Below are 57009 nucleotides of genomic sequence, written 5' to 3'. Positions count from 1 at the left end.
AAAAACCCCCTACAGGGGATAGCTGCAATTTATTCCCCGCAGGGGATTAAATCAAGTTAACCCTTGCAGGGGATCAACACAGCCCGGCCATGAAAAAGCCCGCACGCGGCGGGCTTCCTCGCAAACAGCGATGCCGCTCAGGCGCTGGCGCGCTGCACGCGGCGGTTGCGCACCGCTTCGGCGAGCAGGTTGAGCACCCGCACGCTGTCTTCCCACCCGATGCAGGCGTCGGTGATGCTCTTGCCGTATTCCAGCTCGACGCCGGGCTTGAGGTCTTGCCGGCCGTCCTTGAGGTGGGATTCGACCATCACGCCGATGATGCGATCGTCGCCGGCGGCCATCTGGCCGGCCACGTCTTCGGCCACCTCGATCTGCAGCTGGTGCTGCTTGCGGCTGTTGGCATGAGAGAAGTCGATCATCACCCGCGCCGGCACCGAGCTGGCGGCCAGCTCCTTGCAGGCGGCGTCGACGCTGGCCGCGTCGTAGTTGGTGTTCTTGCCGCCACGCAGGATCACGTGGCAGTCCTCGTTGCCGCGGGTGGACACGATGGCCGAGTGCCCGGCCTTGGTCACCGACAGGAAATGGTGCGGCGACTGCGCGGCCTTGATGGCGTCCACGGCGATGCGGATGTTGCCGTCGGTGCCGTTCTTGAAGCCCACCGGGCAGGACAGCCCCGAGGCCAGCTCGCGGTGCACCTGGCTTTCGGTGGTGCGCGCGCCGATGGCGCCCCAGCTGATGAGATCGCCGATGTATTGCGGGGTGATCATGTCGAGGAATTCGGTGCCGCAGGGCAGGCCGATCTCGTTGATGTCCCACAGCAGCTTGCGCGCCAGGCGCACGCCTTCGTTGATCTTGAAGCTGTTGTCGAGGTAGGGGTCGTTGATCAGCCCTTTCCAGCCCACCGTGGTGCGCGGCTTTTCGAAGTACACGCGCATGACGATGAGCAGATCGTCCTTGAGCCGGTCGGCCTCTTCCTTGAGCAGGCGGGCGTATTCCATCGCCGCTTCGTAGTCGTGGATCGAACAGGGGCCGATGATCACCAGCAGGCGGTCGTCGGCGCCGTAGAGGATGCGGTGCAGGGCCTGACGCGCTTCATAGGACGTGGCCGCAGCCCGCTCGGTGGCCGGAAATTCGCGCAGGACATGGGAGGGCGGCACCAGTTCCTTGATTTCCTTGATGCGGACATCGTCGATATGAAGCAGGATTGACGCAGGCATAATGGCTTTCCGTGTGGCTTTTCGAATGAAATCAAGCTTTAAAGTGTAGCCCAATCCTCATGCAAATGCTGCAACGCGGCGCGCTGCACGCCACCCGGTATCGATCGGCATGTCGCCCGGCCGTCAGACGGGTCGACACCCCCGGCCGGGGTCGAACCTTCGCGCACCAAACGCATCAACGTGTAAGCATCGCCGCCCTTCGCAGGTCTGATCCCATGACCTGCCCACCGACGAGATTCCCATGCTGATCAAACGCGCCGCCGACATCCGCTCTTCCGAGATCACCGCACCCGCGCTGTACGCCGACCGCCGCCGCTTTCTGCGCCTGGCCGGCGCGGGCGCCGCAACCCTGGCCCTGGGGGGGCCGGGCCAGTTGCTCGCCGCGCAGGCCCGCGATCTCGGCCCGCTGGCGAAGAGCCCCTTCAGCACCCCGGAGGAGCTCACCCCGCTCAAGGACGTGACCCGCTACAACAACTTCTACGAATTCGGCACCGACAAGGCCGACCCGGCGCAATACGCCCACCGCATGAAGACCGAGCCGTGGACCGTGAAGGTCGAGGGCCTGGTGGCCAAGCCGCGCAGCTTCGACCTCGACCAGCTCTACAAGATCGCCCCGCTCGAAGAGCGCATCTACCGCCTGCGCTGCGTCGAGGCGTGGTCGATGGTGGTGCCGTGGGTGGGCTTTCCGCTGGCCGCCCTGCTCAAGGCGGTCGAACCGCTGGGCAGTGCCAAATACGTAGAGTTTGTCTCGCTGTATGACCCGAAGGTGATGAATACCCGGCCGGTGCTCGACTGGCCCTATCGCGAGGGCCTGCGCCTGGACGAAGCCATGCATCCGCTCACGCTGATGGCCGTCGGCCTCTACGGCGAGGTGCTGCCCAACCAGAACGGCGCGCCGCTGCGGCTGGTGGTGCCGTGGAAGTACGGTTTCAAGAGCGCCAAGTCGATCGTCACCATCCGCCTCACCGACAAGCAGCCGAATACCTCCTGGAACGATGCCGGGCCTTCGGAGTATGGTTTCTATTCGAACGTGAATCCGGATGTCGACCACCCGCGCTGGAGCCAGGCCAAGGAGCGGCGCATCGGCGAATTCCTCAAGCGCAAGACCCTACCCTTCAACGGCTATGCCGAGCAGGTCGCGTCCCTTTATGCAGGCATGGACCTGCGCAAGAATTTCTGACCCATGACCACCACGCCAAGCTCACACACCGCCTCGCTGCGCATGCTGTCGAACACGCAGATCGCCACCCTCAAGGGGCTGATCTTCTGCCTCTGTCTGGTGCCGCTCGCCCTGCTGGCGAGCGCGTTCTTCCGGGATGCGCTCGGCGCCAATCCGATCGAGACCATCACCCACGCCACCGGCGACTGGACGCTGCGCTTCTTGCTGATCACCCTCGCCGTGACGCCGCTGCGCAAGCTCACCCACTGGCACTGGCTGGTGCGCCTGCGACGGATGCTGGGGCTGTACGCTTTCTTCTACGGCACGCTGCACCTGGCCACCTACCTCGTGCTCGACCAGTTCTTCGACTGGAACGCGGTGGTGCTCGACGTGCTCAAGCGGCCCTACATCACCGTCGGGTTTTCGGCCTTCGTGCTGATGGTGCCGCTGGCGGTGACCAGCACCAACGCCATGATCCGCCGCCTCGGCGGCCGGCGGTGGCAGGCGCTGCATCGCTCGGTGTACGCCATCGCCATCCTCGGCGTGCTGCACTTCTGGTGGCTGGTCAAGGCCGATGTGTTCGAGCCGCTGATCTACGCGCTGATCCTGGCCGTGCTGCTGAGCCTGCGCGCCTGGTGGCGCGAGCAGGAACGCCGGCGCCAGCAGTCGGCACCGCCGCCCCTGGCCACTGGGCGCAGCCGGATCATCCCGATTCTGCCGCGCTGACGGCGCGCCCAGGCGGTTCGCCTATGTCGTCGCTGCGGGCGCGATATAGAAGCGGTTCTTGCCGGACATCTTGGCCCGATACATCGCCTCGTCGGCCAGCTGGATCAGCGCGTCGGGATCGACCGGTGTGCTTTGCGGGAAATACACCACCCCCACGCTGGCCGACACCTGAAGCTGCAGCCCCTTCCATTCCAGCGGCGCGGCGGCCGCATCGAGCAGGCGCTGCAGGATGGTCTGCATCGCCGCCGGTTCGCCGGGGTCCACCAGCAAGGCGACGAACTCATCGCCGCCCAGCCGCGCGATGGTGTCGCCCTCGCGCAGCGCCAGGCGGAAGCGCGCCGACAGGAGCGTCAGCACCTCGTCGCCGGCCGCATGGCCGTGCGTGTCGTTGACCGCCTTGAAACCGTCCAGGTCGAGATAGGCCACGGCCAGACGGTGCCCACGGCGCAGCGCCAGCGCCATCGCCTGGCGCAGGCGGTCGGACAGCAACAGGCGGTTGGGCAGACCGGTCAGCATGTCGTAGTGCGCATACTGTTCCAGTTCGCGCTGATGCTGCTTCTGGTCGGTGATGTCGGAGAACAGCGCCACAAAGTACGGCGCATTGCCGTGATTGTCGCGCACCGCGCTGATGGTCAGCATTTCGGCATACAGCTCACCGTCCTTGCGCCGGTTCCAGACCTCGCCCTCCCAGTGGCCCTTTTCGTTCAGCGCCTGCCACATGAGAGCGTAGAAATCCTCGTCATGCCGGCCGGAGCTGAGCACCTTGGGCGTCCGCCCCAGCACATCGTCCCGATCGAAACCGGTGATGCGGCAGAACGCGTCATTGACTTCGACGATGGTGCCGTCGACGGCGGTGATCATGATCGCCTCGCGCGCATGGGTGAACACGCTGGCCGCCAGACGCAGCTTGTCTTCATACTGCTTTTTGCCGGTGATCTCCAGCCAGGTGCCGGCCATGCGAAGTGGGTACCCGTGCGTGTCGCGCGCCACCACCCGGCCGCGATCCATCACCCAGATCCAGTCGCCGCTGCCGGCGCGCACCCGCAGATCGCATTCGTAGGCCGGACTCTCACCATCCAGATGCCGCCGCCGTGCCGCCAGGTAGCGCGCCAGATCGTCGGGGTGGATGAAATCGCGAAACTGCGACTCGGTCAGCCCCGCCAGCGTCTCCGGCGCTCGGCCGACCAGGCTCGCCCACTGGCTGTTGACCCGCATGTGGCCGGTATCGAGGATCCACTCCCAGGTGCCGGCCCCGGTGCCCCACAGGATGTCGACCAACCGCTGGCGCTCTTCGCTCACGGCCCGGGTCAGCGCGTCGTGCGCCCGTTCGAGGCGCTTGCGCCGACGGATATTGAAGATTAGGAGCACGATCACGCCGGCCTGCAGCAGCAGACCGACGATCAGCAGCGTCTGCTCGCGCTGCCGCGCGGCATTGGCCGCCTGCACCCGGTCTGCCACCTGCGCTTCGAGCAGGCTCTGGTAGTGCCACAACCCCTGGTCGCTCAGCCGCCCCGGGGTGATGTCGTTGATGATCGACAGGAGCAGCGGTCGGCCGGCGAAGGAAAATGGCTGCGAGTGGACTTCCACGGTCCTGAGCGACGCATCGGCCATGCGATGGCGGAAGACGAAGTAATTGCGGCCGCGACTGGCCGCCAGGCGGCGCTCCTCGGCAATCTGCTCAGGGGTGAAGGTGTTGATCTGGTCGATACGCATCGCGCGCAGGGTCTCGCGCGAGTAGCCATAGAAACGCGCCGCCGCCGGATTGGCATCGACGATCTGCCCGCTGTCCGGTGCGATCAGCAGCATCACCGCGCCATGCGCCTCGAAGACGCTCCGAAAGGCCGGCGCGTCGGCCGCGCTGCGCACGCCCACCGCCACCAGCGTCAGCCCGATGCAGACACCGATGCGCAACCATCTCGACAAGCAGCGGCAGGAGCTCATGCCCGACAAACCTCGACCCTCGCGTAATACCGCTATCGGAATATTTACCCGATTCTATATACAAGGTCGTAGTAATTTTCAGCAAGCATGGATGCTGCGTGATGTTTTCAGCGAGACGGCGGACGAATGGCCGACTTGGGGCGGAACGCCTTCACCACCGCACTATGCGTTTCGACATACGGCCCGCCGATCAGATCGATGCAATACGGCACGGCAGCGAAGATGCCGTCCATCACCGATTCGCCCTCGGCGTTCTTCAGCCCTTCGAGGGTTTCCTTGATCGACTTGGGCTGGCCGGGCAGGTTGATGATCAGGCTCTTGCCGCGGATCACCGCCACCTGGCGCGAGAGAATCGCGGTGGGCACGAACTGCAGGCTGATCTGACGCATCTGCTCGCCGAAACCGGGCATCACCTTGTGCGCCACGGCCAGCGTGGCCTCGGGCGTCACGTCGCGCGGCGCCGGGCCGGTGCCGCCGGTGGTCAGCACCAGGTCGCACGCGGCCTCGTCGCACAGCTCGATGAGCGTGCGCTCGATCGCCGGCTGATCGTCGGGAATCAGCCGCGCCTCCATCTCCCAGGGCGAACTGAGCGCCTGCGAAAACCAGTCGCGCAGCGCGGGCACGCCTTTGTCTTCGTAGTCGCCGCTGGAGGCGCGGTCGCTGATGGAAACCAGGCCAATACGCAGGGTGTCGGTGCTCATGTCAGGCGGCTCTCACTCGTCGTTCGTGGATTCGTCGATCTCGCGCAGGATGCGGAAGATCTCGCGATAGGCGCGCGGCGGTTTCTGAGTCTCGCGCTCTTTCAGGGCATTGCGGCGCAAGACGCGCAAGCGTTGCAGGTCGGCGCCGGGGTGCTGCTCGGCCAGTTCGAACAGCATGGCTTCGTCTTCCAGCAGGCGGTCGCGCTGGCGCTCGATGCGGTGCTGGCGGGCGATCTCCTCGGCCGACACGCCGTTGAACACGTCGAGCATGGCCTGGATCGGTTCGGGGTCGATGTGGCGCATCAGCTTGCCGATGTATTGCAGCTGGCGGCGGCGCGCTTCCATCTTGAAGCGCTGGCAGTCGCGCACCGCGTCGCGCAGATTGTCGGGCAGCGGCACCTTCTTGAGGCGGTCGGCAGACAACGCCACCAGCTCGGCACCAAGGCGCTGCAGGGCGTCCGAATCCTTCTTGCGGCGGGTCTTGCTGGGCCCTTCGGGCACGTCGTCCTGCAGGTCGATCGGATCGTGATCGGTCATATAAGTAGGCGGTTGGCGGAAACGGTTAAGATTATAGCTTTCCCGCACCGGCCCTCACCGCCCATGTCCGCAAACGGCTTCAGCTACTCCCAGGACGCGCTGCGCGAAATCGCCAGCGACATTCTCAAATACGCCCGCGACAAGGGCGCCACCGCCTGCGAAACCGATGTGTCCGAAGGGGTCGGCGCGTCGGTGGCCGTGCGCCGCAGCGAGGTGGACACCATCGAGTACAACCGCGACAAAGGCATCGGCGTGACGGTCTATGTCGGCCAGCAGCGCGGCTACGCCAGCAGCTCCGACTTCTCGCCCACCGCCCTGCGCGCCACCGTGGACGCAGCGCTGTCCATCGCCCGCTTCACTGCCGCCGACGAATACGCCGGCCTGGCCGACCCCGAGCTGCTGGCCACCGAATTCCCCGATCTCGACCTGCACCACCCGTGGGACCTGTCGGTCGAGCAAGCCATCGACCTGGCGCGCGAGTGCGAAACCGCCGCCTTCGAACGCGACCGCCGGGTGAGCAACTCCGAGGGCGCCAACGTGTCGCGCCAGGAATCGCAATTCGTCTCGGCCAACAGCCTGGGTTTCATGGGCGGCTACGCCACCACCCGCCACTCCGTGTCCTGCTCGGTGATCGCCGGCGAAGGCGACGGCATGCAGCGCGACTACTGGTACGACAGCCAGCGCGACGCGGCCGACCTGGAAGCCGCCCGCCATATCGGCCAGACCGCCGCCGACCGTGCCGTGGCGCGGCTCAACGCCCGGCGCGTGCCCACCGGCGAGGTGCCGGTCATCTTCGAAGCGCCGCTGGCCGCCGGCCTGATCGGCAGCTTCGTACACGCGGCCAGCGGCGGCGCGCTGTACCGCAAATCCACCTTCCTGCTCGACAGCCTCGGCAAGCCGGTGTTCTCGCCCTGCGTGAACATCTCCGAGCGGGCCTACATCAAGAAAGGCCTGGGCTCCGGCCCCTTCGACGACGACGGCGTGCAGACCCGCGACCGCGAGGTGATCGTCGACGGCGTGCTGCAAGGCTATTTTCTGAGCGTGTATTCGGCCCGCAAGCTCGGCATGCAGACCACCGGCAACGGCGGCGGCGCCCACAACCTGCTGGTCGCACCGGGCACGGACGACTTCGACGCACTCGTTCGCCGCATGGGTCGCGGCCTGATCGTCACCGAATTGCTCGGTCATGGCATCAACTACCTCACTGGCGATTACTCCCGCGGTGCCGCGGGTTTCTGGGTCGAAAACGGCCAGATCGCCCATCCGGTAGAGGAAATCACCATCGCCGGCAACCTGCGCGATATGCTGCTCGGCATCGAAGCGGTGGGCAGCGATGTGCATCGCCGCGGCGCCAAACAGAGCGGCTCCCTGCTCGTCAACCGCATGACGATTGCCGGCACCTGAGCGCAAAAAACCCGCCGCGGGAGGCGACGGGAAAACCCCTATTCCTTACGCCGCGCAGCGATTCCTATAATTTGTCGCGGTCTAACGAACCACGAATCACATCCGCCCACGTCATAGCGAGGAGACATATGGAACGCCGTTCCTTTCTGAAAAAAACGGGTGCCGGCCTTGCCGCCGGTGCAGTCGCAGCCCCCGCCATCGCCCAAGGTCTGCCCGAGATCCAGTGGCGTCTGGCCTCCAGCTTCCCGAAAAGCCTTGACACCATCTACGGCGCCGCCGAGGTGTTCCAGTCCCGCGTGGCCGCTGCCACCGGTGGCAAGTTCCAGATCCGCGTGTTCGCGGGCGGTGAAATCGTCCCGGCCTTCTCGGTCATGGACGCCGTCAAGGACGGCACCGTCGAGTGCGGCCACACCGCCTCGTACTACTTCTTCGGCAAAGACCCGGCCTTCGCGCTGGACACCGCAGTGCCCTTCGGCCTGAACGCCCGCGAGTACAACGCCTGGTTCATGCACGGCGGCGGCAAGGAACTGCTGCGCGAATTCTTCGGCACCTACAACATCATGAACTTCCCGATGGGCAACACCGGCGCCCAGATGGGCGGCTGGTTCCGCAAGGAAATCAAGTCGGTCAAGGATCTTGACGGCCTGAAGTTCCGCGTCGGGGGTTTTGCCGGCAAGGTCATGTCCAAGCTGGGCACCGTGCCGCAGCAGATTCCGGGCGGCGACATCTACCCGTCGCTGGAAAAAGGCACCATCGATGCGGCCGAGTGGGTCGGCCCCTACGATGACGAGAAGCTCGGCTTCCAGAAAGTGGCCCAGTACTACTACTACCCGGGTTGGTGGGAAGGTGGTCCGAACCTGTCGCTGTATGTGAACCAGGACAAGTGGAAGGCCCTGCCGGAAGAGTACAAGAACATCGTCGAAGCCGCGGCCGCCGAAGCCAACGTGGACATGATGGCCAAGTACGACGCCAAGAACCCGGACGCCCTCAAGCGCCTGGTGGCCAGCGGTGCCAAGCTGCGCCCCTTCCCGCGCGACGTCATGGAAGCCTGCTACAAGGCAGCCCAGGAAGTGTACGCCGAGACCAACGCGGCACACCCGGCGTTCAAGAAGATCTACGAAGCCATGGTCAAGTTCCGCGACGACCAGAACCTGTGGCACAGCGTGTCCGAAGCCAACTTCGACCGCTTCATGCAGACCCGCAAGCGCTGATCCATCGGATCCCGCAAGCAGAAAAATCCCCGCTCCGGCGGGGATTTTTCATTTCCGCGCCGCCCCCTTCCGCCGGGCGTCGCACGCGCTATTCGAGCACCTCGACCGTCATGCCGACTTCAAGGCGGCCGCGGCCATCATGCGCCAGGTTCTGCCCGAACATCACCTCACGGCCCCGTCGGCGAAAGCTCGCCAGCGTGCGCAAGGGTTCCTTGCCGCGTTTGCCGGTGTCGGGATCGACAGTTGGAATGGCACAGCGGGCACAGGGCTTGACGACGCGGAAACGGATGTCGCCGATGCGGATGACGCGCCACGTGTCCTCCGCGTACGGCGGGCAGCCCGCGACCACCAGGTTCGGCCGGAAGCGGCGCATCGACAGCGTCTCGTCGAGGCGGCTGTTGAGGTCGTCGAGCGAGGCTTGCGAGATCAGCAGGAACGGAAAGCCATCGGCGAAACCGACCTGGTCCTGCGGCCCGGCGAAATCGGGGTCGACCGGGCGTACGCCGTCGTCGGCCATATGCACCAGCCGGCATGGCGTGTCGAGAAAAGCGCTCAGCCACGCATCGGCGGCCGGGTCAGTGGGCACGGCGTCGACCGTGTCGCCCCACACGTCGACCGCGATTCGCCCGCCATCGCGCCGCACGGGAAGGCTCAGCGCCGGCATCCCCGGCGCACTCAGCTGCAATTCACCCTGCGCGGTGACATGCGTGCCGATCAGGGCCATGCGGGCTTGCTCGCGCTGCGTCATGAAGCGCCCTGCGGGATCGACCACCATCCAGTGCCGATCATGGCGAAAGCCGCGCGCGTCCACCTCGAGCGCGCCGAACGATTCACCGGCGAGGGACTTCACCGGATAGCGATACAGGGCCTCGAGCGTGAACTGGCGCATGGGGGATTCTCCTGGTTCGGAACGGCAGAGGATGCCATCGGTAGCGACGGCATGCCCGGCAATGCTCCGTATACTGCCACCGGGTCTCGCGAACGGATTGGCCGCACTTGGCGCAAGGCCAAAAAACAAAGGCGCCCGACTGCGGCGCCTTTGTTCATCAGCGGCTGACGACTCGCGCCCGCCACCTGCGGAGGTCGCGGCCGCTTACTTGGCTGCCGCCGCGGCATCCGCCTTGAGTTGCTCAAGAATCTTCCCGCTGCGGCCGCCGACCATCTCGACCAGCTTGGCGTTCAGCGGCTCGACGCGCTTGCGGAACACCTCGCGCTCCGCATCGGTGAGCTTGATGACCTCGAGCTTGGGGTTGTCCTTCTTCATCTTTTCCAGCGCTGCCGCGTTCTTTTCTTTCTGCTTGGCGATGATGAAGGTCTGCAGTTCGTCGCGCACCTCCTTGAGCATGGTCTTGTCCTGGTCGCTCAGACCGTTCCAGAAATCGGCATTGGCCACCACGGTGGTGGTGTATTCGACGTCGCCCGGATAGATCAGATGGGTGGTGACTTCGTGGAACTTGGCGCTCTCGATGAAGAACGGCGGATTCACCTGCGCCTGGATCACGTTCATCTGCAGGCCGCTATAGACCTCGCCCCAAGGCAGGGCGACCGGATTGGCGCCATAGAGCTTGAACTGTTCGATCAGGATCGGCGAGGTCATCACGCGGAACTTCACGTCGCCCAGATCTTCGGGCTTGCGCACCGCCTTTTTGGTGGTCCACACCATCTCTCCTTCCGGATAGACGGTGAACAGCTTGAGCCCCTTGCTGGCGAAATCCTTGGCCAGCGAATCGTAGAGCGCTGGGCTGCTGGAGAGCACCTTGGCTTTCGCCGCGTCGGACTCGGGCAGCAGGAACGGCAGGCTGAGCACCTGCACTTCGGGCACGAAGGTGCCGAGGTGACCCGGCGAGGCGTTGGAGAACTGGATCGCGCCGCCCGCCGTCAGTTCGGTCAGGTCGTTCTCGTTGCCGAGCTGGCCGTAGGTGTACACCGTGACGGTCGTCTTGCCGCCGGTGCGCTTCTCGATGATGCGCTTGAACTCTTCCGCATAGAGGGTCTGGACGTCGCCCGGACTTTCCTCGACGGCGAACTTCCATTCGGCAGCGCTGGCGCTGCCCATCGCGGCCAGCGCCAGCGCGGCGCCCAGTGTCAGCTGCTTGATATTTACGGTGAATGCCATGGTGGGTGTCTCCTCCTCGTTATCGGGCAATCGGTCGGTCGGGCACGATGTGGCGCGTGGCGACTCGAAGCTCAGGTTACAAGCGTCGCGATACGCAGAAGAATGCACTAGAACAATATAGCGGCCAGCCGACGCACGGCCGGCGCCAGGCCGGTGGCGAGCCGCGAGAACTCCGCGCGCGCATGTCGCTCCCCCTTGTTTCGGGGCGGATACGCGCCATTGCCACCGGCAGGACGCCGCCACGACGTGGCAGGACGATGGCCAATCCGTCCCGGAACAATATTGTTCTAGAGCAATCGGCGCCTCTTGCCCGCGCCGCTAGACTGCTTCGGTCACCACAATAAAAAGCGCTGTGACCGCCAGCTTGACCTGCAGCTTAACGCCGAAGGAGGAACCCCCATGGACCCCACGTCCGAAGGCGGCATCGTTTTGCGCGGCGCACGCCAAATCGACCGCCTGCTTGCCCGCCTGGAAAAAATACTGCTTGCCGGTGCCGTCATCCTGATGGCGGTCAATACCATCGCCAACGTCTTCGTCCGGTTGGGCTTCAGTTCCAGTCTGTTCTTCGCCGAGGAGCTCAACCAGTTCCTCATTATCGTCGTCACCTTCGTCGGCACCAGTGCCGCCGCCCGCCAGGGGCGCCACATCCGCATGTCGGCGATCACCGACATGCTGCCGATCAAGTACCGGCGCTGGATGTTCGCCTTCATTCAGGCCACCACGGCGATCGTCCTGGCCGCCCTGGCCTGGTACGCCGCCACCTACATCCTGCGCGTCCAGGGGCTCGGCCGGGTGACGCCGGCCATGCAGGTCCCCATGTGGATCACGCTGGTGTGGCTGCCGCTCGGCCTCGGCATTGCTGCGCTGCAGTTCGTGCTCGCCTCCGCCACCAATCTGCGCAGCAAAGACGACGTCTACCTCGCACCCCACGTGCGTGAGCAGGACGACGTCGACATGCCTACCGTCTGAGGAGTTCGACTATGGCTCTCACGATCATTCTCGTCATGCTCGTCCTGCTGCTGCTCGGCTATCCGATGATCGTCCCGATGCTGGTGGCGACTTTCGTCGGCTTCTTCGTTTACTTCCCGATGCTCAAGTCGGACATCATCGTGCAGCAGATGATCAGCGGCATCAGCCCGGTGGCGCTGATCACGGTGCCCATGTTCATTCTGGCCGCCGACATCGTCACCCGCGGGCATACCGCCAACCGGCTGCTCGATCTGGCGATGACCTTCTTCGGCCACCTGAAGGGCGGCCTGGCCGTCACCACCGCCGTGGCGTGTACGCTGTTCGGCGCGATCTCGGGGTCCACCCAGGCCACCGTGGTGGCCATCGGCGGACCAATCCGCCCGCGCATGCTGCAGGCCGGCTACGACGACCGCTTCACCACCGCACTGATCATCAACGCCTCCGACATCGCCTTCCTGATCCCGCCCAGCATCGGCATGATCGTCTTCGGCATCGTCGGCAAGGTGTCGATCGGCGAACTGTTCCTGGCCGGCATCGGGCCGGGCCTGCTGATCCTGCTGCTGTTCAGCGTCTACTCGGTGTGGTACGCGTGGCACTACAAGATTCCGCTCGCCCCGCGCATCGGTTGGGCCGACCGCTTTCGCGCCTCGCGCAAGGCGGCGCTCGCGCTGATGTTCCCGGTGCTGATCATCGGCGGGCTGTATGCCGGCTACTTCAGCCCCACCGAGGTGGCGGCCATCGCGGTGCTCTACGCCTTCATCCTCGAAGTGTGCATCTACCGCGCCGTCAAGCTCTCGGACATCCCACGCATCGCCTACTCCACCGGACTGATCACCGGCATCGTGTTCGTGCTGGTCGGCACCGGCGCCGCCTTCTCGTGGATCATTTCCTTCGCCCAGCTGCCGCAGCAATTGATCGCCGCGATCGGTCTGGCCGACGCCGGCCCCTACACGATCCTGTTCGTCATCTCGCTATCGTTCTTCGTTGGCTGCATGTTCGTCGACCCGATCGTGGTGACGCTGATCCTCACGCCGATCTTCATGCCGCTGGTCAATGCCGCGGGCATCGATCCGGTGCTGGTCGGCACGCTGGTCACGCTGCAGATGGCGATCGGATCGTGCACACCGCCTTTCGGCTGCGACATCTTCACGGCCTGCGCGATCTTCCGAAAACCCTACCTGGAAGTCATCGCCGGCACGCCGCCGTTCATCATCATCCTGCTGTTCGCCACGCTGCTGCTGGTGCTGGTGCCCGACATCGCGCTGCTGCTGCCACGGCTGGCCTTCCACTGACCTTCGGAGCCCGAAGTGAGAATTGACACCCTCCCGCACCACGACCCGATGACGCCTGCCGAGCAGGCGCGCATCGGCCTGCTGGCGCTGGCCACCGACCTGTGCAGCGAGGCCGACCTGCGCCGCATGCTGCCCGACACGGTCGGCCTGTACAGCAACCGGGTGCGCCATGAAAACCCGATGAGCCTCGAAGCGCTGCGCCGGGTCGCCGACGACCTGCCCCGCGCCGGCCGCGATCTGCTGCCCGGGCTCGGGCTCGACGTGGTGGTGTATGGCTGCACCTCGGGCACCATCGCCCTGGGCGAGGCCGAGACGCTGGCGCTGATCGCCCGCGCGCGCCCCTGCCACCACCAGACCACGCCGGTCACCGCCAGCCTGGCGGCGCTCGCCCACCTGGGCGCACGCCGGGTGTCGATCCTCACGCCCTACCGGACCGAGGTCAATCGCGCGCTGGGCGAGTACTACACCAGCCGCGGCCTCGAGGTGCTCAATGTGTCGGGCCTCGACATGGACGACGACTACGCCATGACCGCGCTCGACCCCGGCACGCTGGTGGACGCCGGCGTGGCGGCCATGGCCGACGAGGCCGATGCCTTGTTCATCTCCTGCACCGCGCTGCGCGCGAGCCGTGCCGTCGAGCGCCTCGAAGCGAAGCTCGGCCGCCCGGTGGTCACCAGCAACCAGGCCATTGCCTGGCATGCGCTGCATCTCACCGGTCTGGCCGCCGGCCCGTCGGCGCCCGGACGACTGTTCCGAACCCCCGCACAAGGTTTCACCCATGACTGACGACATCCGCCCCATCGACATCTACCGCGCCCGCCACCGGCTGCGCGGCCACGTGCTGCACACCCAGCTGCTCCACTCGCCCAGCCTCTCCGAGCACACCGGCGGCGAGGTGCATCTCAAGCTCGAATGCCGGCAGATCACCGGCAGCTTCAAGCTGCGCGGCGCCACTAACGCGCTGCTCTGCCTGGATGACGATGCCCGCGCCCGCGGCGTGATCGCCGTGTCCACCGGCAACCACGGCCGTGCGCTGGCCTATGCCGCGCACCGCCTCGGCGTGCGCGCGGTGATCTGCATGTCGAAGCTGGTGCCGTCGAACAAGGTCGAGGCGATCCGCGCGCTCGGCGCCGAGGTGCATATCGTCGGCAACAGCCAGGACGAAGCGGATGTCGAAGTGGCGCGCCTGGTGCGCGACGAAGGGCTGACCCTGCTGCCGCCCTTCGACCACCCCGACATCATCGCCGGCCAGGGCACGGTCGGGCTCGAGCTGCTCGACGATCTGCCGAGCCTGGACACCGTGCTGGTGCCGCTCTCCGGCGGCGGCCTGCTGGCCGGCGTGGCGCTGGCGCTCAAGCGCGCATCGCCGCAGATCCGCGTGATCGGCGTCACCATGGAGCGCGGCTGCGCCATGCACGCCAGCCTCGCCGCCGGCAAACCGGTGCAGGTCGAGGAGCTCGAAACGCTGGCCGACTCGCTCGGCGGCGGCATCGGCCTGGACAACCGCTACACCTTCCACATGGCGCAGACGCTGGTGGACGATGTGGTGCTGGTGGGCGAGGATGAGATCGCGGCCGCCATCCGCCATGCCTATGCGCGCGAACAGATCGTCATCGAAGGCAGCGGCGCCGTCGGCATCGCCGCCCTGCTCACCGGCCGCCTCACAGCGCCGGGCACCACCGCGGTGCTGGTGAGCGGGTCGAACATCGACATGGCGCTTCACCGCCGCATCGTCTGCGCGCAGGAGATCTGACGCACGGCCATCACATCGCTCAGGGGGGCATCAGCATGGAGCACTGGCGCAAGGCACTCGAAGCGGTTCGCGGCGGGGAGTCGAAGTACAAGGTGCTCGTCGAGGCCATCTCCCGCGACATCGACAGCGGCGCGCTGGCCGAAGGCACGCGCCTGCCGCCGCAGCGCCAGGTCAGCCAGGCGCTGGGCATCAGCGTGCAGACCGTCACCAACGCCTACAAGGAACTGGAGCAGCACGGCCTGATCCGCTGCGAGGTCGGCCGCGGCAGTTTTGTCGCCCAGCGTGTCACCGAGAAGGTCGCCACCTACATGCTCGACCGGGCCGAGCGCGCGCTGATCGATTTCTCCATCGTGCGCATCGTGCACACCGCCGAGCACGGCCGCCTGTGGCGCAAGGCCTGCGCCGATCTGGCCACCCAGGTCGACCAGCCGTGGATGCGCGCCTACCGGCCGATCGCCGGCTTCGAATACCACCGGGCGGCCGGCGTCGAGTGGATGGCCACACTGGGCCACCATGCGGCGGTCGAAACCACGCTGATCACCAACGGCGCCTCGCATGCCGTCTTCCTGGCGCTGGCCTCGCTGGTCAGCCCCGGCGACGTGGTGCTGAGCGAGAACATCACCGACCACGGCGTGATCGGCATCGCCCAGGTGCTCGGCTTCACGCTCAAGGGGCTGGACACCGACGAATACGGCATCCACCCCGATCATTTCGAAGAGATGTGCGCCAGCGAGCGCATCACCGCGCTGGTCACCACCCCCAACCTGAACAACCCGACCTCGTCGATCATGCCCGATGCGCGCCGCCGCGCGATCGCCCGCATTGCCGACCGCTACGGCGTGTATGTGATCGAGGACGATGTCTTCGGCCCGCTTTTGTCCAAGCGCATACAACCGATCGCCAACCATCTCCCCGAGCTCGGTTTCTATGCCACCAGCTTCACCAAATCGGTGCTCACCGGCCTGCGCACCGGCTACCTGAGCATGCCCCGCAAGATGGCCCTGCGCGTCGAGAGCATCCTGCGTGTCAATTGCTGGATGGCCACGCCGCTGATGGCCGAAGTGGCCACCCGCTGGATCGCCGACGGCACTGCCAATCAGCTGATCGACATCCAGCGCGAACGCCTCGCGCGCCGCCACGCCATGGTGCTCGACGTGCTGGGCGACTACCTCCTCGGCAGCCATCCGGAATCTCTCTCGGCCTGGCTGCGCATTCCCGAGCACTGGCGGCTCGACAGCCTGGCGCAGCAACTGCGCAACAGCCATATCGCCGTCACCCTGCCCGACCCCTTCATGGTGCTCGGCACACCGCGGCCCGAGGCGATCCGCATCTGCCTCGGCGCCGAAGGCAGCGACGTGCGCATGCACACCGCGCTGTGGACCCTGCGCAGCGTGTTTCAGCAATATCCCCATGTCCACGCCACGCTCTGAGCGCCCCCTCGCGGCCCCGCCAAAGCCAATGTCCGCGGCAATGCACTAGGACAAAAGAAAGCGAAATTCCACGCCCTACACTTGATTGCCATGGCCCGAATCCTTTCTTTCAGGCCGGTGAATCGAAGAGGGCGGTATGTCGAATGTCATTTTGTTGAACGAAAAGGATCTGCGCGCCAGCATCACGCTGGACCTGGCGGCCATCGACTGCATCGAGCAGGCCTTTCGGATCCTCGCCACCGAAGAAGTCATCATGCCGCCGATCCTGCGTCTGGACATCCATGCGCACAACGGCGAAGTGGACGTCAAGACCGCCTACCTGCCGGGCCTCGACAGCTTCGCCATCAAGGTCAGCCCGGGCTTCTTCGACAACCCCAAACTCGGCCTGCCGAGCCTCAACGGCATGATGATGCTGTGGTCGGCGCGCACCGGCATCCTCGAAGCCCTGCTGCTCGACAACGGCTACCTCACCGCGGTGCGCACGGCCGCCGCCGGTGCCGTCGCCGCGCGCTGGCTGGTCCGCGAGGACGCGCATCGCGCCGCCATCATCGGCGCCGGCGAACAGGCCCGCCTGCAATTGACGGCGCTGACGCTGGTGCGCGACATCACGTCGGCCACCGTGTGGGCACCGCATGCCGACGCCGCACAACGCTTTGCCGACACCATGGGGCGCGAGCTGGGCATCGCCATCACGCCGTGCACCGACATCGATCGCGCCATGGCCGAGGCCGATGTCGCCATCACCACCACCCCGAGCCGCGAGCCGCTGATCCAGGCGCGCCACCTGCGCCCCGGCCTGCACATCACCGCCATGGGCTCGGACGCCGAGCACAAGAACGAGATCGCCCCCGACGCCCTGGCCGCCTGCACCTATGTGTGCGACCGGCTCGCCCAGGTCCGCGTGCTCGGCGAGCTGCATCACGCCATCGACGCCGGCACGATCGCTGCCGACGCCCAGCCGGCCGAGCTCGGCCAGGTGATCGCCGGGCAGCGCCCGGGCCGCTCGCATGCCGACGACGTCACCCTGTGCGACCTGACCGGCACCGGCGCCCAGGACACCGCCATCGCCAACTTCGCCTACACGCGCGCCACCGAACGCGGGCTGGGCGTGAGCTTCGAGGCCTGAGCCCCATGACGCACACCGCCCGCCTGCCCTTCGAGCGCGCCGAATACGACCGGCGCCTGGCCAAGACCCGCGCCGCCATGGCGCAGCGCGGCGTCGAGCTGCTGATCGTCACCGATCCGGCCAACATGAACTGGCTCACCGGCTATGACGGCTGGTCCTTCTATGTGCACCAGTGCGTGCTGGTCGCGCTCGAAGGCGAGCCGGTATGGTTCGGCCGCGGGCAGGACACCAACGGCGCCAAGCTCACCAGCTGGTTGTCTCGCGACAACATGATCGGCTACCCCGACCACTATGTGCAGTCGGTCGAGCGCCACCCGATGGACTACCTGTCCACCGAGGTCATCGCCGCGCGCGGCTGGCAGGCCAAGCGCATCGGCGTGGAGATGGACAACTACTACTTCAGCGCCGCCGCCTTCGCCTCGCTGCAAAAGCATCTGCCACAAGCCAGCTTCATCGACACCAACGGCCTGGTGAACTGGCAGCGCGCCGTCAAGTCGCCGCAGGAGATCGCCTACATGCGCATCGCCGCGCGCATCGTCGAGCAGATGCACGCGAAGATCGTCGAAGTGATCGAGCCGGGCATGCGCAAGAACGAGCTGGTGGCGCAAATCTATTCGACCGCGATTCTCGGCGCCGAGGGCCACGGCGGCGACTACCCCTCGATCGTGCCGATGCTGCCCACCGGCGCCGATGCCGCCGCCCCGCACCTGACCTGGGACGATTCGCCCATGCCGGCCGACTCGGGCACCTTCTTCGAGATCACCGGCTGCTACCGCCGCTATCACTGCCCGCAGTCGCGCACGGTGTATCTGGGCCGCCCGCCCAAGCATTTCATCGAGGCCGAAAAGGCCATCATCGAAGGCATCGAGGCCGGCCTCGCGGCGGCCAAACCGGGCAACACCTGCGAGCACATCGCCAATGCCTTCTTCGCCGTGCTCAAGCGCTATGGCATCGACAAGGCCAGCCGCTGCGGCTACCCCATCGGAGCGAGCTACCCGCCCGACTGGGGCGAGCGGACCATGAGCCTGCGCCACGGCGACACCACCGTGCTCCAGCCCGGCATGACCTTCCACTTCATGCCCGGCCTGTGGCAGGACGACTGGGGCCTGGAGATCACCGAAAGCATCCTCATCACCGACACCGGCGTCGAGCCCCTGTGCAACACGCCCCGCCAACTCTTCGTCAAGCCCTGATCGCCGGCGGACGAATCGAACAATACCGATCAAGGGAGACAAGCGAGATGACCCCCGACGTGAAACTGCCCTTCGAGCGCAGCGAATACGCCCAGCGCCTGGCCAAGACCCGCGCCGCCATGGCGAAAAAGGGTGTGGACCTGCTGATCGTCACCGACCCGGCCAACATGAACTGGCTCACCGGCTATGACGGCTGGTCCTTCTATGTGCACCAGTGCGTGCTGGTCGCGCTGGAGGGCGAGCCGCTGTGGTTCGGCCGCGGCATGGACGGCAACGGCGCGGCGCGCACCGCCTACATCGCGCCCGAGAACATCCTGCGCTACCCCGACCACTATGTGATGTCGACCGAGCGCCACCCGATGGACTACCTGTCCACCGAGGTGATCGCCGCGCGCGGCTGGCAGGCCAAGCGCATCGGCGTGGAGATGGACAACTACTACTTCAGCGCCGCCGCCTTCGCCTCGCTGCAAAAACATCTGCCGCAGGCCACCTTTGTCGACACCAACGGCTTGGTGAACTGGCAGCGCGCCGTCAAGTCGCCGCAGGAGATCGCCTACATGCGCATCGCCGCGCGCATCGTCGAGCAGATGCACGCGAAGATCGTCGAAGTGATCGAGCCGGGCATGCGCAAGAACGAACTGGTCGCGCAGATCTATTCGACCGCCATCCTCGGCGCTGAGGGCCACGGCGGCGACTACCCCTCGATCGTGCCGATGCTGCCCACCGGCGCCGATGCCGCTGCCCCGCACCTGACCTGGGACGACTCGCCCATGCCGGCCGACTCGGGCACCTTCTTCGAGATCACCGGCTGCTACCGCCGCTATCACTGCCCGCAGTCGCGCACGGTGTATCTGGGCCGCCCGCCCAAGCATTTCATCGAGGCCGAAAAAGCCATCATCGAAGGCATCGAGGCCGGCCTCGACGCGGCCAGGCCCGGCAACACCTGCGAGCACATCGCCAATGCCTTCTTCGCCGTGCTCAAGCGCTATGGCATCGACAAGAGCAGCCGCTGCGGCTACCCCATCGGCGCGAGCTACCCGCCCGACTGGGGCGAGCGGACCATGAGCCTGCGCCCCGGCGACACCACCGTGCTCCAGCCCGGCATGACCTTCCACTTCATGCCCGGCCTGTGGCAGGACGACTGGGGCCTGGAGATCACTGAAAGCATCCTCATCACCGACACCGGCGTCGAGCCCCTGTGCAACACGCCGCGCAAACTGTTCGTCAAGGAGTGAGTGTCATGAAACCCTCACCGATCAGCCCGACCGTCGACTTCGACCGCGACGGCGTCCAGCACGGCTTTCTCAAGCTGCCCTACTCGCGCGACGACGCGGCCTGGGGCGCGGTGATGATTCCGGTCACCGTGGTGCGCAACGGCAAGGGCCCCACCGCGCTGCTCACCGGCGCCAACCATGGCGACGAGTACGAAGGCGCGGTGGCGCTGCGCAAACTCACCAACAGCCTCACGCCGGAGCAGGTCAGCGGCTGCGTGATCATCGTGCCCTTTCTCAACTATCCGGCCTTTCGCGCCGGCACGCGCACCTCGCCGATCGACAAGGGCAACCTCAACCGCGCCTTTCCCGGCAAGCCGGACGGCACGGTGACCGAGAAGATCGCCGACTACATCCAGCGCCACCTGCTGCCGCGCGCCGACTATGTGCTCGACATCCACTCCGGCGGCAAGACGCTCGACTTCCTGCCCTTCGCGGCCATCCATGTGCTCGACGACAAGGCCCAGGAAGCGCGTTGCCAGGCGGCGATGGCGGCCTTCGGCGCGCCCTATTCGATGCACATGCTCGAGCTCGACAGCGTCGGCATGTTCGACACCGCGGCCGAAGAGGCGGGCAAGGTGTTCGTCTCCACCGAACTGGGCGGCGGCGGCACGGCCACCGCCAGGAGCATCGCCATCGCCGAGCGCGGCGTGCGCGACTTCCTGATCCATTGCGGCATCTGCCAGGGCGAGGTCTCGCCACGCCAGTCGATCAAGCTCGACATGCCCGATGGCGACTGCTACGTCGCCTCGACCCATGACGGCCTGCTGGAGATGTGCGTCGATCTGGGCGACACCGTAAGCACCGGCGATGTCGTCGGACGGGTCTATGACGTGACCCGTACCGGCAGCGCGCCGGTCGAGTATCGCGCCAGCCGCAGCGGCATCCTCGCGGCACGGCACTTTCCCGGACTCATCAGCGGCGGCGACACCCTCGCGGTAATTGCCGAGGTGGTCGGCTGAGGCCGATACGCCAACCCATTCAACACCGTCCAAACGGCACCGGCCGGGACACACTTCCGACCAAGGAGAAGCAGCAATGAACGACTACGACACCAACACCGGAACCGCCTCGGTCTGGGCCGGCGAGGAGCACCTGTTCGCCGAGAACGCCATCTGCGTGCCGGTCTACAACTCCGTCACCTTCGGCTACGACGACATGGAGGAATGGCACCAGGTCGGCATGGGCAAGAAGAAAGGCCACATCTACTCGCGCAACACCAACCCCACGGTGCGCCCGCTCGAAGAGAAGATCCGCCTGATGGACGGCGGCGAAGAAGCCACCAGCTTCTCCACCGGCATGGCAGCGATCAGCAACACGCTGTTCACCCTGCTCGGGCCGGGCGACCGCGTGGTGGCGATCAAGGATACCTATGGCGGCTCGAACAAGATCTTCATCAAGTTCCTGCCGCAGATGAAGGTCGACGTATGCATGGTCGACACCAGCGATTTCGACGCCATCGAGCGCGAGGTCAAGAAGGGCTGCAAGGTGCTCTACCTCGAGACGCCGACCAACCCCACGCTGAAGATCGTCGACATCGAGCGCCTCGCCAAGGTGGCCCACGACAACGGCGCCATCGTGGTGGTCGACAACACCTTCGCCACGCCGATCAACCAGCGCCCGATCAGCCTCGGTGCCGACGTCGTGGTGTATAGCGCCACCAAGTACCTCAACGGCCACTCGGACGTGATGGGCGGCCTGGCCGTCGGCAAGAAGGCGCTGATCGACCAGATCTTCCACTACCGCGAGATCACCGGCGCCACCCTGCACCCGCAGTCGGCCTACATGATCCTGCGCGGCATGAAGACGCTTGAGCTGCGCATCGCGCGCCACAACGAAAACGCCATGAAGGTCGCCACCTTCCTGTCGCAGCACCCCAAGGTCGACCAGGTCTTCTACCCCGGCCTGGAAACGCATTTGAACCACGCCATCGCGAAAAAGCAGATGCGCGGCTTCGGCGGCATGCTGAGCTTCTCGCTCAAGGGCGGCTTCCCCAGCGTGGTGACCGTGCTGGAGAACCTCAAGTACGCCCACAAGGCCGCCAGCCTCGGCTCGGTCGGCACCCTCGTCGGCCCGCCGCGCACCACCAGCCATGTCGAGCTGACCGAGCAGGAACGCGCCAACGCCGGCATCCCCGAGAGCCTCATCCGCTACTCGGCCGGCATCGAGAACGGCGACGACCTGGTGGCCGATCTGGAGCAAGCGCTGGCCAAGATCTGATCCGCCTTCCGATCCATTCCGTCACCCCTGCCCCGCCCGTGTGGCGTGGCAGGGGCAGGAGCCCGCATGAGTGAACTGCAGGAAGTCAAAGTCCCCGACATCGGCGATTACGCCGATGTGCCGGTGATCGAACTGTTCGTCAAGGTCGGCGACACCATCGCGGTCGATGACGCCATCGTCACGCTCGAATCCGACAAGGCCACCATGGACGTACCCTCCGAGGTCGCCGGCGTGGTCAAGGAAGTCAAGGTCGCCCTGGGCGACCGCGTGGCCGAGGGCAGCGTGCTGATCGTGGTCGAGGCGGCTGGCGCCGCCGTGAGGGGTAAAGAGGTATTGGCAAGTGGAAAACCCGAGGCCGCCGCCCCGGCCCCCATCACCCATCACCCATCACCAATATCCGCCGCTGCCTACGGCGGCGGCAGCGACATCGAGTGCGACATGCTGGTGCTCGGCGCCGGCCCGGGCGGCTACTCGGCCGCCTTCCGCGCCGCCGACCTCGGCCTCAAGACCGTCATCGTCGAGCGCTACGCCACCTTCGGCGGTGTGTGCCTGAACGTCGGCTGCATCCCCTCCAAGGCGCTGCTGCATGTGGCTGCGGTGATGGACGAGGCCCAGCACATGGGCACGGCCGGCATCCGCTTCGCCAAGCCCACGGTCGACATCGATGCGCTGCGCAAGCACAAGGCCGGCGTGGTCGGCAAGCTCACCGGCGGTCTGGCCGGCATGGCCAAAGGCCGCAAGGTTGACATGGTGCGCGGCTACGGCCACTTCCTCGACCCGAATCATGTCGAGGTCGAAGTCACCACCGGCGACGGCCAGGACAAGACCGGCGAGAAGAAGGTCATCCGCTTCAAGCAGTGCATCATCGCCGCCGGTTCGGCGGCGGTGCATCTGCCCTTCATCCCGAAAGATCCGCGCATCGTCGATTCAACCGGCGCGCTGGAACTGCGTCAGCTGCCGGCCAAGATGCTGGTCATCGGCGGCGGCATCATCGGTCTGGAAATGGCCACGGTGTACTCCTCGCTCGGCACACGCATCGACGTGGTCGAGATGATGGACGTGCTCATGGCCGGCCCGGACCGCGATGCGGTCAAGGTGTGGGAGAAGCAGAACGCCCACCGCTTCGACAAGATCATGCTCAAGACCAAGACCACCGCCGTTGAGGCGAAGGACGACGGTCTTTACGTGAGCTTCGAAGGCGATGGCGCCCCGGCCGAACCGGTCAAGTACAACATGATTCTTCAGTCCGCAGGCCGCGCGCCCAACGGCAAGAAGGTCGGAGCCGACAAGGCCGGCGTGATCGTCACCGATCGCGGCTTCATCCCGGTCGACGCGCAGATGCGCACCAACGTGCCGCACATCTTCGCCATCGGCGACGTCGTCGGCCAGCCCATGCTGGCGCACAAGGCGGTGCATGAAGCCCACGTGGCCGCAGAAGTCGCTGCCGGCGAAAAGTCTGCCTTCGACGCCACTGTCATTCCGGGCGTGGCCTACACGCACCCCGAAGTGGCTTGGGTCGGCTACACCGAGGCGCAAGCCAAGCTTGAGGGCAAGAAGGTCGAAACCGCCAAGTTCCCTTGGGCCGCCAGCGGCCGAGCCATTGCCAACGGCGCAGACTACGGCTTTACCAAGCTGATCTTTGATGCGGAAACCCACCGCGTCATCGGCGGCACCATCGTCGGCCCGTCCGCGGGCGACATGATCGGCGAGGTCTGCCTCGCCATCGAGATGGGTGCAGATGCCGTCGATATCGGCAAAACCATTCACCCCCACCCCACACTGGGAGAAACCGTAGGGATGGCCGCAGAAGTCGCCCACGGCAGTTGCACCGACGTGCCACCGGCACGGAAGAAGAAGTAAGCAACAACGGCGCCGCCTCGACCGGGGCGGCACCAAAGAGAAACGGCGACCGCGAGGTCGCCGTTTCTCGTTCGCGGGCACTGGTGGATTCGCCCGGATGCAGGCCGCAGGCTGGAATCCGGGATGGCGGCTGATCCACCCCTGCCCCGGATTCCGCTGCGCTGCATCCGGGCTACGCCCCGGCCATCGCCCACTCAGGCCAGTTCGATCGGCAGCGCCGTTTTGTACTTGACCTGCTTGAGCGTCATGCTCGAGCGGATGTTCGACACGTGCGGGATGCGCGCCAGCCGGTCGACGATGAAGCTTTGCAGGGCTTTCAGATCGGGCGCCACCACCCGCAAGAGGTAGTCCGAGTCGCCGGTCATGAGGTAGCACTCCATGACTTCTGGGTAGCTGTCGATGGTTTCTTCGAACACGCGCAGCGCGCTGCCGACCTGCTTCTCCAGGCTCACCTGGATGAACATCGAGATGTCCAGCCCGACCGCTTCGGGGTCGAGCAGGGTCACGTAGCCGCGGATCACGCCCGAGGTTTCCAGGTCGCGCACCCGGCGCAGGCAGGGCGCGGGCGACAGGTGGGCGCTCTCGGCCAGCGCCACGTTGGTGATGCGGGCATCGGTCTGCAGGCGGTTGAGCAGTGCGATATCCGTCTGATCCATCGCTGCAGCGTTTTTTTTGTTGCGCAATGCGTGATCCAGAAGTGATTTTATTGCTCATTCAAGCACTTCTTCAGCCCATTTAGCAACAAATCAACCGCACTCTGACGCTACAGTTTGCAGTGCGCCCGGCGGTGCGACGGCCAGGCGCGCCGGCCGTGGGCGCCTCCGTCCAAAAAATCGATCCCAGTGAACTAGGACAATCGATTCACTGGATCAGCACATTAGACTGAATCGCAACCTGCCACCCCCATCACCGCGTCTTGCCTCACCACGCGTGCGGTCTATTCAAGGAGCCCGAGGGCCATGACACAGATTTCGCAACAGCCCATTTTCAATCCGGCCACCGACAGCGATCCGGACGAAACCCTCGACTGGCTCGACAGCCTGGCCGAAGTCATCGAGCGCGACGGGCTGGCGCGCAGCGAATACCTGCTCGACCGGCTGATCGAATCGGGCCGGCGCGCCGGCGGGCGCTTCCATACCCGCCACACCACGCCTTACCGCAACACCATCGGCGTCGAGGCGCAGCCGCCCTACCCCGGCGACCTCGACATCGAGGCGCGCATCACCGCCATCCACCGCTGGAACGCGCTGGCCATGGTGTCGCGCGCCAACAAGGCGCATGCCGAGCTGGGCGGCCACATTGCCACCTACGCGTCGATTGCCGACCTGTTCGAGGTGGGCTTCAACCACTTCTTCCGCGGCGCCACCGAATCGCATCCGGGCGATCTGGTGTATTTCCAGGCGCATGCCTCGCCGGGCGTGTATGCCCGCGCCTTTCTCGAAGGGCGGCTGTCGGAAGATAGGCTCGAGCACTTCCGCCGCGAGGTGTCCGGCGGCATCGGCCGCGGCCTGTCGTCCTACCCGCACCCGACGCTGATGCCGGATTTCTGGCAGTTCCCCACCGGCTCGATGGGCCTCGGGCTGATCAGCGCCATCTACCAGGCACGCTTCCAGCGCTACATGGAAAACCGCGGCATCGGCGCGGCGAGCGACCGCCGCGTGTGGGCCTTTGTCGGCGATGGCGAAATGGACGAGCCCGAATCGCTGGCCGGCATCTCGCTCGCCGCCCGCGAGCAGCTCGACAACATGGTGCTGGTGGTCAACTGCAACCTGCAGCGCCTCGACGGCCCGGTGCGCGGCAACGGCAATGTGGTGCAGGAGCTGGAGACGCTCTTCGCCGGCGCCGGCTGGAACGTCATCAAGTGCCTGTGGGGCAGCAACTGGGACGTGCTCTTCGCACGCGACCGCGAAGGCTGGATCCTGCGCCGCATGGCCGAAGCCGTGGACGGCGAGTTCCAGAAACTGGCGGCCACCGACGGGCACTACAACCGAGAGCACTTCTTCTCGCGCTACCCCGAGCTGGCGGCGCTGGTGGCCAACATGTCGGACCAGGACATCGACCAACTCATGCGCGGCGGCCATGATCCGGCCAAGATCCATGCCGCCTACGCCGCGGCCATGGCGCATCGCGGCCAGCCGACGGTGATTCTCGCGCAGACCACCAAGGGCTACGGCATGGGCGCCTCGGGCCAGGGCGCCAACACCTCGCACCAGACCAAGAAGCTGGCGCGCGAAGACCTCGGCCGCTTCCGCGAGCGCTTCGGGCTGCCGCTGTCGGACACCGACCTCGACGAGCTGCGCTACTTCCACCCCGGCCCGGACAGCGACGAGGTGCGCTACCTGCAGGAGCGCCGCGCCGCGCTCGGCGGCTACGTGCCGACCCGGCGCAGCACGGCGCGCCCGGTGCCGCTCAAGCAGCCGGACATCTACGTGCCCTTCCATGCCGACTCCGGCGACCGCTCGATCTCCACCACCATGGGCGCCGTGCGCCTGCTCAACAAGCTGATGCGCGACAGCCAGCTCGGCCCGCGCATCGTGCCGGTGGTGGCCGACGAGGCGCGCACCTTCGGCATGCAGGACATGTTCCGCCAATACGGCATCTACTCGCCCTGGGGCCAGAACTACACCCCGCAGGACAGCGAACAGCTGGCCTTCTACCGCGAGGACGTCAAGGGCCAGATCCTCGAGGAGGGCATCACCGAGGCCGGCTCGATGGCCTCGTGGATCGCCGCCGGCACCGCCTACTCGCACAGCGACGAGCCGATGCTGCCCTTCTACATCTTCTACTCGATGTTCGGCTTCCAGCGCGTTGCCGACCTGATCTGGAACGCCGCCGACAGCCAGGCGCGCGGCTTCCTGCTCGGCGCCACCGCCGGGCGCACCACGCTGTCGGGCGAGGGCCTGCAGCACGAGGACGGCCAGAGCCACATCTACGCGGCCACCATCCCCACCTGCCGCGCCTACGACCCGGCCTTCGGCTACGAAATGGCGGTGATCGTCGAAGACGGCGTGCGCGCAATGATGGTCGATGGCGAAACCGCCTTCTACTACATCACGCTGTACAACGAGAACTACCCGCAGCCGGCCATGCCGGTGGGCGCCGAAGAAGGCATCCGCCGCGGCCTCTACCTGCTCGGCGCGAGCAAGGACAAGAAAGCGCCGCGCGTGCAGCTGGTGGGCAGCGGCAGCATCCTGCGCCAGGTGCAGGCCGCCGCCGCGCGCCTGGAGGCCGACTTCGGCGTGGCCGCCGATGTGTGGAGCGCCACCAGCTTCTCCGAGCTGCGCAAGGACGGCCTGGCCTGCGACCGCTGGAACCTGCTGCACCCGACCGAGACCCCGCGCACCCCGTGGGTGACCCAGCAGCTGTCGAGCCGCCAGGGCCCGGTGGTGGCCGCCACCGACTTCATGCGCAGCTACCCCGACCTGGTGCGCAACTGGGTGCCCGGCCGCTTCACCGTGCTCGGCACCGACGGCTTCGGCCGCTCGGACACCCGCGTGGCGCTGCGCGATTTCTTCGAGGTCGATGAACGCTACATCACCCTCGCCGCGCTCCAGAGCCTGGTGGCCGAGGGTAGCCTGCCGCGCGAGACGCTCGACGGCCTGATCGAGAAACTGGGCATCGACGCCGACAAGCCGAGCCCGCTGGCCTGATCCCACATTGACGCGGGCACGGGAGTGCATCCCCGTGCCCGCCGCCCCACTCCGTTCGAGGTAGAGACATGAGCCGACTGATTGATGTGAATGTGCCGGACATCGGCGACTACAACGATGTGCCGGTGATCGAGCTGCTGGTGCAGGTCGGCGACACCGTCGCCGCCGACGACGCCATCGTCACGCTCGAATCCGACAAAGCCACCATGGACGTGCCCAGCCCACAGGCCGGCGTCGTGCGCGAGCTGCTGGTCAAGGTCGGCGATCGCGTGTCCGAAGGCAGCGCCCTGGCGCGCATCGAAGCCGCCGATACGGCCGGCGCCACCGCGGCCCCCGAGCCGGCCCCGGCGCCCGCCCCCACCGCACCGGCACCCGCGCCTGCCGCAGCCGCCCCGGCCCCCGCCACCGTGGTGCCACCCCCGGCCGCGCCCGAAGCCGTCTCCGCCCCGCCCGCCTCGGGCAAGCGCACCCACGCCAGCCCCTCGGTGCGCCACTATGCGCGCGAACACGGCGTCGATCTGGCCGGCGTGAGCGCCAGCGGACGCAACGGGCGCATCACCCGCGAGGACGTCACCGCGCACATCAAGGCCGCCATGAAGGGCGGCGCCACGCCGGGCAAGGCCGCCCAGGCCGCGCCAGGCACGCTGCTCGACCTGCTGCCCTGGCCCAAGGTCGACTTCGCCAAGTTCGGCCCCATCGACACCCAGCCGCTGTCGCGCATCAAAAAGATCTCCGGCGCCAACCTGTCGCGCAACTCGGTGGTGATCCCGCATGTCACCAACTTCGACGAGGCCGACATCACCGATCTGGAGGCCTTCCGCCAGCAGATCAACACCGAAAACGCCAAGAATACGGAAGCCGCCAAGCTCACCCTGCTCGCCTTCCTGATCAAGGCCAGCGTCGCCGCGCTGAAGAAATTCCCCGAGTTCAACGCCAGCCTCGACGGCGACAACCTCGTCCTCAAGCAGTACTTCCACATCGCCTTTGCCGCCGACACGCCCAACGGGCTGGTGGTGCCGGTGATCCGCGATGCCAACCAGAAAGGCATCTACGCCATCGCCGCCGAAGCCGGCGCGCTGGCCAAGAAGGCGCGCGACGGCAAACTCGGCCCGGCCGACATGAGCGGCGGCTGCTTCACCGTGTCGAGCCTCGGCGGCGTCGGCGGCACCGGCTTCACGCCCATCATCAACGCCCCCGAAGTGGCCATCCTCGGCGTCACCCGCGCGCAGATGAAACCGGTGTGGGACGGCAAGGCCTTCATCCCCCGCCTGATCCTGCCGCTGTGCCTGAGTTGGGACCACCGCGTCATCGACGGCGTGATGGCTGCGCGCTTTTTGGTCTATCTGCAGCAGATCCTCGGCGACTTCCGCCGCATCGGGCTGGAACACGGCTGACACCGCCGAAGTGCCCCAAAACACACAGGCCCCGATTTGGGGCCTGTGGTTTTTTACTGCGGCAGATCAGAACAAGCGCCCACGCAGGACAGCGGTCTTTCAGTAGGCAAGAGGGTGTCTACTTGGGTGCGGGGCGACTCACGGCGCGCGTGCCAACAAAGCCTTTCTTGGAGAACAATGCGAGCGCAGCGCCCATCAGGTTCTTGGGGCGACATTGGTTTGCGATAGCGTCACAAATTTTTGACGACGCTTTTGTTCAACGTGTTGACGGGAAGACACAGGGCTGCGGTCAAGAGCGCCAGGCTCATATGACATAGATAGACTGCATCGAAATCCGCTCGTTGCAAGCCGGCACCGCCCAGCAACAGCACGGTGAGGGCGACCCCCATGACCGAGCCGATCTGCCGTATCGCCTGATTGATGGCGCTGCCTACCGCGTAATGGTCTGAGGGCAAGTGGCTGACCGCAGCACCCGACAGCGAAGGCAACACCATGCCCACGCCAATGCCACTGAATAGCATGCCCGGCAGCCATTGCGTCAGATACGCGGGCTCGGTGCCGGGCACCCGCAAAAACCACAATGCACTGGCCGCGTAGATCAGGCACCCCACGATCAACAAGGGGCGGTGACCGTACCGACTCGCCAATCGACCCGATAGAGCAGCCACCGGAACCACCAGCAGCGGCCCGGGTGCCATTGCCAGCCCGGCCAGTGGCAGCGAATAGTGCCAGATCGAATTCATGTAGAAAAAGAAGGCGAAGAACATCATCGCGAACGCGATGCCGAAGCTCAAGGTTGCGAGATTGACGTAGCGGTAGGTGGCGTTGCGAAACAGACCCAAGTCGACCAAGGGCGCCGTGGCAACCCGGGCCCAGGCGACAAATCCGATGATGCTCGCCAATCCGACCCCGGCAATGCCCTGCAGCTCATCGCGCGACCAGGCCGGTGATTCCGCCTGCACAATGGACAGCGCCAAGGCGCCGATGCCGACGATCAGCAAGCCCATCCCCACCAGGTCCAGCGGGCGCCCCCGGGTTGGCTGCCTTGATTCGCTCAGCAGCGCTGCGCCACGCCAAATGGCGAGCATGCCCAAGGGCACATTCAGGTAGAACGCCCATTGCCACCCGAGCGAGGCGATCACGAACGCGCCCAGGCTGGGGCCTACCGCGGCAGCCAGACCGCCGACCGCGCCCCATAGGCTGACCGCGACGGCACGTTTGTTGGTTGGGAACGCGGCCAGCACGAGCGAGAGCGATGCCGGCGTCAGCAATGCCGCGCCTAGGGCCTGCAGCACTCTTGCCGCGACCAGCCACTCGACGCTCACCGCCAGACCACAGGCGACGGAGGCCGCCAGAAACAGCCCAACGCCAACGAGAAACACGCGCTTGCGCCCGTGCTTGTCTGCCAAGCCGCCAGCCGGAATCAGCATCGCGGCATAGACCACGGTGTAGGCATTGAGCACCCACGAGAGGTCTGCCGCCGTCGCCTGCGGGAAACCGGCCCGCAAGGCGCTGAAGGCGGCGAACAGCATGGTGCCGTCCATGGAGACCAGAAACACCGCGATGCTGGCCACCCAGAACACCGGCCATGGTGAGGCGGCGCTGGGCGGCATGCTTGGCAAAGCCTGTGCCATGGTGGTCGGCGAGGACATGACGGTGCTTGCTTCAGGCGAGCCCAAACGTCTTCCTCAGGCCCTTCTCGACCGGGCCGGCAGGCATGAAGCGACGCAACTTGGCCAGAAGAGAGGCCTCGCCTTTGGGCGTATGGCGCATCTTCCATGCGCCCAGGCTCGCACCGACAATCGCGGCGGCGACGCCTTCGGGCTGGGGCGCTTTCCGGACATTGTTCTGGATCGCCTGGGAGACGACGCCGAGTTCCTTGTCGTAGTCGGCGATTCGGGAAACGGTCTGGGGTGCGTTGAGATCCAAGTTAGTCTTGGTAAATGAGGGTTCGACCAGCGCCACGCGGATGCCGAATTGGCGCACCTCGTGATCCAGGGTTTCGGAAAGCCCCTCAACAGCGTGCTTCGATGCCGAATAGAGCGCCATGTAAGGCGCAGGCAGGAAGCCCAGCACCGAGCTGACGTTGACGATGCGACCGGAACGCTGCTCGCGCATGTGCGGCAGCACGGCCTTGATCGTGCGCAGGAGGCCGAAGAGGTTGGTGTCGAACAGCGCTTCAGCTTCGGCAATCGACGTCTCCTCCGTCGCGCCCAGCAGGGTCACGCCCGCGCTGTTGACCAGCACGTCGATACGCTGGGCTTGAGCGATGACGCTCTGGATGCCGCGCGCAATCGACGCTTCGTCCCGGATATCCATCTCAATGAGTGCAACGCCGGGTATGGCCTGGGCTTTTTCCGCATTGCGCACGGTGCCGAATACCCGGCAACCCTGCTGGGCGAACTTGGTGGCGGTGGCGCGCCCGATGCCCGATGACACGCCGGTAATGACGACAACTTTGGAATTCGACATGGCAGTTCCTTTCTGTATGGAGGGGTTGGGAGAACGGCAGATCAGCGCTATGCCACCGCCGGCCTGATCTTGAACCAGATGGAATACATGGCCGGCAGGAACACGAGCGTCAGGATCGTCCCGGCGAAGGTGCCGCCGATCAGGGTGTAGGCCAGCGTTCCCCAGAACACCGAGTGGGTGAGCGGGATGAACGCCAGGATGGCGGCGAGCGCGGTCAGGATGACCGGGCGGGCACGCTGGACGGTGGCCTCGACCACGGCATCGAAGGGCGCCAGCCCGGCCTTCTCGTTGTCGCGGATCTGGCCGATCAGAATCAGCGTGTTGCGCATCACGATGCCGAATAGCGCGATACGGTCGAATCGTCTTTCGAAAGCGTCCGGGCACCGAATGTGAAGAGAGTGATCATCACAAGTTCGATGATGATCGGCTGTGCGATGCCTTCCGGTACGCCGGCCAGAGCGAGGCCGAGGAAGCGACCAATAACGGCGATGCCGTAGAGCCAGGTGCCAACCCAGAGCCACGAAGGACGTCCGGCGAAAAGCGCGAGACCAGCAGCAAGAGCACTGGCAAGAAAGAAAGCACCAAAATCGCCTCGGATCGAGCTCAGGCCAATCGGCGACAAGGCGCCAACCCCCAAAGCCATCTCGAGCTGTTCAGGCGAAAAATATGACACAAGGCCCATCGCCAGTGAAAAGAGACCCGCCAGAGCAACCCCAATACGTGCAAACCAAATCATCGCTTTCTCCAATTTCTTTCGTTCATGTTGACCACCACGTTGTCCCACTGTCGGCTTATTCACCAGTTACAGTCGAAAATGGGCAAGCTCGATTTCTCGTCGTAATACTGGCGACACGCCGGCAATCCGCTGCGCGGCCGGCGCGCCGATTCCTTCTGCTAGGCTTCGACGGATTCAACTCGCATCGCGGGAGCGGATTGCCCGTCCCTCGCCGCCGGCCTGATCTTGAACCAGATGGAATACATGGCCGGCAGGAACACGAGCGTCAGGATCGTCCCGGCGAAGGTGCCGCCGATCAGGGTGTAGGCCAGCGTTCCCCAGAACACCGAGTGGGTGAGCGGGATGAACGCCAGGATGGCGGCGAGCGCGGTCAGGATGACCGGGCGCGCGCGCTGCACGGTAGCCTCGACCACGGCATCGAAGGGCGCCAGCCCGTCCTTCTCGTTGTCGCGGATCTGGCCGATCAGGATCAGCGTGTTACGCATCAGGATGCCGGACAGCGCGATCAGGCCGACCAACGCGTTGATGCCGAACGGCTGCCCGAACATCAGCAGCGTGGGCACGACCCCGATGAGGCCCAGCGGCGCGGTGGCGAACACCATCAGCATCGCGGCGATCGAGCGTACCTGGAAGATGATGGTGATCAGCGTCAGCGCGATCATGATCGGGAACAATGGCGCCAGGGCGCGATTGGCCTTGCCGGATTCCTCGATGGAGCCGGCCATTTCGATCCGGTAGCCGGCCGGCAATTTGGCGACGATGGGCTGCAGGTCCTTCCACACGGCGGTGGAGACATCCGGCGGCTGCAGGTCTTCGGCGATATCGCCGCGCACGGTGATGGTCGGCGTGCGGTCGCGACGGCGCAGGATCGGGTCTTCCATGCGCACCTCGACCTTGCCGACCTGCGACAGCGGAATCTTTTGACCGGCGGCGCCGACCAGGGTGAAGTCGCCAATCCGGCTCGGATCGAGGCGCGTGTTGCCGGCCGAACGGGCGGTGACCTGCACCGAACGGATGTCCTCGCGCATATCGGTGATCGGGATGCCGCTGAGCAGGAACTGCAACTGCTGGGCCACATCGGTGGAACTCAGGCCGATGCGCTGCAGGCGATCCTGGTCAAGCGAGAAGTGCAGCGTCGGCACGCGCTCGCCCCAGTCGGTATTGACCGTCCGCATCTGGGGATTGGCCTGCATCACGGCACGCACCTCGGCCGCGATCTCGCGCAGCCTGTCCGGGTCCGGCCCCATGACGCGGAAGGCCACCGGAAACGGCGACGGCGGGCCGAACACGATCTGCGTCACGCGCACCCGCGCCTCGGGCGCCAGGCCGTCGGCCACCGCCTGGCGTAGCCTGAACTTGAGCGCTTCGCGTTCCTGGTCGTTGCCCGCCAGCACCACGATCTTGGCGAACGAAGGATCAGGCAATTCAGGCGACATCGCCAGGAAGAAGCGCGGCGCGCCCTGGCCGATGTAGGCGGTCACGATCCGGGCCTCCTCCTGCTGCGCCAGCCAGGCTTCGACCTTCGCCGTAGCGGCACTGGTTTGATCGATCGAGGTGCCGTACGGCATCTGCACCTCGACCAGCACTTCCGGCCGGTCCGAGGTCGGGAAGAACTGTTTGTTGACCACGCCCATGCCCAGGATGGCGACCACGAAGGCGCCGATCACACCGGCCGCGACCAGCCATTTGCGCCGGATCACCCCGCCCAGCAGCCGGCGGAAGCGCTCGTAGTTCGGCGTGGCGTAGAGGGCTCCGTGCCCGCCCTCGTGCGGCTTGTAGTTCGGCAGCAGTTTCACGCCCAGGTAGGGCGTGAACACCACGGCAACGATCCACGAGGCGATCAGGGCGATGCCGACGATCCAGAACATGTTGCTGGTGTACTCGCCAGCGGTCGACTTGGCGAAGCCGTTGGGCATGAAGCCGATCGCGGTCACCAGGGTGCCGGCCAGCATCGGCGCGGCGGTGTGGCTCCAGGCGTAGGCCGCGGCGCGAATCCGGTCGTACCCTTCCTCCATCTTCACGACCATCATCTCGATGGCGATGATGGCGTCGTCGACCAGCAGGCCCAGCGCCAGGATCAAGGAACCCAGCGTGATCCGGTCGAAGTTCTTGCCGGTGGCCGCCATGACGATGAAGACCGCCGCCAGGGTCAGCGGCACCGCGGCCGACACCACGATGCCGGCGCGCCAGCCCATGCTGAGAAAGCCGACCAGCATGACCACGCCGAGGGCGACGAAGAACTTGACCATGAACTCATCGACCGCCGAGTGGATATTGACCGACTGGTCCGTGACCTTCGAGAGGCTCATGCCGAGCGGCATCTCGGCGTTGATCTTCACCGCTTCCGCCTCCAGCGCCGTGCCCAGATCGAGCCCGTTCCACCCCTCGCGCATGACCACGCCGAGCAGCAGGGTCGGCTCGCCGTTGTTGCGAATCAGGAAGGTGGCCGGGTCCTCGTAGCCGCGCTTCACCTCGGCGACGTCGCCGAGCTTCAGCGTGCGGCCGCGCGCCGCGACCGGCGTATTGCGGATCGCCTCCAGGTCGTCGATGGCGCCATCAAGGCGGATAAAAACCTGCGGGCCCTTGGCTTCGATCGAACCGGCGGGCGTCATCACGTTGCGGCTGTTGAGCGCAGCAAAGAGCTCGCGCGGGGACACGCCCAGCGTCGCCAGGCGGTCATGGGAGAACTCGACGAAGATCCGTTCGGCCTGCTCGCCGATGATGTTCACCTTTTTGACACCCGGCACATGCAGCAAGCGCTGGCGCAGGGTCTCCGCGTCGCGCACCAGCTTGCGATGCGGCTCGCCCTTGGCTTTCACGGCATACAGGGCAAAGGTCACGTCGGCGTATTCGTCATTCACGATCGGCCCGATGACGCCTCGCGGCAACTTGGGCGCCTCGTCGCCGAGCTTCTTGCGCGCTTGGTAGAACTGATCGGGGACATCGGCGGGCGGCGTGCTGTCGAGCAGGTACACGGTGCTGAAGGCCAGGCCCGGTCGCGTAAAGGTCTCGGTTCGGTCGTACCAGCGCAGTTCCTGCATGCGCTTTTCGAGCGGCTCGGCGACCAGTTCTTCCATCTCCTTGGCCGTGGCTCCGGGCCAGGCGGTGACCACGGTCATCTGCTTGATGGTGAAGGCGGGGTCTTCCGCCCGGCCCAGGGTCAGGAAGGCCACGACACCAGCGACAAAGATCGCCAGCATCAGGAACAGGGTGACCGCGCGCTCGCGTACGGCGAGGGCGGAGAGGTTCAATGCGCTCATTGAGAGGCCCCCACGCTCGCAACACCGGCTCGCTGCCCCCCAAGGGGGCTGGCGCTTACTTGGGGCGGCCCGGCGTGCGCTTGGTCGGCCCCCACGCTCGCAACACCGGCGGCCACCGCCATCTTCTGCACCGTTTCGTCCCCGGCGACTCGCACCTGCTCGCCTTCGCGCAGCAGATGCGCGCCGAGCGCGACGACGCGATCGCCCGCCGCCAGGCCGCCGACGATCCGCGCAGAATCTTCACCGAGGCCGGCCAGTTGCACTGCACGCCAGGTGACCTTGACGCCCCCGGCGCCCTCGCCTTCGAGCAGCCAGACACCAGGCCCCTTGCCCGGATCGAAGATCGCGCCGATCGGCACCTGCAGCGTCGGGGCGGCGCGGCCATTCGAAATCTCGATGGAGACCGTCGAGCCCAGCGGCGCATCGGCCAGGCGGCCCGCCAGAACGTAGCGCGCCTCGAAGGTACGCGTCTGCGGATCGGCGGCATCCGACAACTGGCGCAGTTTCGCCGCGCCCGTCAGCCCGTTGCCATACAGCGTCGCACGGCCCACGGAGCCGACCGCCGGGCGCAGGGTTTCGGGAAGCTCGACCACCGCTTCGCGCTGCCCGGCATGCGCAACACGCACAACGGCTTGGCCGGCAGCGACGACCTGACCCGGCTCGGCCAGGGTGTCCACCACCACGCCATCCGAGTTGGCAAGCAGCACGGCGTAGCCCATTTCGTTGTGGGCCACGTCGGCCTGAGCCTGGGCCGCCTTGAGCTCCGCTCGGGCCGAATCGGCGGCCGCCTTGATCTTGTCGTAGGCCGAGGCCGACACCGAGCCGGTGGCGACGAGGTCGCGATAGCGCGCTTCGTCTTCGGCGGTCTGGTGCGCACGCGCCGTGGCGGCGACAACGGCCTGGTCATGGGCGCGGGTGGCGAGCCGCAAGTCGGTGGGGTCGATACGCATCAGCGGCTGGCCGCGCTTGACGGCCTGTCCGGTATCGACCAGGCGCTCCTGAATCTTGCCCGGAACACGGAAACCGAGATCGCTCTGCACCCGCGCCGCGACGACGCCGGTAAAGGCGCGCTCGGTCTGGGCGGCAGTGGCCACTGACGCAACCCGTACGAGAGGCGTCTCGGTCCGCGGATCGACTGAAGACGTGGCGTCGCTACATGCCGCAAGAACCAAGGGCAGCAGACCGGCGACGGCGAGGAAGGAAATTGTGCGGCGCTTGAACATGGTGACCTCCGATAACGCGAAGGCCTCCATCTTGTACCTAGTGACCAATACTGTCAATAGTCACCAAAAAGATTGTTGCGCCGCTATGGCGCCAGGCTGCGCAGCACCAAGCTGGAAAGTTGCGCCGGCGCCTCCTCGGCGTGGTCGAGGTTGTACTGGAGCAGCAGCGGATTCACATAGGGGTGCATGACGAGATAGATGACATGCACCGTCTCGTCCAGCGGTGTCTTGCGCTCGAACTCGCCAAATTCGCGCCCTTCGCGGACGATCTCCGTCAGGAACTGCCGGATGTGTTCGGCGTAGGCGCGGACAGACGGCCATTTTTCGCCGGCGCCACGCGCGGCGATGTCGTGCAGCTTGCGATCATTGAAGACCAGGCTCACGCTCGTCGCTACCAGCGCCTTGAATAATTGGCGGATTTTTTCAGTCGGCGTTGTGGCACCGGCCACCGCCTCATCAGCCGCCGCGATGATCTTGCTCAGGCACTGGGCGCAGATGGCCTCGCCGATCGCCTGTTTGGAGTCGAAGAACTTGTAGATATAGGCCTTGGAAAAGCCAATCGCCTTGGCCAGGTCAGAGACCGTGGTCTTGTCGTAGCCGTAGCGGCTGAAGTGTTCATCGGCCGCCGCGACGATCTGATCGCGAACGTTGTGGTCGGCAGGGCCGCGGGACTGGGGGGAGGAAGATTCGATTTCGTTCATGGAAAAAACTCTACCTCGTAATTTATCGCTTGACAACCAGTGACCATTTTGGACTATAGTCACACCAAATGATCCAACCCCGAAGGACTGCCATGTTTGCCCATCCCCACTTTCTCGCCCTTGCTCTGAGCGTCAGCGTCTTGACGGGCTGCGCCGTCGGGCCCGACTACCGGCAGCCCGAGATCGCGCTGTCGCCCAGCTTCCTTGGGCAGGCGGGCGTCGAGCAACGTCAGGTTCAAGGCAAGGCAGACCTCCAGCGCTGGTGGGCCGCCTTCGATGATCCGCAACTGGCGCACTTCGTTTCCTTGGCCCTCGAACAGAACCTGGACATCGCACAAGCGGCGGCTCGCGTCGCCCAGGCGCGCGCATCGCTGCGCTTTGCCGATGCGGCGCTGTTGCCGGCGGGCAACGCGAGTATAAGCGCTGCGCGCGCCTACCAATCGGTCGAGACCCCGCTGGGGCAGGTGCTCGACGCCAACCCCGGCTTCGATCGCAGCGGCAGCGCCTACGAGGCCAATCTCGGTGCGAGCTGGGAGATCGATGTGTTCGGCGGCCTGCGGCGCGGACGCGAGGCCGCACGTGCCGAGTATGAAGCCTCCGAGGCCGGCGCGGTGGCGACGCGCCTGGCCGTGGCGGCGCAGACGGCGGACGTGTACGTGACGATCCGCGGCCTGCAGGCGCGCATCGCCATCGCCACCCGGCAGGTGGAGACCCGCCGCCGGCTGCTGGACATGGTCCGGCGCCAGTACGAAAAAGGGATCGCCGCCGAACTCCAGATGAACCAGGCCGAGGGCTCGCTCACCCAGGCCGAGGCACAGATCCCGGTGCTGCAAACCGGCCTCGATGCGGCCATGAACGCGCTGGACGTGCTCCTCGGCATGCAGCCGGGCACCACCCGCACGGAACTCGCCGCGGCGGCGCCGATTCCGGTCGCGCCCGGCTTGGCCGAGACCGGCACCCCGGCCGACATGATCCGGCGCCGGCCCGACCTGATCGTCGCCGAACGGCGCCTGGCGGCGGCCCATGCGCGCATCGGCGTGGCAATGTCGGAGTACTACCCCAAGTTCTCGCTCGCCGCCCTGCTGGGCAGCGCGACCACCATCGCCAGCGGCAATCTCTTCAGCGGGGCCGCCAGCCAGGCCCAGGGCGTGTTCGGGCTGCGCTGGCGCCTGTTCGACTTCGGCCGCGTCGACGCCCAGATCGCCGCCGCCCGCGGCCAGGAGGCCGAAACCCTGGCGGCCTGGCGCCTGGCGGTGTTGCGGGCGACCGAGGATGTCGAGAACGCCTTTTCGGCCCTCGTCAAACGCGAAGCCCAGGTCGACATCCTGACACGGGGTGAAGCGTCGCTTGCCCGCGCACGCGAAAACTCGTTTTCCGCCTACCAGGGCGGCATCGTCAGCCTGATCGAGGTGCTCGATGCCGACGGCAGGCTGCTGCAGGCGCGCGACGCCAAGGCGCAGGCGCAGACCGAGGCGGCACGCGCCGCCATCGCCTCCTTCCGGGCGCTGGGCGGGGGATGGGATGCGCCGCAAGCAGAAGCCATGGCAGCCAAATAAGCGGGGGATCGCAAGCATGAAAGCAAGCACATCATTGTTGGCCGTACTCTGCATGGCCAGCACGGTATTGTTCGGTTGCACCTCCATGAGCACCGGCGAATACAGCGCGGTTTGGAACAAGGCAGATCCCCCACGGACCTTGCCGTTGAGCAACGGGTTTTCCATCCGTTATCTACAGACCGGAGAGGGGCCGCCCCTGGTCCTCTTGCACACGATTCGAACGCAGCTCGACTATTTCGAGAAACTGGTGCCCGTGCTCAAGAAGCACTATCAGGTCTTCGCCCTGGATTTGCCCGGGCACGGTCAATCCACCATTTTGCCGGTCGAATACACCGAAAAGCTGTTCCGCGATTCCGTCGCCGAATTCATCACGCGGCTGGATCTGCACGACGTGACCCTGGCCGGCGAGTCCATCGGAGGTGCGCTGGCGCTGACGGTATCCAGTGAATTGCCGAACCGCGTCAGCCATGCCATAGCGCTGAATCCCTACGACTACGGCGACCGTTTCGGTGGCGGCATACGCAACAGCCGGAGCGGCTGGATCATCGGCCTGTTCGATGTGTTCGGCGCCTATACCATCGAGCCCGAATTCCTGCTGAACACCGTCCTGAAAGGCGGATCTCAGAACCCGGACTATCTGCAACCGGAGTTGCTGCACGAGTTCTACCGTACCGGCCTGCGTCCGGGCTACCGGCGTGTGGAATATTCAGTGTTCAAGAACTGGCAGAGCTGGATCGAAGCCCGCCAAGTCTATCCGCGTATCGCGACGCCGGTCACGCTCGTCTACTCGGACAACGACTGGTCGAGCCCGGAAGACCGGGAGCAGACCCGCCGCGCGCTGCGCAATCCTGAGGTTCTGACCATTCGCGACGCTGGGCATTTCGGATCACTGGATCAGCCCGACGAAGTCGTCAACATCATTCTTTCGCGCGGTGCGAAACCCGCCAGGAACTAACGGCATAGGGCTGTCGGCTCGCCCGCTGGCCGACCAGGGCATGCAGGACTTCGCCCGTGCGGGCAAAGCGCTGCATCACGCACTCGACGCGGTGACGACGCTGTGACCTGGGCGACGCCGCGCTGCCTCCACAGGCCTTTTTTGTCGCGTACCACGAACGGATGACACGCGTTACCGGTCGGGCGAAGCCAGACGCTACCGTCCGCCAACTGTTTCACCTCAACAGGAGACTCATCATGAAACCGATCCTGGCGTTGTCCGGCATCGCCCTCATTCTTTCCGCCCACGGCGCACTGGCGGATTCCGCTCGCCCGCTGGACCCCCACGCGCAAGCGCGGCAGCTGATATTGAGTACCACCCCGCATCCGGCGGTCATTCGTAGCACGACGGCGAGCGCGGCGCAGGTGCCTACCGATCCGCAGGAACTCGCGCGCCAGCGAATTCTCGCCTCGACCGAAACGCACGCCACGCTCAGCCCCGCACCGGAATCGCAGCCAACGATCGACCCGCTGGAGCGTGCCCGCCGCACCATTCTCGGAAACCGTGGCTAAACCGGAGTCACTCGTTCAACACCATGGTGTGCGGTCGAGCCCGGCGTGTCTGGTCACCGCCATCGCTTGCCGCAAGACATCTTCATCAAGGACGTCAATCTCATGACAACACTGACTCACGCAACGCTCCCCGAAGAAACGCTTGCCCGCTGGCGGGCCGAGGAAGCGGCCATACGCACCCGCCAAACCTCGAACCAGGAATTATCGGAAAATCCCACATTCCGACGGCAAATATTGCGCGCCGAGCCCAGCCCATCCCCCTCCATCCACAGCACGGAGCACGGAGCCCACCACCATGAATGACGTCATCATCATCGGCGGCAGCTTTGCCGGCCTCGCCGCCGCCCTGCAGCTCGGCCGTGCCCGCCGCAAGGTCACCGTTCTCGATACCGGCCTGCCGCGCAATCGCTTCGCCGGCCATTCGCATGGCCTGCTCGGCCACGATCACAAGCCGCCGCTGGACATTCTGGCCGAGGCGCGGCAGCAGCTGGCGCGCTATCCCGCGATCAAACTGGTCAATGCCCGGGCCGACAGCATCTCCGGCGCCATCGACGATTTCTCCATCCTCACCGGCGATGGCGAAACCGTCAAGGCGCGCCGACTGATCCTGAGTTATGGCGTCGTCGACCAGATACCTGATGTACCGGGCTTTGCCAAAGGCTGGGGCACCTCCATCGTGCCCTGCCCCTATTGCGACGGCTTTGAAGTCGCCGACCAGCATTGGGGGCTCGTCTGGTCCGGCCCGCAATCGCACAATCAGGTCAGGTTGTTCCACGATTGGACCGACAGGTTGACGGTCTTCGCCGACGGTCACGACATTCCACCCGATATCCGGGCCGACCTGGCACAGCGCAACAAACCTGTCGTCGAGGGCCGGATCATCGAGGTGGCACATCGCGAAGGCCATAGCGCCACGCTCCAGCTCGATACCGGCAGCAATGTCGCGGTCGACATCCTGTTCGCGCAGCCGCGCAACAAGCCGTCCACAACCCTCCATGAATCACTGGGTCTCGCCACGGTAGGCACGCCTCTTGGCATCGTCCTCAAGGTTGACGAGCGCCGCGAAACCAGCATGCCCGGCATCTACGCCGCCGGTGACCTCACCAACCCTCTCTTGCCCTCGGTCACCACCGCATCATGGCAAGGCGCAATGGCGGGCATCTTCGCCCAGCAGTCGATGGTGGTTTGAGAGCACAGATTCCCTTTGCCGGTTGCGTCGTCGCTTTGGCATTGGTTCGGCTTTCCCTTGTCTCGATCAAAGGGTAGCTAGTTAAGAGCGAGGAGATGGCATGGCAGAGAAAAATACTTATCAGATCACCGACTGGAATGGTCAAAGCGGGGAGCGCTGGGTCGCCAACCAGGCCCGACTCGACGCCGTGGCAGCAGTGTTCGGCCAGGCCGCGATCGAAGCCGTCGCGCCAGCGACGGGCGAGCGCGTGCTGGACGTCGGCTGCGGCGCGGGCGCGTCGAGTCTGGCTCTGGCCGCCCGCGTCGGTGCGGGGGGACAAGTGCTGGGCGTGGACATATCCGAACCACTGATCGGCCGAGCGCGCGCGCTTGCGCCACAGGACACGTCGGCGCTGTTCCAGGTGGCCGACGCCAGCAGCGCCGAGCTGCCTGAGGGCGCATTCGACATCCTGTTCTCGCGTTTCGGGGTGATGTTCTTCGACGATCCGACAGGGGCGTTCGCCCATATGCGACGCGCGCTCCGGCCGGGCGGACGGGTCGCGTTCGTCTGCTGGCGCGCTGCCGCCGAAAACGACTGGGTGCGCCTGCCAATAAGTGCGCTCAAGGGCATTGTCCCCCCGACCGCGCCGCCCGATCCCGAAGCGCCTGGTCCATTTTCGTTCGGCGACCGGGGGCGGGTGGCTCGCATCCTGGCGGCAGCCGGTTTTACCGATATCGCTATCGAGCCCTTCGATGCTTCCGTCCCTTTCGGCGAGGGCGAGACGCGAGACGCTGCGATCGACGACGCGGTGAAGATGGCGATCGAGGTCGGCCCGCTGTCGCACGCGCTTGCTGATCAGCCCGACGACATCCGCGCCCGCGCCTCGGCGGCGGTTCGTGCCGCCTTCGCGGGCCTCCCCTGCGAGCGGTCGGTGATGATCGACGGCGCGGCGTGGGTCGTCATGGCGCGCAATCCGGCAAGCTGACGGGGATTCACAAGGGAGACGCCCCAGCTCGGTGGAGCGGGGCGTCTTTGGCCGGTCAGATTGATGTCCCTTCTGGCACCCATCAAACGCTCACCAGGAAACCTACAGCAAGGAGTAGCCCCATGACAGCACCAAGTGACGCAACGACTCCCGAAGAAACGCTTACCCGCTGGCGGGACGAAGAAGCCGCCGTACGCGCCCGTCTCCAGACGGCGCCCGGCGTTGTCTCGTCTGCCCATGTTGCCGGGCGCAGCGGGTTGCAGATCTTCCAGGCGCTTCTCGCCGGCGAGATCCCGCCACCACCGATGGCCGCCACGCTCGATTTCACCCTGCTTCACATCGAACGCGGTTTCGCCGTATTCCAGGGACAGCCCCGCTTCAACCACTACAACCCGATGGGCACGGTGCACGGCGGCTGGTTCGCAACCCTGCTCGACAGCGCCATGGGATGTGCCGTGCACTCCACGCTGCCCGCGGGCAAGGCCTACACGACTCTGGAACTGAAACTCAACCTGGTCCGCGCCCTCACCGATGCGGTGCCGCTGGTCCGCGCGGAAGCCCGGCTGGTTCACGGCGGCCGCCAGGTCGCGACCGCCGAAGGCCGGATTGTCGGGCCGGACGGGAAGCTCTACGCCCACGCGAGCACGACGTGTCTGGTCTTTGATCCGGCGATATAGACGATCTGAACAGTGGTGAACAGCAAGAAGGCCCACTCGGGGCCTTCTTCACGTCTGGCATCCAGCCTGGGATGACTCGATCGAACGAGCCCCCGGCCGACAATCAACCCGCCATCACACCTGCATGTTCATGATGTCCTGGTAGGCGGAAACCAGCCGGTTGCGCACCTGGGTCATCTGCTGGAAGCTGAGGTTGGCCTTTTGCAGATTGACCATCACGTCTTGCAAGTTGACGTTGGGGTCGCCGGCCGAGAAGGACTGGGCCATTTGCTGTGCGTCCTGCTGGGCGGCGCTGACGTCGGCCAGCGCGTTCTTGAGCGCGTCGTTGAAGCTCACGCCGTCGGCGGTTTCGGTGGGCGCGGACGCGCTCTTGCCGCCGGCCGCCTGAGTGGCGGTGGCACGCAGTTCGCTCAGTACTTGGTCGATGCCGCGACTGTCCATGAGAATTCCAGCAATTCCTGCTTGATCGGTGGCGTTATATCAGCAAGGCACGTGCCAAGCCGGCGGGTTCAGTCGATAGGGTAGCCCTCTTCGCGGTACTGCTGCAATTTGTAGCGCAGGGTGCGTTCGGAAATCCCCAGTTTTTCAACGGCTTTCTTGCGCGAACCGCCCACGGCCTTGAGCGTGCCGAGGATGTGTTCGCGTTCGAGATCCTTCATGTTGGCGGTGCCGCCCGAGCTTGCCGCGACGACCGGGGCGGCAAGGCTTGCCGGTTCGGCGGCAGATATTGCCGGTGCGCGCGACGCGCCGCTGCCCAGGCACAGGCGCAGAGTGTCGGCGCGGATGACGCCGCCGGTGGCGAGGATCAGCGCGCGCTGCATGGCGTTGTCCAGCTCTCGGGCGTTGCCGGGCCAGGGGTGGGCGCGCATCAGTTCGGCGGCGCCTTCGTCGATGGTGGCATGGCCACCGATGCGTTCGGCGTGGCGGGCCAGGAAGTGGCGCGCCATGGGCAGGATGTCGCCGGGCCGCTCGCGCAGCGCGGGGATCGCCAGGGGGAACACATTGAGCCGGTAGTAGAGGTCTTCGCGGAAGCGGCCGGCGGCCACTTCCGCGGCCATGTCGCGGTTGCTGGTGGCCAGCACGCGCAGGTCGAGCGGCACCGGTTTCTTGCCGCCGACACGCTCGACCTCGCGCTCCTGCAGCACGCGCAAGAGCTTGGCCTGCAGGCTGAGCGGCATTTCGGAGATTTCGTCGAGCAACAAGGTGCCGCCGTCGGCCTGTTCGAACTTGCCGGCCTGGGCGCTGTGGGCGCCGGTGAAGGCGCCTTTCTCGTGGCCGAACAGGGTGGCTTCGAGCAGGTTGTCGGGGATCGCCGCGCAGTTGATGGCGACGAAGGGCTTGGCCTTGCGCTTCGAATGATTGTGGATGTAGCGGGCAAACACTTCCTTGCCGGTGCCGGATTCGCCGGACAGCATCACCGTGGCGTCGGTCTCGGCCACGCGGCCGGCCAGCGCCAGCAGCTCGCGGGTGCGCGGGTCTTCGGCCACGGTGCCGCTGTCGCTCACCGGCACCGAGGCGTAGCGGCGCACATGGGCGTGCAGCACTTCGGGTTCGAAGGGCTTGAGCAGGAAGTCGCAGGCGCCGCCCTGCATGGCGGCCACGGCTTTTTCGACATCGCCGAAGGCGGTCATCAGCATCACCGGCAGTTGCGGCAGGCGGGCGCGGATCTCGCCGAGCAGGGTGAGGCCGTCCATCGGTTCCATTTTCAGGTCGCTGATGACGAGGTTGAACACGTCCTTGCCAAGCGCTTCGAGCGCGGCCGGGCCGCCGTCGACGGCGGTGACGGCATGGCCCTCCAGCTCGAGGATGAGGGTGACCGCGTCGCGCAGGGCGGCGTCGTCTTCGACCAACAGGAGTTTGAGTGGCTCACTCATGGGCGTTCTCTTCGGCAATGTGGCCGGCGGTCAGCGGGACCACCAGCCGGAAACGGGTGCCCTCGCCGGGGTGGGACACCAGGTCGATGTCGCCGCCGTGGGCGCGGGCCACGCCGCGCGCGATGGCCAGGCCCAGCCCGGTGCCTTCGGCGCGCGTGGTGAAAAAGGGTTCGAACAAACGCTCCTGCTGGTCGGCCGAGATGCCGGCGCCGGTGTCTTCGACCACAAAGCTCACCTTCCGCGCGTCGCAGGTGGCCAGCAGGCTGACGCGGCCGCCGGCGGGAGTGAATTGCAGGGCGTTTTCGAGCAGGTTGGTGAGCGCGCCGGCCAGCGCCTTGCGGTCGGCCATCAGCCGGGTGGTGCCGCATTCGCAGGCGTGGGTGAACACGATGTCGCGCTGGCGGGCGATGGGTTCCAGGGTGTGGGTCAGCTCTTCGGTGAGTGCACACACCGGCACCGGTTCGCGGCCCAGGCAATCGCCGCGGGCGAACAGCAGCATGTCGCGGATCAGGCGTTCGAGATGGCGCATGCGCTCGACGGCGCGCTCGGCGATGCGCCCGCGCTCGGATTCGGCCAGCTGCGCCTTGCCGAGCGTGGCGGTGTACAGCAAGGCGGCCGACAGCGGCGTGCGCAGTTGGTGCGCCAGGCCGGCGACCATCTCGCCCATGGCGGCCAGGCGCGCGTTGCGCTCGGCCTCGCGCTGCATGCGGTGGGTGTGGGTCACGTCGTGCATCAGCACGATGCTGCCCTCGCCCGACTCCAGGCTGGTCGACGACAAGGCGATGCGCCGCGCCTCGTCGCCCTCCCCCAGTTTGAGTTCGCCCGGCGTTTCGGTGGGCAGCAGTTGCTGGCCGAGCGTGGCCCAGGCGGTGCCCTCGACCGAGTCGCCGAGCCAGTTCTGCGCCGCGCGGTTGGCCTGCACCACGACGCCCTGCCGGTCGAGCACCAGCACCCCGGCCGGCAGCGCGGTCATCAGCACCGTCAGCCGCTCGTTGAGCTGGGCCACCTGCCCTTGCAGGCCGGCGTAGGCATCGGTCAACTCGGCCGAGGCGCGGTTGAACAGGGCAAAGGCTTCGGCCAGCTGGGCGGCGTCGAGCGACGGCGCGGCGGTCTCGGTCATGGCGGGCTCGTTAGGTAGACGCTTTTCCACAGTGCGAAGCCTACGGGTGGACCTTGAGTTTACAGGCGGCAAATAGGCGGCAAAAACTGCCGCTTATTCTGCCTAAGCTTTTGCGGCGCGGCGCAGACAATGCGTCTCATCCGTCAAAGCGATTCCGTCAAGGACCGACAGCATGGCCACCGCGCAAGAAGCCGCCGCCCCCGGCTCACCGATACAGCAAGTGATCGACAACTTCGTCGCCATGTCGGCACGCCAGAAGCTGGCGCTGATGGCCGCGCTGGCCGCCGGCATCGCGCTGATCGTCGGGGTGCTGCTGTGGAGCAAGTCGGCAGACTACGCCGTGCTGTTCTCCAATCTGGAGGAGCGCGACGGCGGCGCCATCGTGACGGCGCTTCAGCAGCAGAACGTGCCCTACAAGTTCACCCCGGGCGGCGCCGCGATCATGGTGCCGAGCGAGCGGGTGCACGACATCCGCCTGCAGCTGGCCGCCCAGGGCCTGCCGCGCGGCGGCATGGTCGGCTTCGAACTGATGGAGAACCAGAAGCTCGGCGTCTCGCAGTTCCATGAGCAGGTGAACTACCAGCGCGCGCTCGAAGGCGAGCTGGCGCGCACCATCCAGGCCATCGGCTCGGTGGCCAATGCACGCGTGCATCTGGCGATTCCCAAGCGCAGCGCCTTCCTGCGCGACCAGCAAAAACCCACCGCCTCGGTGTTCGTGAACATGCGCGCCGGCCGCGACCTGAACGGGGCCCAGGTGGCCGGCATCGTGCACCTGGTGTCCTCCAGCGTGCCCAACATGGACAACGGCAGCGTCAGCGTGATCGACGAGACCGGCAAGCTGCTCACCAACACCAACGACCCGCTGCGCGCCGCGGGGCTCGATCCGACCCAGCTGCGCTATGTGGATGAACTCGAATCGACCTATGTGCGGCGCATCGAGACGATCCTCGAGCCAATGGTCGGCAAGGGCAACTTCCGCGCCCAGGTAACGGCGGATGTCGACTTCAACCGGGTCGAGCAGACCGATGAGATCTACAAGCCCAACCCCTCGCCGCAGCAGGCCATCCGCTCGCAGCAAACCAGCGAGGTGCTCACCCGCGACCCGGGCGCCCAGGGCGTGCCCGGCGCGCTCAGCAACCAGCCGCCGGTGCCGGCCACCGCGCCGATCACCACGCCCGAAGCCAATGGTGCAGCCACCGGCGCCGACGGCAATGTGCTGACCCGCAACACCAACGCCACCACCAACTACGAGGTGGACCGCAGCATCCAGCACACCAAGCGCGCGATGGGCACCATCCGCCGGCTGTCGGTGGCGGTGGTCATCAACCATCGCACCGTCACCGACAAGAATGGCAAGGAGACGACCGAGGCCCTGTCGGACGAGGAGATCGCCCGCATCAACAACCTGGTGCGCGAGGCCATGGGCTTCAATGCCGAGCGCGGCGACAGCCTCAACGTGGCCAACAGCGCCTTCGCCGCCGGCGCCACCGAGGCCCTGCCCGACTTGCCGCTGTGGAAAGACCCCGAGATGATCGACCTCGGCAAACAGGCACTGCGCTACCTGCTGGTCATCGCCGTGCTGGCCTACGTGGCCTTCGGCGTGATCAAGCCGCTGATGAAGACGCTGGCACCCAAGCCGGCCGGGGAAGAAGCCGGTGGCGCTGCCGCCGCCGGCGAAGGCGAAACCGGCTACGATGAAGAAGGCGCGGAAGTCAGCCTGTCGTCCGGCGCACGTCAGGCCAGCAGCTACGAAGCCAAGCTGGCGCGGGCGCGCGAAACGGCCAAGGACAACCCGAAACTGGTCGCCAATCTGATCAAGGAATGGCTCGGCGCCAACGAGGAGGGACGCAAATGAGCCCGGAAGAAGGACTGGAGAAAAGCGCCCTGCTGCTGCTCTCGCTCGGGTCGGACGAGGCGGCCGAGGTGCTCAAGTTTCTCGGCCCGAAAGAGGTGCAGAAGCTCGGCATGGCGATGGCCAAGCTGCCCTCGCATCCGCGCAGCAAGGTCGAGCCGCTGCTCGACGAGCTCGACGCGCACTGCGACAAGGGCTCGCCGATCGAGGCCGACGAAGAGCAGATCCGCCAGATGCTCACCAAGGCGCTGGGCGACGACCGCGCCGCGCACATCATCTCGCGCGTGCTGCAGGGCTCGGACACCGCCGGCATCGAAAGCCTGAAGTGGATGGACGCGGCCACCGCCGCCGACCTGATCAAGAACGAACACCCGCAGATCATCGCCACCATCCTGGTGCACCTCGAAAACGACCAGGCCGGCGAGATCCTCAAGCACTTCACCGACCGCCTGCGCAACGACGTGCTGCTGCGCATCGCCACGCTCGACGGCGTGCAGCCGGCCGCGCTCAAGGAACTCAACGACACCCTCACCCGCACGCTGTCGGGTACCTCCAACGTCAAGAAGGCCGCCATGGGCGGGGTGCGTCACGCTGCCGACATCCTCAACTTCGTCGGCGCTGCGGCCGAAACGGCGATCATCGACAACGTGCGCGAATACGATCCGGACCTGGCGCAGAAGATCCTCGACGAGATGTTCGTCTTCGACAACCTGATGGACATCGACGACCGCGGCATCCAGACGCTGCTGCGCGAGGTGCAGTCCGACTCCCTGGTGGTCGCGCTCAAGGGCGCCCAGGCCGAGCTGCGCGAGAAGATCTTCAAGAACATGTCGCAACGCGCCGCCGAGATGCTGCGCGAAGACCTCGAATCGCGCGGGCCGGTGCGCCTGTCGGAAGTCGAGGGCGAGCAGAAGGAAATCCTCAAGATCGTGCGCCGCCTCGCCGAGGAAGGCCAGATCATGCTCGGCGGCAAGGGAGGCGACGATGCCTTCGTTTAAGGAATCGCGCGCATGAGCTTTCGCCACCAGGCCGTCGGCGCCTACCGCCGCTGGGAGCCGCCGCGCTTCGATGCGCCCGAGCCCGAGCCGGAACCCGAGGCCGCACCGGTCGACGAGACCCCGCCCGAACCGGCCCCGAGCGCCGAACCCGAGGCGCCGGCCTTCAAGCTGCCCACCGCCGACGAGATCGAGAAGATCCACGACGCCGCCCACAAGGACGGCTACGCCGCCGGCTACGAGGAAGGCACCGCGCGCGGGCGCATGGAAGCGCTGCAACTGCACACCCTGCTCGAAAACCTCGACACCGCCCTCAAGCAGATCGACCAGGACGTGGCCGAGGAGATCGTCGCCCTGGCCATCGAAGTGGCCGGGCAAGTGGTCAAACGCTCGCTGGCCGCCCACCCCGAAGGCATCGTCGACATCGTGCGCGAAGCGCTGCAGCAACTGCCGCAGGCGCGGGCCATGATCCGCGTCCATCCCGACGACGCCGCCCTGCTGCGCGACTATCTCGGCGAGCAGTTCAGCCACCACGAACACCGCATCCTCGAAGACGAATCGCTCACCCGCGGCGGCTGCACCATCGAGGCCGAAGGCGCTACCGTCGACGCCACCGTGCAGACCCGCTGGCGGCGCATCATGGAAACCATGAACGCCGAAGACACCCGCTGGGAGCCCAAGCCCTGATGGAACGCCACACCGACACCTGGCGCCAGGTGCTGGCCGACGGCAAGCGGCTGGCCGCCAGCAACAGCGCCTTCCAGCTCTCCGGCCGGCTCACCCGCATCAACGGCCTGGTGATGGAAGCGGCCGGCCTCAAGCTGCCGCTCGGCTCGGGCTGCCGCATCGTGGTGCCCGGCGGCGGTTCGGTCGAGGCCGAGGTGGTCGGCTTCCATGGCGAGCGCATCTTCATGATGCCGACCGACGACATCTTCGGCCTGGCCCCCGGCGCCCAGGTGCTGCCGATGGAGCCGACCCAGCCCAAGCTGGTGGCCGGCCAGCACACCGCCCCGCGCCGCCGCGCCTCCGACCGCGCCAAGCACCTGCCGATCGACGACTCCCTGCTCGGCCGCGTGGTCGACGGCGCCGGCCGGCCGCTCGACGGGCTCGGCCCGATCACCACCGAAGACACCCGCTCGCTGCAAAGCCGGCCGGTCAACCCGCTGCAGCGCGCCCCGATCAGCCAGTCGCTGGATGTCGGTATCCGCGCCATCAACGCCCTGCTCACCGTCGGCCGCGGCCAGCGCATGGGTCTGTTCGCCGGCTCGGGCGTGGGCAAATCGGTGCTCATCGGCATGATGGCGCGCTACACCCAGGCCGACGTGATCGTGGTCGGGCTGATCGGCGAACGGGGCCGCGAGGTGAAGGAATTCATCGAGCAGAACCTCGGCGCCGAAGGCCGCGCCCGCTCGGTGGTGGTCGCCGCGCCGGCCGACACCAGCCCGCTGATGCGCCTGCAGGGCGCCGCCTATGCCACCACCATCGCCGAGTACTTCCGCGACCAGGGCAAGCAGGTGCTGCTGATCATGGATTCGCTCACCCGCTACGCCATGGCCCAGCGCGAAATCGCCCTGGCCATCGGCGAGCCGCCGGTCACTCGCGGCTACCCGCCCTCGGTGTTCGCCCGCCTCCCCGCGCTGGTCGAACGCGCCGGCAACGGCCCCGAAGAAGGCGGCTCGATCACCGCCTTCTACACCGTGCTGGCCGAAGGCGACGACCAGCAGGACCCGATCGCCGATGCCGCCCGCGCCATTCTCGACGGCCACATCGTGCTGTCGCGTACGCTTGCCGACCAGGGCCACTACCCGGCCATCGACATCGAGCAATCGATCAGCCGCGCCATGCACAATCTGGTCAAACCCGCCCACTTCGAGCAGGTGCGCCGCTTCAAGCTGTTGTTCTCGCGCTACCAGCGCTCGCGCGACCTGATCGCCGTCGGCGCCTACCAGGCCGGCTCCGATCCGGTCCTCGATCAGGCCGTCGAAGCCTATCCCGCGCTGGAGGCCTTTCTCCAGCAAGGCATCGACGAACGCGAGGGATTCGACGGCGCCGTGGCAAATTTGCACGCCCTGTTCGGCAGCGAAGTGTGATATGTATGGGCGACGCCCTTAAAGCGTTTGCCCCCCGAACGTGTTGCCACGCGGCGCGGCATGCCATACGCCGACCGCACATCGGAGAGGAGCCTCGATGAGCAAACCGTTTCCCCTCAAGCCCCTGCTGGATCTGGCCAACAACCGCATGGACGGCGCCGCGCGCCGCCTGGGCGAGCTGATCGCGGGCGAATCCGAAGACTGCCGCAAGCTCGAGCTGCTCGAAAACTATCGCGCCGAGTACCAGCAACGCTTCCAGGAGGCCTGCCGCGAAGGCATCGGCCCCGATGCATGGCGCAATTTCAGCCTGTTCATCGGCAAGCTCGACGATGCCATCGCCGCCCAGCGCGCCGTGGTCGAGCAGGCCCGGCAAAGCACCGCGCACGGCCAGAAGGTGTGGCTCGACCAGCGCAACAAGGTCAAGGCCTTCGACACACTGTCGCAGCGCCATGAGGCCAAAGAAGCGCGCAACGACTTCCGCCGCGAACAGCGCCAGACCGACGAGCACGCCATCAAACAGCACCGCGAGCGCCATTCCGACCACTGAAGCACTGGCACGGGGTTTGCATCTAGTCGCCTGAAACGTCCCTCCAAGGAACATGGCGATGCCGCAAATGGCCCAATCCCCCCTGACCCAGCTGCTCAGCGCCGCCGCGCCGCGCGGCAGTGCCGCCCGCGAGCGCCACGCAGCCGACAACGGCGCCCAGCCCGACGTCTTTTCCCGCACCCTCGATCAGAAGATGAACGCCCCCGAGCGTCCGGCCGAACGCCCGGTCGAGCGCTCCGCCGAGCGTCGCCCTGAGCGCCCGGCCGAGCGCTGCCATCCGGCCCAGTCCCAGGCGCAGCCGCCGGCACGCGCCCCGCAAGCGCCCGCAAAGCCCGCCGCGCCGGCCGAAAGCCGCCGGCCCGAGGCCACCGACACCACGGCGAAATCGCCAGCGCAGGCCCCGGCCGACGCCGCCAGCGACACCTCGGCGAGCGACGCCACCACCGGCACCGCCCCCCAAACCACGGCCACGGCTGCCGCCGATGCCCAGGCCATGGACGCCGAGGCCACGCTCGCCACCGACACCACGGCCGACCCGGCGGCAGCCCTTGCCGGCACACCGGCAGCCCTTGCCGGCACACCGGCAGCGCTTGCCGCCGCCACGGCAAGCCCCGCCGCAGCACCGGTCACCCTGCCCGGCGCCACCACCGCCCCGACTACCGAATCGGGACCGCTTCGCCAGACATCCGCCGAAGGCCTGGCTCTGGCGGCTGGCAAAGGCCAGCCCGGCGCCGCCGCCACCGGCCGCGAACCCGCCACCGGCCTGACTGCCCCGGCCGCCGACGACGCAGCCCCGGTCACCGTGGCCAAGGCCCGCCCCACCAATTTCGCCGAGTTGCTAGCCGCCAACACCGCCGCACGCGGCGAGCGCGGCACGCCCTTGAGCGGCGACACCCCGGCCCTGCCCGGCCAGGCCGGCGCGCCGGGCCTGAACACCGCCATGGCCGGCCTGCACGCGCCCGCCACCGACCGCCCGCAAGCCAGCCAGGCCGCCTTGCCGATTCATGTGAACACGCCGGCCAGCGAGGCCACCTGGGGCGATGCGGTCGGCAACCGGGTGCTGTGGCTGGCCGGGCGCAACGAGAGCAAGGCAGAGCTGATCCTCACCCCGCCGCACCTGGGCAAGCTGGAGATCTCGCTCACCGTGAGCGGCGACACCACCACCGCGCAATTCACCGCCGCCACACCGGCGGCCCGCGAAGCGCTCGAGCAGGCCATGCCGCGCTTGCGAGAAATGCTCGAACAGGCCGGCGTGATGCTGGCCGACAGCAATGTGAACACCGCGCCGCAGGACAACCGCGGCGACACCGGACAGGGATTTCGCCATTCAGGCGGACGTATTTCGGCCGATAACCCTCAGGAAGCTGTGATGTCGCGCAGCGGCCCCTGGCTGCAACGGGGCACAGGACTGATCGACACATTCGCCTGAGGACGAGAAATAGCGGGCTTTGGCTACCGCTATTCCGCGCATCCGGGGTGCAATGCGTGATCGATAATGAACCGGTCGAAATTGGAGATTGACGCATGTCGAAAGCACCCGCCCCGGCAGCAGCGGAAGGCGAAGCCCCCCCGAAGAAGAGCAAGAAGCTGCTGATCATCATCCTCGTGGTGGTTCTGCTGCTGGTGGTCGCCGGCGGCGCCGCGGCCTTTCTGCTGATGAGCAAGAAAAAGGGCGACCATGACGACAACGCGCATGAAGCCGAAGCCCCGAAGCTGACGATGGATACCTCCAAGCCGCCGACCTTCGTCAATCTCGACCCGTTCACGGTGAACCTGGCGCCGGCCGAAGGCAGCCACTATCTGCAAGTGGTGCTGGTGCTCAAAGTGGTCGACCAGACCGTTGCCGATCAGCTCAAGGTCTACATGCCCGAGATCCGCCACGAGGTGAACCTGCTGTTGTCGAGCAAGCTGCCCTCGGAGATCGCCACCGTCGAGGGACGCGAAGCGCTGGCCGACGAGATCATGGTGCGCACCAACTACGTGCTGGGCTTCGACAAACCCAAAGATGCCGACCGCCGCCGCGACAAGGCCCCCTGGGGGCCGATCACCTCGGTGCTGTTCAACTCTCTCATCGTGCAGTAAGCACTCAGGAGCCGCAGACCATGTCATCGGATTTTCTCTCCCAGGACGAAGTCGACGCACTGTTGCGCGGCGTCACCGGGGAAGTCGAGGAATCCCAGGCCGACGATGACGACGGCAGCGGCGTTCGCCCCTACAACCTGGGCACGCAGGAGCGCATCGTGCGTGGGCGCATGCCCACCATGGAGCTCATCAACGAGCGCTTTGCCCGCTACCTGCGCATCGGCCTGTTCAACTACATGCACCGCAACGCCGAGATCTCGGTCGGCACGATCAAGGTCCAGAAATACAGCGAATTCGTGCGCAACCTGGTGGTGCCGACCAACCTCAACCTGGTCACCGCCAAGCCGCTGCGCGGCACCGGGCTGATCGTCTTCGACCCGAACCTGGTGTTCTTGGTGGTGGACAACATGTTCGGCGGCGACGGGCGCTTCCACACCCGGGTCGAGGGGCGCGACTTCACCGCCACCGAGCAGCGCATCATCATGGGCATGCTGAACACCGTGTTTACCGAATACGAGCGCGCCTGGGCGCCGGTGTTCAAGCTCAAGCTCGACTACCTGCGCTCGGAGATGAACTCGCAGTTCGCCAACATCGCCACCCCCTCCGAGATCGTCGTGTCGACCGTGTTCTCGCTCGAACTGGGCGGTGCGCAGGCCGACATGCACATCTGCTTCCCCTACTCCATGCTCGAGCCGATCCGCGAAACGCTCTACTCGACCATGCAGAGCGATCACATCACGCAGGACAAGCGCTGGATCGGCACCATGACCAAGCAGCTGAAGACTGCCGAAGTCAAGCTCACCTGCAATCTCGGGCAAGCCACGGTCACGCTGCGCGACATCGTCAACATGCGCGTCGGCGACGTGATCCCCATCGACGTTGAAGAGATGGTCCGGGCCTATGTCGATAGCGTCCCCGTGCTGGAAGGCCACTACGGCATCCACAACGGGCAGTACGCCGTCAAGGTCGAACGCATGATCTCTTCTGAAGACACCACCGACCCCCTGATAACGGGAGCCAACAATGGCTGACACCGACACCGACGAAAACCAGGTCTCCGACGACGACTGGGCTGCCGCCATGGAAGAGCAGACCGACGCGGAAGCAAAGCCAGCCGAGGACGACGACCCCTGGGCAGCCGCCATGCAGGAACAAGCCGCCGCCGACCTCGCCGCGGCCGCCGCAGAAGGCGAATCGCCCTACCAGGCCAAACCGGCCAGCCAGCTCTTCCCCGATTTCGGCGCAGAGCGCAGCGGCGCGGGCGGCAACAACGACCTCGACATGATCCTCGACATCCCGGTGCAGATCACCGTCGAGCTCGGCCGCACCAAACTATCGATCCGCAACCTGCTGCAACTGGCCCACGGCTCGGTCGTCGAACTCGACGGCCTGGCCGGCGAGCCGATGGACGTGCTGGTCAACGGCACCCTCATCGCCCAGGGTGAAGTGGTTGTCGTGAACGAAAAGTTCGGCATTCGCCTCACCGACATCATCACCCCCGCCGAGCGCATGCGAAAACTGCGCCACTGAGGTAGAGCGTCGGTCGGGTGCCACCAAAAGAGAGATCTGTGCCGAACAGGTGAGATCTTTCTGACGCAGAAAATGAGTGCAAATGCTGAAGGGCTCCAGAGGGAGCCCTTCTTGCTGGGTGATGCGCTGAATTTCGGCGGTTATCGACCCAAACTTGCCCGTCGAGCATTTTCTAAGCGGCCATTCGCCCCAGCAACGGACACGACGGAAGCGGCCGTTCGATTCACCGGAGCGTCTTTGATCGAGTGAGCGGCAGTTTTGAGGTCGGACCGGTCAGCGAGGGTAGGATGGCGCCGTTGGGCCACCGCCCATGAGCAATCGCTGGTCGCCGGGCGCTTTCCAACTATCAATAATTGCAGGGCCGAGTTTCGGATGCTCTCAACACGGGAAATCGCGCGAGCTCAGCTGCAGTGAACTCCATCCGCGAATTTGCGGCCCGCAGCAGCGCGCAGGCCTGACCTCGAGCCTCGGCATAGTTGGGCCGCAGTTTCCACTGGCGCACTTTGCCGATGCTGTCCACAGCCCACAACTCATCCTTGCCTGCAAGGAACCAAATCTTCAGTAGATTGCTGCTATTGCGGCTCAGAGTTGTAACCTTCGTACCATTGAGCGTTGACCATATCTGGATGTCCTGATCACCGGCGGCAATGGCTAGCCGACTGCCATCCTGAGAGAAGGCACTGATTCCAGAACTCACGGGAATCGGCTGGCTTTCCCACGTACTGAGATTCACGAGGTAGCTACGATGGGAATCCACCATATGAGCGAACCTTCCATCGGCTGTCGTGGCGATGACATGCTTGTCGCGCATGAAGTCCGGCTTGCCCCAGAGCTGTGGTGCGCTGCCGATGCGGATAGCCCAGGTTTGCTTCATCCCCTGTTCTGGTGCTAAAAAAGTGTCACCAATGGTGACAGATGGCCATAACCTTTTATCAGTCAGGACGTACTTGCTACCCGATACGAGATCGAATCTGGCGACGCCCTCCTTTACCGTAGCAATGACGGTCTGGCCATCCAGTACCGAGAAAAGGCGGTCGTCCTTGTCCACGGGTTGCTCGGCCACGGGAGATCCATCCGAAACGCGCCAAGTTCGGATGGCTGCAGTGTTTTCTCCCTCCACTAGCGCCCCCGCGAACTGTCCATCACTGGAAAAGGCTAGGTAACGCGGCCACTGACCAGGCAGCGGAATCGACAAGGCGGAGGCAAAGCCAGCGCTGTCGACGGACTGCAGAACTAGCCAGCCTTCCTGACCAACAGCGATGGTCCTGTGATCGTTCGACATGGCGAGCAGACGGCCAGGCCGGGCACTGAGGCGAATGGGCCTGATGGATTCACCGGGGGAGTGTCAGAATTTCTGTGTGTGAGGCGCTCTGAATCGCTTCCTGAGTTGGAAACGCGGTTTTCATTTTAGGCGATGATCCGTGAAGCGGTCCTCGTAGAGGATCGCGAATTGGTTCATCGCCGC

At 66.0% G+C, this 57009-nt stretch carries 50 protein-coding genes; 32 read left to right on the top strand and 18 right to left on the bottom strand.

All coding sequences use genetic code 11. From position 1 onward, the window contains the following. Window positions 1–137: 137 nt before the first annotated feature. Window positions 138–1217 carry a 3-deoxy-7-phosphoheptulonate synthase AroG gene (aroG, locus tag I8J34_RS19535; protein ID WP_214363314.1) on the bottom strand — a complete coding sequence of 360 codons (1080 nt, stop codon included), beginning with the start codon at window positions 1215–1217 and terminating at the stop codon, window positions 138–140. A 241-nt stretch (window positions 1218–1458) separates the two neighbouring features. On the opposite strand from aroG, the gene msrP reads away from it, so the two are divergent. Next, window positions 1459–2397: a protein-methionine-sulfoxide reductase catalytic subunit MsrP gene (msrP, locus tag I8J34_RS19530; RefSeq protein WP_214363313.1), complete on the top strand. Its 939-nt coding sequence runs from the start codon at window positions 1459–1461 to the stop codon at window positions 2395–2397. A 3-nt stretch (window positions 2398–2400) separates the two neighbouring features. Further along, window positions 2401–3102: a protein-methionine-sulfoxide reductase heme-binding subunit MsrQ gene (gene msrQ / locus I8J34_RS19525; RefSeq protein WP_370661893.1), complete on the top strand. Its 702-nt coding sequence runs from the start codon at window positions 2401–2403 to the stop codon at window positions 3100–3102. Window positions 3103–3123: 21 nt separating this feature from the next. Here the strand turns inward: msrQ and I8J34_RS19520 are convergent, their stop codons facing one another. The 3 genes from I8J34_RS19520 to yjgA form a co-directional block, all read right to left on the bottom strand. Continuing rightward, on the bottom strand, window positions 3124–5043 hold the full coding sequence (locus tag I8J34_RS19520) for a sensor domain-containing protein (RefSeq protein WP_230411922.1): 1920 nt from the start codon (window positions 5041–5043) through the stop codon (window positions 3124–3126). 107 nt (window positions 5044–5150) lie between these two features. After that, window positions 5151–5744, bottom strand: a complete 594-nt coding sequence (mog, locus tag I8J34_RS19515; protein WP_214363312.1) for a molybdopterin adenylyltransferase — start codon at window positions 5742–5744, stop codon at window positions 5151–5153. A 12-nt stretch (window positions 5745–5756) separates the two neighbouring features. Continuing rightward, window positions 5757–6281: a ribosome biogenesis factor YjgA gene (yjgA, locus tag I8J34_RS19510; protein ID WP_214363311.1), complete on the bottom strand. Its 525-nt coding sequence runs from the start codon at window positions 6279–6281 to the stop codon at window positions 5757–5759. A 63-nt stretch (window positions 6282–6344) separates the two neighbouring features. On the opposite strand from yjgA, the gene pmbA reads away from it, so the two are divergent. Together pmbA and I8J34_RS19500 are read left to right on the top strand one after the other, a co-directional pair. Then, the gene (gene pmbA, locus I8J34_RS19505; RefSeq protein ID WP_214363310.1) at window positions 6345–7685 is read left to right on the top strand and encodes a metalloprotease PmbA; all 1341 of its coding nucleotides are present in this window, start codon (window positions 6345–6347) and stop codon (window positions 7683–7685) included. Between the two features lie 128 nt (window positions 7686–7813). After that, entirely contained in the window at window positions 7814–8896 is a 1083-nt protein-coding gene (locus I8J34_RS19500; RefSeq protein ID WP_214363309.1) for a TRAP transporter substrate-binding protein, read from the top strand. A gap of 88 nt (window positions 8897–8984) precedes the next feature. On the opposite strand, the gene I8J34_RS19495 is transcribed toward I8J34_RS19500, so the two are convergent. Beyond that, window positions 8985–9785, bottom strand: coding sequence for an MOSC domain-containing protein (locus I8J34_RS19495; protein ID WP_214363308.1), 801 nt, complete (start codon window positions 9783–9785; stop codon window positions 8985–8987). Between the two features lie 204 nt (window positions 9786–9989). Beyond that, window positions 9990–11012, bottom strand: coding sequence for a TRAP transporter substrate-binding protein DctP (gene dctP / locus I8J34_RS19490; RefSeq protein ID WP_214363307.1), 1023 nt, complete (start codon window positions 11010–11012; stop codon window positions 9990–9992). A gap of 399 nt (window positions 11013–11411) precedes the next feature. Here dctP and I8J34_RS19485 point away from each other — a divergent pair, with 399 nt between their 5' ends. From I8J34_RS19485 to lpdA, 11 genes are all read left to right on the top strand, one after another. Beyond that, window positions 11412–11981 carry a TRAP transporter small permease gene (locus tag I8J34_RS19485; protein WP_214363306.1) on the top strand — a complete coding sequence of 190 codons (570 nt, stop codon included), beginning with the start codon at window positions 11412–11414 and terminating at the stop codon, window positions 11979–11981. 11 nt (window positions 11982–11992) lie between these two features. Further along, entirely contained in the window at window positions 11993–13273 is a 1281-nt protein-coding gene (locus I8J34_RS19480; protein WP_214363305.1) for a TRAP transporter large permease, read from the top strand. Window positions 13274–13288: 15 nt separating this feature from the next. Next, window positions 13289–14059: a maleate cis-trans isomerase family protein gene (locus I8J34_RS19475; RefSeq protein WP_214363304.1), complete on the top strand. Its 771-nt coding sequence runs from the start codon at window positions 13289–13291 to the stop codon at window positions 14057–14059. Further along, window positions 14052–15026 (top strand): hydroxyectoine utilization dehydratase EutB, encoded by a 975-nt coding sequence (eutB, locus tag I8J34_RS19470; RefSeq protein WP_214363303.1) that lies wholly within the window; start codon window positions 14052–14054, stop codon window positions 15024–15026. Before I8J34_RS19475 ends, eutB begins: the two co-directional genes overlap by 8 nt. Window positions 15027–15061: 35 nt before the next feature. Continuing rightward, window positions 15062–16456: a MocR-like ectoine utilization transcription factor EhuR gene (ehuR, locus tag I8J34_RS19465; RefSeq protein WP_214363302.1), complete on the top strand. Its 1395-nt coding sequence runs from the start codon at window positions 15062–15064 to the stop codon at window positions 16454–16456. A gap of 136 nt (window positions 16457–16592) precedes the next feature. Then, window positions 16593–17582, top strand: a complete 990-nt coding sequence (locus tag I8J34_RS19460; RefSeq protein WP_214363301.1) for a cyclodeaminase — start codon at window positions 16593–16595, stop codon at window positions 17580–17582. Window positions 17583–17587: 5 nt separating this feature from the next. Continuing rightward, complete coding sequence (gene doeA / locus I8J34_RS19455) at window positions 17588–18775, top strand: ectoine hydrolase DoeA (RefSeq protein WP_214363300.1); 1188 nt, start codon at window positions 17588–17590, stop codon at window positions 18773–18775. A 47-nt stretch (window positions 18776–18822) separates the two neighbouring features. Continuing rightward, window positions 18823–20010 carry an ectoine hydrolase DoeA gene (doeA, locus tag I8J34_RS19450; protein WP_214363299.1) on the top strand — a complete coding sequence of 396 codons (1188 nt, stop codon included), beginning with the start codon at window positions 18823–18825 and terminating at the stop codon, window positions 20008–20010. Between the two features lie 5 nt (window positions 20011–20015). Beyond that, window positions 20016–21008, top strand: coding sequence for a N(2)-acetyl-L-2,4-diaminobutanoate deacetylase DoeB (doeB, locus tag I8J34_RS19445; protein WP_214363298.1), 993 nt, complete (start codon window positions 20016–20018; stop codon window positions 21006–21008). A gap of 76 nt (window positions 21009–21084) precedes the next feature. Beyond that, entirely contained in the window at window positions 21085–22266 is a 1182-nt protein-coding gene (locus tag I8J34_RS19440) for a cystathionine gamma-synthase family protein (protein WP_214363297.1), read from the top strand. 66 nt (window positions 22267–22332) lie between these two features. After that, window positions 22333–24126 (top strand): dihydrolipoyl dehydrogenase, encoded by a 1794-nt coding sequence (lpdA, locus tag I8J34_RS19435; RefSeq protein ID WP_214363296.1) that lies wholly within the window; start codon window positions 22333–22335, stop codon window positions 24124–24126. A 194-nt stretch (window positions 24127–24320) separates the two neighbouring features. Here lpdA and I8J34_RS19430 read toward each other — a convergent pair whose 3' ends face one another. After that, window positions 24321–24782, bottom strand: coding sequence for an Lrp/AsnC family transcriptional regulator (locus I8J34_RS19430; RefSeq protein WP_214363295.1), 462 nt, complete (start codon window positions 24780–24782; stop codon window positions 24321–24323). A gap of 303 nt (window positions 24783–25085) precedes the next feature. Between I8J34_RS19430 and aceE the strand changes: the two genes are divergently transcribed. Both aceE and aceF read left to right on the top strand, forming a co-directional pair. Beyond that, window positions 25086–27776 (top strand): pyruvate dehydrogenase (acetyl-transferring), homodimeric type, encoded by a 2691-nt coding sequence (gene aceE / locus I8J34_RS19425; RefSeq protein WP_214363294.1) that lies wholly within the window; start codon window positions 25086–25088, stop codon window positions 27774–27776. A 68-nt stretch (window positions 27777–27844) separates the two neighbouring features. Further along, complete coding sequence (gene aceF / locus I8J34_RS19420) at window positions 27845–29170, top strand: dihydrolipoyllysine-residue acetyltransferase (protein ID WP_214363293.1); 1326 nt, start codon at window positions 27845–27847, stop codon at window positions 29168–29170. A 230-nt stretch (window positions 29171–29400) separates the two neighbouring features. On the opposite strand, the gene I8J34_RS24710 is transcribed toward aceF, so the two are convergent. The 7 genes from I8J34_RS24710 to I8J34_RS19385 all read right to left on the bottom strand — a co-directional run bounded on the left by I8J34_RS24710 (window position 29401) and on the right by I8J34_RS19385 (window position 37562). Then, window positions 29401–30822 (bottom strand): DHA2 family efflux MFS transporter permease subunit, encoded by a 1422-nt coding sequence (locus I8J34_RS24710; RefSeq protein WP_230411921.1) that lies wholly within the window; start codon window positions 30820–30822, stop codon window positions 29401–29403. 13 nt (window positions 30823–30835) lie between these two features. Then, window positions 30836–31642, bottom strand: coding sequence for an oxidoreductase (locus tag I8J34_RS19410; RefSeq protein ID WP_214363292.1), 807 nt, complete (start codon window positions 31640–31642; stop codon window positions 30836–30838). 47 nt (window positions 31643–31689) lie between these two features. Further along, window positions 31690–31971 (bottom strand): efflux RND transporter permease subunit, encoded by a 282-nt coding sequence (locus I8J34_RS19405; protein WP_214363291.1) that lies wholly within the window; start codon window positions 31969–31971, stop codon window positions 31690–31692. Next, the gene (locus I8J34_RS19400) at window positions 31971–32441 is read right to left on the bottom strand and encodes a hypothetical protein (protein ID WP_214363290.1); all 471 of its coding nucleotides are present in this window, start codon (window positions 32439–32441) and stop codon (window positions 31971–31973) included. Before I8J34_RS19400 ends, I8J34_RS19405 begins: the two co-directional genes overlap by 1 nt. Before the next feature lie 95 nt (window positions 32442–32536). After that, on the bottom strand, window positions 32537–35638 hold the full coding sequence (locus I8J34_RS19395; protein WP_214363289.1) for an efflux RND transporter permease subunit: 3102 nt from the start codon (window positions 35636–35638) through the stop codon (window positions 32537–32539). After that, complete coding sequence (locus I8J34_RS19390) at window positions 35635–36861, bottom strand: efflux RND transporter periplasmic adaptor subunit (protein WP_230411920.1); 1227 nt, start codon at window positions 36859–36861, stop codon at window positions 35635–35637. Before I8J34_RS19390 ends, I8J34_RS19395 begins: the two co-directional genes overlap by 4 nt. 83 nt (window positions 36862–36944) lie before the next feature. Continuing rightward, window positions 36945–37562 (bottom strand): TetR/AcrR family transcriptional regulator, encoded by a 618-nt coding sequence (locus I8J34_RS19385; RefSeq protein ID WP_214363287.1) that lies wholly within the window; start codon window positions 37560–37562, stop codon window positions 36945–36947. A 92-nt stretch (window positions 37563–37654) separates the two neighbouring features. Between I8J34_RS19385 and I8J34_RS19380 the strand changes: the two genes are divergently transcribed. From I8J34_RS19380 to I8J34_RS19355, 6 genes are all read left to right on the top strand, one after another. Beyond that, window positions 37655–39118 carry an efflux transporter outer membrane subunit gene (locus tag I8J34_RS19380; protein WP_214363286.1) on the top strand — a complete coding sequence of 488 codons (1464 nt, stop codon included), beginning with the start codon at window positions 37655–37657 and terminating at the stop codon, window positions 39116–39118. Window positions 39119–39203: 85 nt separating this feature from the next. After that, window positions 39204–40073: an alpha/beta fold hydrolase gene (locus tag I8J34_RS19375; RefSeq protein WP_214363285.1), complete on the top strand. Its 870-nt coding sequence runs from the start codon at window positions 39204–39206 to the stop codon at window positions 40071–40073. 236 nt (window positions 40074–40309) lie between these two features. Beyond that, the gene (locus tag I8J34_RS19370; RefSeq protein ID WP_214363284.1) at window positions 40310–40624 is read left to right on the top strand and encodes a hypothetical protein; all 315 of its coding nucleotides are present in this window, start codon (window positions 40310–40312) and stop codon (window positions 40622–40624) included. A 295-nt stretch (window positions 40625–40919) separates the two neighbouring features. Beyond that, a complete protein-coding gene (locus I8J34_RS19365; protein WP_214363283.1) occupies window positions 40920–41813 on the top strand; it encodes an NAD(P)/FAD-dependent oxidoreductase in 894 nt (297 codons plus the stop codon). A 100-nt stretch (window positions 41814–41913) separates the two neighbouring features. Beyond that, window positions 41914–42777 carry a class I SAM-dependent methyltransferase gene (locus I8J34_RS19360; protein WP_214363282.1) on the top strand — a complete coding sequence of 288 codons (864 nt, stop codon included), beginning with the start codon at window positions 41914–41916 and terminating at the stop codon, window positions 42775–42777. 122 nt (window positions 42778–42899) lie between these two features. After that, the gene (locus I8J34_RS19355; RefSeq protein ID WP_214363281.1) at window positions 42900–43454 is read left to right on the top strand and encodes a PaaI family thioesterase; all 555 of its coding nucleotides are present in this window, start codon (window positions 42900–42902) and stop codon (window positions 43452–43454) included. A 114-nt stretch (window positions 43455–43568) separates the two neighbouring features. Here I8J34_RS19355 and fliE read toward each other — a convergent pair whose 3' ends face one another. The 3 genes from fliE to I8J34_RS19340 form a co-directional block, all read right to left on the bottom strand. After that, window positions 43569–43895, bottom strand: a complete 327-nt coding sequence (gene fliE, locus I8J34_RS19350; RefSeq protein WP_214363280.1) for a flagellar hook-basal body complex protein FliE — start codon at window positions 43893–43895, stop codon at window positions 43569–43571. Window positions 43896–43963: 68 nt separating this feature from the next. Beyond that, a complete protein-coding gene (locus I8J34_RS19345) occupies window positions 43964–45328 on the bottom strand; it encodes a sigma-54-dependent transcriptional regulator (RefSeq protein ID WP_214363279.1) in 1365 nt (454 codons plus the stop codon). Continuing rightward, entirely contained in the window at window positions 45321–46448 is a 1128-nt protein-coding gene (locus tag I8J34_RS19340) for a sensor histidine kinase (RefSeq protein WP_214363278.1), read from the bottom strand. The genes I8J34_RS19345 and I8J34_RS19340 overlap by 8 nt, the downstream gene beginning before the upstream one ends. Before the next feature lie 172 nt (window positions 46449–46620). Between I8J34_RS19340 and fliF the strand changes: the two genes are divergently transcribed. The 9 genes from fliF (at window position 46621) to fliN (ending at window position 55544) form a co-directional block, all read left to right on the top strand. Next, window positions 46621–48303 carry a flagellar basal-body MS-ring/collar protein FliF gene (gene fliF, locus I8J34_RS19335; protein ID WP_214363277.1) on the top strand — a complete coding sequence of 561 codons (1683 nt, stop codon included), beginning with the start codon at window positions 46621–46623 and terminating at the stop codon, window positions 48301–48303. Beyond that, complete coding sequence (fliG, locus tag I8J34_RS19330; RefSeq protein ID WP_230411919.1) at window positions 48300–49298, top strand: flagellar motor switch protein FliG; 999 nt, start codon at window positions 48300–48302, stop codon at window positions 49296–49298. Before fliF ends, fliG begins: the two co-directional genes overlap by 4 nt. A gap of 12 nt (window positions 49299–49310) precedes the next feature. Continuing rightward, complete coding sequence (locus tag I8J34_RS19325) at window positions 49311–49982, top strand: flagellar assembly protein FliH (protein ID WP_214363275.1); 672 nt, start codon at window positions 49311–49313, stop codon at window positions 49980–49982. After that, window positions 49982–51385 (top strand): flagellar protein export ATPase FliI, encoded by a 1404-nt coding sequence (fliI, locus tag I8J34_RS19320; RefSeq protein ID WP_214363274.1) that lies wholly within the window; start codon window positions 49982–49984, stop codon window positions 51383–51385. The genes I8J34_RS19325 and fliI overlap by 1 nt, the downstream gene beginning before the upstream one ends. A 97-nt stretch (window positions 51386–51482) precedes the next feature. After that, window positions 51483–51932 carry a flagellar export protein FliJ gene (gene fliJ / locus I8J34_RS19315; RefSeq protein WP_214363273.1) on the top strand — a complete coding sequence of 150 codons (450 nt, stop codon included), beginning with the start codon at window positions 51483–51485 and terminating at the stop codon, window positions 51930–51932. A gap of 67 nt (window positions 51933–51999) precedes the next feature. Continuing rightward, on the top strand, window positions 52000–53361 hold the full coding sequence (locus tag I8J34_RS24860) for a flagellar hook-length control protein FliK (protein WP_214363272.1): 1362 nt from the start codon (window positions 52000–52002) through the stop codon (window positions 53359–53361). A gap of 95 nt (window positions 53362–53456) precedes the next feature. Then, a complete protein-coding gene (locus I8J34_RS19305) occupies window positions 53457–54014 on the top strand; it encodes a flagellar basal body-associated FliL family protein (protein WP_214363271.1) in 558 nt (185 codons plus the stop codon). Between the two features lie 20 nt (window positions 54015–54034). Continuing rightward, window positions 54035–55045, top strand: a complete 1011-nt coding sequence (gene fliM / locus I8J34_RS19300) for a flagellar motor switch protein FliM (protein ID WP_214363270.1) — start codon at window positions 54035–54037, stop codon at window positions 55043–55045. Continuing rightward, window positions 55038–55544, top strand: a complete 507-nt coding sequence (fliN, locus tag I8J34_RS19295; protein WP_214363269.1) for a flagellar motor switch protein FliN — start codon at window positions 55038–55040, stop codon at window positions 55542–55544. The genes fliM and fliN overlap by 8 nt, the downstream gene beginning before the upstream one ends. Before the next feature lie 346 nt (window positions 55545–55890). On the opposite strand, the gene I8J34_RS19290 is transcribed toward fliN, so the two are convergent. After that, window positions 55891–56592: a hypothetical protein gene (locus I8J34_RS19290; RefSeq protein ID WP_214363268.1), complete on the bottom strand. Its 702-nt coding sequence runs from the start codon at window positions 56590–56592 to the stop codon at window positions 55891–55893. Window positions 56593–57009: the final 417 nt, after the last annotated feature.

Origin of the sequence: Denitromonas iodatirespirans, assembly GCF_018524365.1 — a bacterium.
GTDB classification, from domain to species: Bacteria; Pseudomonadota; Gammaproteobacteria; order Burkholderiales; family Rhodocyclaceae; genus Nitrogeniibacter; species Nitrogeniibacter iodatirespirans.
This window is presented reverse-complemented; position numbering and strand designations above follow the sequence as displayed.

Bases quoted from the DNA above. Each gene is read 5' to 3' on its own strand.
- aroG (WP_214363314.1), bottom strand. From the start codon at position 1,217: ATGCCTGCGTCAATCCTGCTTCATATCGACGATGTCCGCATCAAGGAA.
- msrP (WP_214363313.1), top strand. From the start codon at position 1,459: ATGCTGATCAAACGCGCCGCCGACATCCGCTCTTCCGAGATCACCGCA.
- msrQ (WP_370661893.1), top strand. From the start codon at position 2,401: ATGACCACCACGCCAAGCTCACACACCGCCTCGCTGCGCATGCTGTCG.
- I8J34_RS19520 (WP_230411922.1), bottom strand. From the start codon at position 5,043: ATGAGCTCCTGCCGCTGCTTGTCGAGATGGTTGCGCATCGGTGTCTGC.
- mog (WP_214363312.1), bottom strand. From the start codon at position 5,744: ATGAGCACCGACACCCTGCGTATTGGCCTGGTTTCCATCAGCGACCGC.
- yjgA (WP_214363311.1), bottom strand. From the start codon at position 6,281: ATGACCGATCACGATCCGATCGACCTGCAGGACGACGTGCCCGAAGGG.
- pmbA (WP_214363310.1), top strand. From the start codon at position 6,345: ATGTCCGCAAACGGCTTCAGCTACTCCCAGGACGCGCTGCGCGAAATC.
- I8J34_RS19500 (WP_214363309.1), top strand. From the start codon at position 7,814: ATGGAACGCCGTTCCTTTCTGAAAAAAACGGGTGCCGGCCTTGCCGCC.
- I8J34_RS19495 (WP_214363308.1), bottom strand. From the start codon at position 9,785: ATGCGCCAGTTCACGCTCGAGGCCCTGTATCGCTATCCGGTGAAGTCC.
- dctP (WP_214363307.1), bottom strand. From the start codon at position 11,012: ATGGCATTCACCGTAAATATCAAGCAGCTGACACTGGGCGCCGCGCTG.
- I8J34_RS19485 (WP_214363306.1), top strand. From the start codon at position 11,412: ATGGACCCCACGTCCGAAGGCGGCATCGTTTTGCGCGGCGCACGCCAA.
- I8J34_RS19480 (WP_214363305.1), top strand. From the start codon at position 11,993: ATGGCTCTCACGATCATTCTCGTCATGCTCGTCCTGCTGCTGCTCGGC.
- eutB (WP_214363303.1), top strand. From the start codon at position 14,052: ATGACTGACGACATCCGCCCCATCGACATCTACCGCGCCCGCCACCGG.
- ehuR (WP_214363302.1), top strand. From the start codon at position 15,062: ATGGAGCACTGGCGCAAGGCACTCGAAGCGGTTCGCGGCGGGGAGTCG.
- I8J34_RS19460 (WP_214363301.1), top strand. From the start codon at position 16,593: ATGTCGAATGTCATTTTGTTGAACGAAAAGGATCTGCGCGCCAGCATC.
- doeA (WP_214363300.1), top strand. From the start codon at position 17,588: ATGACGCACACCGCCCGCCTGCCCTTCGAGCGCGCCGAATACGACCGG.
- doeA (WP_214363299.1), top strand. From the start codon at position 18,823: ATGACCCCCGACGTGAAACTGCCCTTCGAGCGCAGCGAATACGCCCAG.
- doeB (WP_214363298.1), top strand. From the start codon at position 20,016: ATGAAACCCTCACCGATCAGCCCGACCGTCGACTTCGACCGCGACGGC.
- I8J34_RS19440 (WP_214363297.1), top strand. From the start codon at position 21,085: ATGAACGACTACGACACCAACACCGGAACCGCCTCGGTCTGGGCCGGC.
- lpdA (WP_214363296.1), top strand. From the start codon at position 22,333: ATGAGTGAACTGCAGGAAGTCAAAGTCCCCGACATCGGCGATTACGCC.
- I8J34_RS19430 (WP_214363295.1), bottom strand. From the start codon at position 24,782: ATGGATCAGACGGATATCGCACTGCTCAACCGCCTGCAGACCGATGCC.
- aceE (WP_214363294.1), top strand. From the start codon at position 25,086: ATGACACAGATTTCGCAACAGCCCATTTTCAATCCGGCCACCGACAGC.
- aceF (WP_214363293.1), top strand. From the start codon at position 27,845: ATGAGCCGACTGATTGATGTGAATGTGCCGGACATCGGCGACTACAAC.
- I8J34_RS24710 (WP_230411921.1), bottom strand. From the start codon at position 30,822: ATGTCCTCGCCGACCACCATGGCACAGGCTTTGCCAAGCATGCCGCCC.
- I8J34_RS19410 (WP_214363292.1), bottom strand. From the start codon at position 31,642: ATGTCGAATTCCAAAGTTGTCGTCATTACCGGCGTGTCATCGGGCATC.
- I8J34_RS19405 (WP_214363291.1), bottom strand. From the start codon at position 31,971: ATGCGCAACACGCTGATTCTGATCGGCCAGATCCGCGACAACGAGAAG.
- I8J34_RS19395 (WP_214363289.1), bottom strand. From the start codon at position 35,638: ATGAGCGCATTGAACCTCTCCGCCCTCGCCGTACGCGAGCGCGCGGTC.
- I8J34_RS19390 (WP_230411920.1), bottom strand. From the start codon at position 36,861: ATGTTCAAGCGCCGCACAATTTCCTTCCTCGCCGTCGCCGGTCTGCTG.
- I8J34_RS19385 (WP_214363287.1), bottom strand. From the start codon at position 37,562: ATGAACGAAATCGAATCTTCCTCCCCCCAGTCCCGCGGCCCTGCCGAC.
- I8J34_RS19380 (WP_214363286.1), top strand. From the start codon at position 37,655: ATGTTTGCCCATCCCCACTTTCTCGCCCTTGCTCTGAGCGTCAGCGTC.
- I8J34_RS19375 (WP_214363285.1), top strand. From the start codon at position 39,204: ATGAGCACCGGCGAATACAGCGCGGTTTGGAACAAGGCAGATCCCCCA.
- I8J34_RS19370 (WP_214363284.1), top strand. From the start codon at position 40,310: ATGAAACCGATCCTGGCGTTGTCCGGCATCGCCCTCATTCTTTCCGCC.
- I8J34_RS19365 (WP_214363283.1), top strand. From the start codon at position 40,920: ATGAATGACGTCATCATCATCGGCGGCAGCTTTGCCGGCCTCGCCGCC.
- I8J34_RS19360 (WP_214363282.1), top strand. From the start codon at position 41,914: ATGGCAGAGAAAAATACTTATCAGATCACCGACTGGAATGGTCAAAGC.
- I8J34_RS19355 (WP_214363281.1), top strand. From the start codon at position 42,900: ATGACAGCACCAAGTGACGCAACGACTCCCGAAGAAACGCTTACCCGC.
- fliE (WP_214363280.1), bottom strand. From the start codon at position 43,895: ATGGACAGTCGCGGCATCGACCAAGTACTGAGCGAACTGCGTGCCACC.
- I8J34_RS19345 (WP_214363279.1), bottom strand. From the start codon at position 45,328: ATGAGTGAGCCACTCAAACTCCTGTTGGTCGAAGACGACGCCGCCCTG.
- I8J34_RS19340 (WP_214363278.1), bottom strand. From the start codon at position 46,448: ATGACCGAGACCGCCGCGCCGTCGCTCGACGCCGCCCAGCTGGCCGAA.
- fliF (WP_214363277.1), top strand. From the start codon at position 46,621: ATGGCCACCGCGCAAGAAGCCGCCGCCCCCGGCTCACCGATACAGCAA.
- fliG (WP_230411919.1), top strand. From the start codon at position 48,300: ATGAGCCCGGAAGAAGGACTGGAGAAAAGCGCCCTGCTGCTGCTCTCG.
- I8J34_RS19325 (WP_214363275.1), top strand. From the start codon at position 49,311: ATGAGCTTTCGCCACCAGGCCGTCGGCGCCTACCGCCGCTGGGAGCCG.
- fliI (WP_214363274.1), top strand. From the start codon at position 49,982: ATGGAACGCCACACCGACACCTGGCGCCAGGTGCTGGCCGACGGCAAG.
- fliJ (WP_214363273.1), top strand. From the start codon at position 51,483: ATGAGCAAACCGTTTCCCCTCAAGCCCCTGCTGGATCTGGCCAACAAC.
- I8J34_RS24860 (WP_214363272.1), top strand. From the start codon at position 52,000: ATGGCCCAATCCCCCCTGACCCAGCTGCTCAGCGCCGCCGCGCCGCGC.
- I8J34_RS19305 (WP_214363271.1), top strand. From the start codon at position 53,457: ATGTCGAAAGCACCCGCCCCGGCAGCAGCGGAAGGCGAAGCCCCCCCG.
- fliM (WP_214363270.1), top strand. From the start codon at position 54,035: ATGTCATCGGATTTTCTCTCCCAGGACGAAGTCGACGCACTGTTGCGC.
- fliN (WP_214363269.1), top strand. From the start codon at position 55,038: ATGGCTGACACCGACACCGACGAAAACCAGGTCTCCGACGACGACTGG.